General features: G+C 69.1%; 51 protein-coding genes. 7 read left to right on the top strand and 44 right to left on the bottom strand.

From position 1 onward, the window contains the following. Positions 1-157: 157 nt before the first annotated feature. Positions 158-1,282 (bottom strand): ABC transporter substrate-binding protein, encoded by a 1,125-nt coding sequence (locus tag EJ105_RS21930; protein ID WP_250168007.1) that lies wholly within the window; start codon positions 1,280-1,282, stop codon positions 158-160. A gap of 73 nt (positions 1,283-1,355) precedes the next feature. Next, positions 1,356-2,324, bottom strand: coding sequence for a TauD/TfdA dioxygenase family protein (locus tag EJ105_RS21925; RefSeq protein ID WP_250168006.1), 969 nt, complete (start codon positions 2,322-2,324; stop codon positions 1,356-1,358). A gap of 192 nt (positions 2,325-2,516) precedes the next feature. Here EJ105_RS21925 and EJ105_RS21920 point away from each other — a divergent pair, with 192 nt between their 5' ends. Both EJ105_RS21920 and EJ105_RS21915 read left to right on the top strand, forming a co-directional pair. Further along, complete coding sequence (locus tag EJ105_RS21920) at positions 2,517-4,142, top strand: FAD-binding protein (RefSeq protein ID WP_250168005.1); 1,626 nt, start codon at positions 2,517-2,519, stop codon at positions 4,140-4,142. Then, on the top strand, positions 4,139-4,462 hold the full coding sequence (locus EJ105_RS21915; protein WP_169124058.1) for a 4Fe-4S dicluster domain-containing protein: 324 nt from the start codon (positions 4,139-4,141) through the stop codon (positions 4,460-4,462). The genes EJ105_RS21920 and EJ105_RS21915 overlap by 4 nt, the downstream gene beginning before the upstream one ends. A 229-nt stretch (positions 4,463-4,691) precedes the next feature. Here EJ105_RS21915 and EJ105_RS21910 read toward each other — a convergent pair whose 3' ends face one another. The 10 genes from EJ105_RS21910 to EJ105_RS21865 form a co-directional block, all read right to left on the bottom strand. Continuing rightward, positions 4,692-5,756 carry an ABC transporter substrate-binding protein gene (locus EJ105_RS21910; protein ID WP_250168004.1) on the bottom strand — a complete coding sequence of 355 codons (1,065 nt, stop codon included), beginning with the start codon at positions 5,754-5,756 and terminating at the stop codon, positions 4,692-4,694. A gap of 34 nt (positions 5,757-5,790) precedes the next feature. Then, complete coding sequence (locus tag EJ105_RS21905) at positions 5,791-6,573, bottom strand: ABC transporter ATP-binding protein (protein WP_250168003.1); 783 nt, start codon at positions 6,571-6,573, stop codon at positions 5,791-5,793. A 3-nt stretch (positions 6,574-6,576) separates the two neighbouring features. Beyond that, positions 6,577-7,434 (bottom strand): ABC transporter permease, encoded by an 858-nt coding sequence (locus EJ105_RS21900; protein ID WP_250168002.1) that lies wholly within the window; start codon positions 7,432-7,434, stop codon positions 6,577-6,579. A gap of 29 nt (positions 7,435-7,463) precedes the next feature. Next, the gene (locus tag EJ105_RS21895) at positions 7,464-8,681 is read right to left on the bottom strand and encodes an acyl-CoA dehydrogenase family protein (RefSeq protein ID WP_250168001.1); all 1,218 of its coding nucleotides are present in this window, start codon (positions 8,679-8,681) and stop codon (positions 7,464-7,466) included. A 250-nt stretch (positions 8,682-8,931) separates the two neighbouring features. Further along, entirely contained in the window at positions 8,932-9,759 is an 828-nt protein-coding gene (locus EJ105_RS21890; RefSeq protein ID WP_250168000.1) for an ABC transporter permease, read from the bottom strand. Further along, a complete protein-coding gene (locus tag EJ105_RS21885) occupies positions 9,756-10,958 on the bottom strand; it encodes an ABC transporter substrate-binding protein (protein WP_250167999.1) in 1,203 nt (400 codons plus the stop codon). Before EJ105_RS21885 ends, EJ105_RS21890 begins: the two co-directional genes overlap by 4 nt. 24 nt (positions 10,959-10,982) lie before the next feature. Next, positions 10,983-11,750: an ABC transporter ATP-binding protein gene (locus EJ105_RS21880; protein WP_250167998.1), complete on the bottom strand. Its 768-nt coding sequence runs from the start codon at positions 11,748-11,750 to the stop codon at positions 10,983-10,985. Beyond that, complete coding sequence (locus EJ105_RS21875) at positions 11,747-12,826, bottom strand: acyl-CoA dehydrogenase family protein (RefSeq protein WP_250167997.1); 1,080 nt, start codon at positions 12,824-12,826, stop codon at positions 11,747-11,749. Before EJ105_RS21875 ends, EJ105_RS21880 begins: the two co-directional genes overlap by 4 nt. Continuing rightward, positions 12,823-13,389, bottom strand: a complete 567-nt coding sequence (locus tag EJ105_RS21870; RefSeq protein ID WP_250167996.1) for a carboxymuconolactone decarboxylase family protein — start codon at positions 13,387-13,389, stop codon at positions 12,823-12,825. Before EJ105_RS21870 ends, EJ105_RS21875 begins: the two co-directional genes overlap by 4 nt. A gap of 125 nt (positions 13,390-13,514) precedes the next feature. Continuing rightward, on the bottom strand, positions 13,515-13,961 hold the full coding sequence (locus EJ105_RS21865; RefSeq protein ID WP_168462062.1) for an RrF2 family transcriptional regulator: 447 nt from the start codon (positions 13,959-13,961) through the stop codon (positions 13,515-13,517). A gap of 240 nt (positions 13,962-14,201) precedes the next feature. On the opposite strand from EJ105_RS21865, the gene EJ105_RS21860 reads away from it, so the two are divergent. Continuing rightward, on the top strand, positions 14,202-14,459 hold the full coding sequence (locus tag EJ105_RS21860) for a hypothetical protein (protein ID WP_250167995.1): 258 nt from the start codon (positions 14,202-14,204) through the stop codon (positions 14,457-14,459). Positions 14,460-14,617: 158 nt separating this feature from the next. Here the strand turns inward: EJ105_RS21860 and EJ105_RS21855 are convergent, their stop codons facing one another. Then, positions 14,618-16,225 (bottom strand): ABC transporter substrate-binding protein, encoded by a 1,608-nt coding sequence (locus tag EJ105_RS21855; RefSeq protein ID WP_250167994.1) that lies wholly within the window; start codon positions 16,223-16,225, stop codon positions 14,618-14,620. A 129-nt stretch (positions 16,226-16,354) separates the two neighbouring features. On the opposite strand from EJ105_RS21855, the gene EJ105_RS21850 reads away from it, so the two are divergent. Beyond that, a complete protein-coding gene (locus tag EJ105_RS21850; protein ID WP_250167993.1) occupies positions 16,355-17,182 on the top strand; it encodes a class II aldolase/adducin family protein in 828 nt (275 codons plus the stop codon). A 61-nt stretch (positions 17,183-17,243) separates the two neighbouring features. Further along, positions 17,244-18,842, top strand: coding sequence for a rhodanese-like domain-containing protein (locus EJ105_RS21845; RefSeq protein WP_250167992.1), 1,599 nt, complete (start codon positions 17,244-17,246; stop codon positions 18,840-18,842). 116 nt (positions 18,843-18,958) lie between these two features. Here EJ105_RS21845 and EJ105_RS21840 read toward each other — a convergent pair whose 3' ends face one another. From EJ105_RS21840 to EJ105_RS21775, 14 genes are all read right to left on the bottom strand, one after another. Then, a complete protein-coding gene (locus EJ105_RS21840; RefSeq protein ID WP_250167991.1) occupies positions 18,959-19,690 on the bottom strand; it encodes an SDR family oxidoreductase in 732 nt (243 codons plus the stop codon). 54 nt (positions 19,691-19,744) lie between these two features. Beyond that, positions 19,745-21,355, bottom strand: coding sequence for an ABC transporter substrate-binding protein (locus tag EJ105_RS21835; protein WP_250167990.1), 1,611 nt, complete (start codon positions 21,353-21,355; stop codon positions 19,745-19,747). A 31-nt stretch (positions 21,356-21,386) separates the two neighbouring features. Continuing rightward, complete coding sequence (locus EJ105_RS21830) at positions 21,387-22,538, bottom strand: LLM class flavin-dependent oxidoreductase (RefSeq protein WP_250167989.1); 1,152 nt, start codon at positions 22,536-22,538, stop codon at positions 21,387-21,389. A gap of 49 nt (positions 22,539-22,587) precedes the next feature. Continuing rightward, positions 22,588-23,598 carry an ABC transporter ATP-binding protein gene (locus EJ105_RS21825; protein WP_250167988.1) on the bottom strand — a complete coding sequence of 337 codons (1,011 nt, stop codon included), beginning with the start codon at positions 23,596-23,598 and terminating at the stop codon, positions 22,588-22,590. Further along, positions 23,595-24,617, bottom strand: coding sequence for an ABC transporter ATP-binding protein (locus EJ105_RS21820; protein ID WP_250167987.1), 1,023 nt, complete (start codon positions 24,615-24,617; stop codon positions 23,595-23,597). Before EJ105_RS21820 ends, EJ105_RS21825 begins: the two co-directional genes overlap by 4 nt. Further along, a complete protein-coding gene (locus EJ105_RS21815) occupies positions 24,614-25,531 on the bottom strand; it encodes an ABC transporter permease (RefSeq protein ID WP_250167986.1) in 918 nt (305 codons plus the stop codon). The genes EJ105_RS21820 and EJ105_RS21815 overlap by 4 nt, the downstream gene beginning before the upstream one ends. Beyond that, positions 25,528-26,529 (bottom strand): ABC transporter permease, encoded by a 1,002-nt coding sequence (locus tag EJ105_RS21810; RefSeq protein ID WP_250167985.1) that lies wholly within the window; start codon positions 26,527-26,529, stop codon positions 25,528-25,530. Before EJ105_RS21810 ends, EJ105_RS21815 begins: the two co-directional genes overlap by 4 nt. Before the next feature lies 1 nt (position 26,530). Next, positions 26,531-28,144 carry an ABC transporter substrate-binding protein gene (locus EJ105_RS21805; protein ID WP_250167984.1) on the bottom strand — a complete coding sequence of 538 codons (1,614 nt, stop codon included), beginning with the start codon at positions 28,142-28,144 and terminating at the stop codon, positions 26,531-26,533. A 63-nt stretch (positions 28,145-28,207) separates the two neighbouring features. Next, a complete protein-coding gene (locus EJ105_RS21800) occupies positions 28,208-29,449 on the bottom strand; it encodes an acyl-CoA dehydrogenase family protein (protein WP_250167983.1) in 1,242 nt (413 codons plus the stop codon). Positions 29,450-29,864: 415 nt separating this feature from the next. Next, positions 29,865-31,853 carry a family 2A encapsulin nanocompartment cargo protein cysteine desulfurase gene (locus EJ105_RS21795; RefSeq protein WP_250167982.1) on the bottom strand — a complete coding sequence of 663 codons (1,989 nt, stop codon included), beginning with the start codon at positions 31,851-31,853 and terminating at the stop codon, positions 29,865-29,867. Next, on the bottom strand, positions 31,828-32,775 hold the full coding sequence (locus EJ105_RS21790; protein WP_250167981.1) for a family 2A encapsulin nanocompartment shell protein: 948 nt from the start codon (positions 32,773-32,775) through the stop codon (positions 31,828-31,830). Before EJ105_RS21790 ends, EJ105_RS21795 begins: the two co-directional genes overlap by 26 nt. Next, positions 32,772-33,878, bottom strand: coding sequence for a serine O-acetyltransferase EpsC (gene epsC, locus EJ105_RS21785; protein ID WP_394042657.1), 1,107 nt, complete (start codon positions 33,876-33,878; stop codon positions 32,772-32,774). Before epsC ends, EJ105_RS21790 begins: the two co-directional genes overlap by 4 nt. A gap of 111 nt (positions 33,879-33,989) precedes the next feature. Continuing rightward, positions 33,990-35,369 (bottom strand): LLM class flavin-dependent oxidoreductase, encoded by a 1,380-nt coding sequence (locus EJ105_RS21780; RefSeq protein WP_250167980.1) that lies wholly within the window; start codon positions 35,367-35,369, stop codon positions 33,990-33,992. Positions 35,370-35,599: 230 nt separating this feature from the next. Next, positions 35,600-37,048: an LLM class flavin-dependent oxidoreductase gene (locus EJ105_RS21775; RefSeq protein WP_250167979.1), complete on the bottom strand. Its 1,449-nt coding sequence runs from the start codon at positions 37,046-37,048 to the stop codon at positions 35,600-35,602. 133 nt (positions 37,049-37,181) lie between these two features. Here EJ105_RS21775 and EJ105_RS21770 point away from each other — a divergent pair, with 133 nt between their 5' ends. Beyond that, positions 37,182-38,819 carry a rhodanese-like domain-containing protein gene (locus tag EJ105_RS21770; RefSeq protein ID WP_250167978.1) on the top strand — a complete coding sequence of 546 codons (1,638 nt, stop codon included), beginning with the start codon at positions 37,182-37,184 and terminating at the stop codon, positions 38,817-38,819. A gap of 52 nt (positions 38,820-38,871) precedes the next feature. Here the strand turns inward: EJ105_RS21770 and EJ105_RS21765 are convergent, their stop codons facing one another. From EJ105_RS21765 to EJ105_RS21720, 10 genes are all read right to left on the bottom strand, one after another. Then, on the bottom strand, positions 38,872-39,597 hold the full coding sequence (locus EJ105_RS21765) for an SDR family NAD(P)-dependent oxidoreductase (protein ID WP_250167977.1): 726 nt from the start codon (positions 39,595-39,597) through the stop codon (positions 38,872-38,874). A gap of 34 nt (positions 39,598-39,631) precedes the next feature. Continuing rightward, entirely contained in the window at positions 39,632-41,014 is a 1,383-nt protein-coding gene (locus tag EJ105_RS21760; protein WP_250167976.1) for an MmgE/PrpD family protein, read from the bottom strand. Between the two features lie 17 nt (positions 41,015-41,031). Continuing rightward, positions 41,032-42,051, bottom strand: a complete 1,020-nt coding sequence (locus EJ105_RS21755; RefSeq protein ID WP_250167975.1) for a type 2 periplasmic-binding domain-containing protein — start codon at positions 42,049-42,051, stop codon at positions 41,032-41,034. Between the two features lie 24 nt (positions 42,052-42,075). Beyond that, the gene (locus EJ105_RS21750) at positions 42,076-43,092 is read right to left on the bottom strand and encodes a PhnD/SsuA/transferrin family substrate-binding protein (protein WP_203194088.1); all 1,017 of its coding nucleotides are present in this window, start codon (positions 43,090-43,092) and stop codon (positions 42,076-42,078) included. 35 nt (positions 43,093-43,127) lie between these two features. Further along, positions 43,128-43,925, bottom strand: a complete 798-nt coding sequence (locus EJ105_RS21745) for an ABC transporter ATP-binding protein (RefSeq protein WP_394042683.1) — start codon at positions 43,923-43,925, stop codon at positions 43,128-43,130. Continuing rightward, on the bottom strand, positions 43,918-44,808 hold the full coding sequence (locus tag EJ105_RS21740; protein ID WP_250167974.1) for an ABC transporter permease: 891 nt from the start codon (positions 44,806-44,808) through the stop codon (positions 43,918-43,920). The genes EJ105_RS21745 and EJ105_RS21740 overlap by 8 nt, the downstream gene beginning before the upstream one ends. Positions 44,809-44,848: 40 nt before the next feature. Then, entirely contained in the window at positions 44,849-46,306 is a 1,458-nt protein-coding gene (locus EJ105_RS21735; RefSeq protein ID WP_250167973.1) for an FAD-dependent oxidoreductase, read from the bottom strand. A gap of 30 nt (positions 46,307-46,336) precedes the next feature. Continuing rightward, positions 46,337-47,590 (bottom strand): acyl-CoA dehydrogenase family protein, encoded by a 1,254-nt coding sequence (locus tag EJ105_RS21730; protein ID WP_250167972.1) that lies wholly within the window; start codon positions 47,588-47,590, stop codon positions 46,337-46,339. A 31-nt stretch (positions 47,591-47,621) separates the two neighbouring features. Next, the gene (locus EJ105_RS21725; protein WP_250167971.1) at positions 47,622-48,974 is read right to left on the bottom strand and encodes an LLM class flavin-dependent oxidoreductase; all 1,353 of its coding nucleotides are present in this window, start codon (positions 48,972-48,974) and stop codon (positions 47,622-47,624) included. 178 nt (positions 48,975-49,152) lie between these two features. Then, a complete protein-coding gene (locus tag EJ105_RS21720) occupies positions 49,153-49,725 on the bottom strand; it encodes an aldo/keto reductase (RefSeq protein ID WP_347881338.1) in 573 nt (190 codons plus the stop codon). A gap of 390 nt (positions 49,726-50,115) precedes the next feature. Between EJ105_RS21720 and EJ105_RS21715 the strand changes: the two genes are divergently transcribed. Continuing rightward, entirely contained in the window at positions 50,116-51,072 is a 957-nt protein-coding gene (locus EJ105_RS21715) for a LysR family transcriptional regulator (RefSeq protein WP_250167970.1), read from the top strand. Here EJ105_RS21715 and EJ105_RS21710 read toward each other — a convergent pair. The 7 genes from EJ105_RS21710 to EJ105_RS21680 form a co-directional block, all read right to left on the bottom strand. Beyond that, a complete protein-coding gene (locus EJ105_RS21710) occupies positions 50,957-51,244 on the bottom strand; it encodes a DUF2274 domain-containing protein (protein ID WP_250167969.1) in 288 nt (95 codons plus the stop codon). The two genes, EJ105_RS21715 and EJ105_RS21710, sit on opposite strands and share 116 nt — an antisense overlap. A gap of 1 nt (position 51,245) precedes the next feature. After that, positions 51,246-52,493: a TraB/TrbI/VirB10 family type IV secretion system protein gene (locus EJ105_RS21705; RefSeq protein ID WP_250167968.1), complete on the bottom strand. Its 1,248-nt coding sequence runs from the start codon at positions 52,491-52,493 to the stop codon at positions 51,246-51,248. Next, on the bottom strand, positions 52,490-53,542 hold the full coding sequence (gene trbG, locus EJ105_RS21700) for a P-type conjugative transfer protein TrbG (protein WP_250167967.1): 1,053 nt from the start codon (positions 53,540-53,542) through the stop codon (positions 52,490-52,492). Before trbG ends, EJ105_RS21705 begins: the two co-directional genes overlap by 4 nt. Then, complete coding sequence (gene trbF, locus EJ105_RS21695) at positions 53,539-54,228, bottom strand: conjugal transfer protein TrbF (protein ID WP_250167966.1); 690 nt, start codon at positions 54,226-54,228, stop codon at positions 53,539-53,541. Before trbF ends, trbG begins: the two co-directional genes overlap by 4 nt. Beyond that, entirely contained in the window at positions 54,225-55,505 is a 1,281-nt protein-coding gene (trbL, locus tag EJ105_RS21690) for a P-type conjugative transfer protein TrbL (protein WP_250167965.1), read from the bottom strand. The genes trbF and trbL overlap by 4 nt, the downstream gene beginning before the upstream one ends. Further along, positions 55,502-55,762 (bottom strand): putative entry exclusion protein TrbK-alt, encoded by a 261-nt coding sequence (gene trbK-alt, locus EJ105_RS21685; protein ID WP_250167964.1) that lies wholly within the window; start codon positions 55,760-55,762, stop codon positions 55,502-55,504. The genes trbL and trbK-alt overlap by 4 nt, the downstream gene beginning before the upstream one ends. A 10-nt stretch (positions 55,763-55,772) precedes the next feature. Next, a partial coding sequence (locus EJ105_RS21680; RefSeq protein ID WP_488657467.1) for a TrbJ/VirB5 family protein occupies positions 55,773-56,221 on the bottom strand: 449 nt, incomplete at its 5' end.

The raw sequence follows: 56,221 nt of genomic DNA, 5'->3' as shown, positions 1-56,221 counted from the left end.
TCGTGCGGGGGATCCACGGATGGCCGGGCGCGGTATCCGGCCGGAAACACCCGATGCGCGGCCCGGTGGATGCCCCGGACAAGCCGGGGCATGACGGCTGAACGAGGGGCGCGGGGCGCATCAGCCTCCGTCCGTCGTCGAGCCTGCGTGCCGCTTGCTAGTTTGACGCCTTCTGGTCGATGCTGCCGCGCGTCTCGATGTTTCCGCGCCCGTCGCGGGTGGACCAGAAGTCCTCGAGCTTCAGCGTCTTCAGCGCCGCGTTGAGATAGGTGCGGTCGAACCAGTGGTCGATGTCGGGATCGCCCTTGAGCAGGCCGTAATCCTTGGCGGCCTGGGCCTGTTCCTTGTAGCGGGCGACCACATAGTCATCGATCAGCGGATTGACGATGAGGGAGAGCCGCTGGCCTTCGAAATTGGTGACGAAGGTCTCCTTGGGCAATCCCGAGAGCGCCCAGGCCTCGAACGCCTCGTCCCGGTTCTGGTCCTGCGAGATGAAATGGGCGGCCTTGATGAAAGCGGTCACCACGCGCTGGGTAAGGTCCGGGTGAGCGGCGGCGAAGGCCTCGGTGACGAAATAGGAGGAATTGCGCCCCAGCGTCGGGTCGTCGCCCTTGGTGGTGTAGACGATCTTCACCACGCCCTTGGCCGCCAGCGGCAGATATTCTTGCCCGCCGAACACCGCATCCACATTGCCGGAGGTCAGGGCGGCGACCGCGGCGTTGGCGTCGAGATTGATGAAGCGCACGTCCTTTTCCGAAAGGCCGTGCAAAGCGAGGATGCGGTCGGTGGCGTTCTGCAGGTTGGTGCCCTTGAACAAGGCGACCTTCTTGCCCTTCACGTCCTCCACCTTGGTGATGGTGCTGTCGGTGGGTACGGCAAGAAAGATCGGGTTGTTGCGCCCGGTGGCGAAGATGAATTTGTGCTTAAGCCCCCGCGCCCGGCCGACAATGGCCGGCAGGTCGCCCAGCAGGAAGAAGTCGAGCTGGCCGGAGGCCACAGATTCATTCAGCGCGGGGCCGGCGCCGCGGAAGAAGGTCCATTCGATCTTCACGTCCTTGTCGTCGGCGAATTCCTTCTCGATCAGCTGGCGGGCGCGGGCATAGGTGGTCGCATCCCCATAGGAATAGGGCCGCTGTTCCGCGCCGACACCGGGATGGCCGAAGCGGATCACGGTCTCGGCCGCTGCGGGGGCGGCGAGGAGCGCGAGGCAGAACAGCGCCGACGCGGCGCGGGCCAAGGCACGCAGAATGGGACGCAGAACGGGGCGCAGCAGGGCAGACATCGGTCTCGAACTCCTGAAAGGGGCCAGAAGAGGCGCCGGCGGCCGGGCCTGCCGCCCGCCGGCCTGCGCGGGGTCAGGCGGCGCGGTCGGCCGGCTTGTCGAAGCGGTTGCGGGTGACGCTGGTGCGGCCGTCCACGCTCACCGGGACCTCGCCGTCCACGGTCACGCGGCGCACGACGCGGTGGGCGTCGCCATAGTCGTTCACCGCGTAGTGCTGGGTGGAGCGATTGTCCCAGATGGCGATGTCCCCCGCCCGCCAGCGCCAGCGCACGGTGTTCTCCGGCGCGGTGATGTGGCTCTGGAACAGGTCGTAGAGCTTCTGGCTGTCGCCCTTATTGAGGCCGACGAAGCGCTGCACGAAATTGCCCAGCACCAGCGAACGCTCGCCCGTCTCGGGATGCACCCGCACCACCGGATGGTCGGTCTCGAAGACGGTCTTGGTGAAGGTGCGGTCGAACACCTGCCGGTCGTCGTCGGTGGCGTGGGGGCGCACGGCGGCATAGTCGTAGGCGTTGGAATGGGTCGCCCACAGGCTGTCCGCCAGCTGGCGCAGCGGTTCGGGCAGGCGCTCGTAGACGGCGGCGGTGTTGGACCACACGGTGTCGCCGCCGGCCGCCGGGATCACCACGCCGCGCAGCACGGAGATCTTCGGGTAGGCGTCCACGAAGGTCACGTCGGTGTGCCACTGGTCGGCCCGGCCGGCGCCCTGGCCGCTGTCGCGCTCGCCGGTGCGGCGGGTGTCCAGCTCAAGCACCGAGGAGGTGCCGGCCAGCGCCCCGATGGTCGGATGCGGCACAAGCCCGCCGAAGCGCGCGCCGAAGGCCTCCTGCGCCGCGTCGTCGAGATGGTGCTGGTCGCGGAAGAACAGCGCCTTGTGCTTCAGCAGCAGGCGGTGGATCTCGTCGAACAGCGGCTGCGGCAGGTCGCCGGCGAGGCGCACATTGCGGATCTCGACGCCGATGCGCCCGGAGAGCGGGAGGATGTCGCTCTCGGGAATGGCGGGCTCCGGAGTGTTGGGAAGGGTGCTGATCGAAGCGCTCATGGGGCCTCCTGACAGGCTGCGGCGGACGAAGCGGCCGCGCGTCTCCCGGCGGCCGAGGGACATTAATCTTGATATTTTCAAGTAAGTCTATAAACTAAATGAACATTATATCGACGTTATTTGGCGCCGCCTGCGCTTCGGCTTCGCGCGACAGCGTGGCGGCCGGCGTTCGCGAGGGCTTCGGGAGGCATCATGGGCTTTTCATCTTCCGCCCGGTCTGGGCTCCATCTCACCTGCGACGTGCTCGTGCTCGGCGGCGGCCCCTCCGGCACCTGGGCGGCGTTCGAGGCGGCGCGGACGGGCGCGCGGGTGGTGCTGGCGGACAAGGGCTTCTGCGGCACGTCCGGCGCCACCGCCCCGTCCGGCACCTCCATCTGGTATGTCGAGCCGGACCCCAAGCTGCGCGCCGCTGCCATCGTCAGCCGCGAGGCTCTGGGCGGCTTCCTCGCCGATCGCGCATGGTCGGCCCGGGTGCTGGAGACCACCCACGCGGCCCTCCATGAACTCGGCGCGCGCGGCTATCCCTTTCCGGTGGACGGCGCGGGCAATCCCATCCGCGTCTCGTTGCAGGGGCCGGAATATATGCGCCTCATGCGCAAGCTCGCGAAGGGCGCGGGCGTGCGCATCCTCGATCATTCCCCGGCGCTGGAACTGCTGGTGGACGAGGCCGGCGCGGTGGCCGGCGCCCGGGGCATCCGCCGGCAGCAGGGGGATGGCTGGCAGGTGGATGCCGGGGCCGTGGTGATCGCCACCGGCGGCTGCGCCTTCCTCTCCCGCGCGCTCGGCTGCACCGCGCTCACCGGCGACGGCCACCTGATGGCGGCGGAAGCCGGCGCGGACTTTTCCGGCATGGAATTCTCCAACGCCTATGCCATCGCGGCGGACTTCGCCTCCGTCACCAAGACCCTGTTCTTCAAGTGGGCGACCTTCACCGACGAGGCCGGAGAGGTGATTCCCGGCGCCGCCTCCAACGGAGGGCGCTCGGTGATCGCGCGGCATCTCCAGAAGGGTCGCGTGTTCGCAAGGCTCGACCGCGCCGACGCGGCCATGCAGGCCAACATGCGCGCGGCCCAGCCCAATTTCTTCCTGCCGTTCGACCGCATGGGCATCGATCCGTTCCGGGACCGCTTCCCCATCACCCTCCACCTCGAAGGCACCGTGCGCGGCACCGGCGGGCTGCGCATCGTGGACGAGACCTGCGCGACGCGCGTGCCCGGCCTCTATGCGGCGGGGGACGCGGCGACGCGCGAATTGATCTGCGGAGGATTCACCGGCGGCGGCAGCCACAATGCCGCCTGGGCGGTTTCGTCCGGGCGCTGGGCCGGGCGCGCCGCCGCGGAGTTTGGCCGCCGCGCCCCGAACGGGCGCGTGCGCTGGGGCGCCGGCACCGCGGGGCTGCGGGACGCCGGCGCCCGCCCCTTCGATCCCGCCGAGGCGGCGCGCACCGTGGTGGGCGAGGTCCACCCCTTCGATCGCAATTATTTCCGCACCGAGGAGGGCCTGACCCGCTCCCTCGACCGTCTCGACAGCCAGTGGGCGCGCCTGTCCGCCTCCGCCCCGGCGGATGGCACCAACGTGCTGCGCGCCCGCGAGGCGGCGGCCATGACGGCGGTGGCCCGCTGGATGTACCGCAGCGCGCTCGCCCGCACCGAGAGCCGCGGCATGCATCGCCGGATCGACCATGCGGCCGCCGACCTGGCGCAGCGCCACCTTCTTACCGCGGCAGGTCTCACCGAGGTGTCCGTCTCCCACCGGCCGGCCCCGCCCCTTGCGGCGGATGCCGTGGAGCAGCGCTCGGGCGAAGGGATCGCGGCATGATCGAGCTCATCAGCGCCGCCCGCTGCACCGGCTGCAACATCTGCGTCGCCGCGTGCCCAACAAACGTGTTCGCGCCGTCCCTGTCCGGCCCGCCGGTGATTGCCCGGCAGGCGGATTGCCAAACCTGCTTCATGTGCGAACTCTATTGCCCGGAGGATGCGCTCTACGTGGCACCCACCGCCGGGGCGCCTCTCGGCCTCGCCAGCGAGGCGGACGCGCCGCTCCCCCTCGGCACCTATCGCGCCGCCATCGGCTGGACCCCCGCCACCGCCGCCAACCGCTCGGTGGACGCCATGCACGCGGTGCTCTCGGCGAAGTAGCGGGTGAAAGCTGTGGCTCGCGCCAGACACGGGCGAGGCCGCGACAGCCCACCCTTATCCCGATCATCTCCCAGCACGGCTCAATGCCGAAAAGGCAACGGCTCCTGCCTTCGGGCGGGAGCCGTTTGCGTTCAGGCGTGACCGCGCCAATCGGCGAGGAACAGCCCCGTCATGCCGCGGTGCCGGTTTCCCGCCGGCACCGCATGTCCTTGCGTCCGTGCCCTGCCAATCAGTTTGTCGGGGCCTTGTCGCCGCTGAGTATCTGCTCGGCGTAACGACCGTCCACCACGGTCGCGAAGTCCACCGGACGGGGATAGAAGCCGGCCTTCACCAGCTTTTCGGTGGCCGCGATCTCCTTCTCGAAGCCCGGGCTGCCGGGGTTCACGGGAATGAGGGTCACGGCCTTGGCCCGGGCGGCGGCGAGCGCGTCGCGCTCAGCGAGCTGCTGGGTCTTCACATAGGATTTCGCGGTCTCCTCGGGACGGCTCGAGGCCCAGCGCAGATAGCGGGCGAGCCGGTTGAGGAAATCGCCGATGGCCGGGCCGAGCTTGGGATCGTCGACGGCGGCGGTGCGGGCGGTGACCGAGACGAAGCCGGGGAAGCCCACATCGATATCGCGCGCGATCTCGATCAGCGTGCCATCCGCCAGGGCGTCGGCGACGCGGGCGCGGGTGACGGGTGCCGCATTCACCGCACCCGCGATCAAGGCGGTTGAGGTCGCGTCATAGGTCAGGAGGCGCACCTGCACGTCCTTGGTCGTCAGCCCGGCGGCATAAAGGCCGAGCAACGCGAGCGCGTTGATGTTGCCGCCCTCGTTATAGGCGTATGTCTTGCCCTTGAGATCAGCGAGGGTCTTGATGCCGGCGCTCTTGTGGGCGGCGATGAGGCTGTTGGAGAACTTGTCCTCGTCGAGGGGCTTCAGCAGCGCCACCACCTTGATGGGCGCATTCTGGGCGGTCCAGTTCTGCCTGTCCTCCGAGGAGGCCTTGGCCGCCGCCGTATCGCTGAGGCCCCATGAGATGTCGATGGCATTGCCGCCCAGCGCCTGCACGGTCGGGCCCGCACCGTTGAGGCGCGCCCACTGGATCTTGTAGGGCGTGCCCTTCAGGAAATCGGTGGCCTCGATGGCATCGCGGGTCACGTCCTCGAAAATGCCGATGCGCAGGGTGACGCCGGAGAGATCCGGATCGGCGGCCGAAGCGGGAGCCCCCAGCCCGACGGCGAGCGCCGAGGACAGGGCGAGCGCGAGCGCGTGGCGGCGCGAGAGAGGCGGTTTCGTCGGGAAGCGGGTCATCGGTGGGTCCTTGGCTGGTCAGGGGAAACGAAGGTCACGGCGCGCGGCCGGACGCACCGGCGGCCTCCAGCCCGAGCGGGTCGACGCCCAGCTCGGCATAGAGGCGGGCGCGCAGCCGGGCGCCGGCGGGCGTGGTGCCGTCGCGGGCCTCGCCCACCGTCGCGTCGAGGGTGAGGCGGCGGTCGCGCAGCACGAGGACGCGATCGGCGAGGCGCACGGCCTCGTCCACATCATGGGTGACGAGCAGCGTGCCGGGGTGGTGGCGGGCGCACAGGCGGCGCACCAGATCCTGCATCTTGAGGCGGGTCAGCGCATCGAGGGCGGCGAAGGGCTCGTCGAGCAGCAGCAGTGTGGGCTCAAGCACCAGCGCGCGGGCGAGCGCCACCCGTTGCGCCTCGCCGCCGGAGAGGGTGACGGGCCAGGCGTCGGCATGTCCGGCAAGGCCGACTTCGGCCAGCGCATCGAGCGCCTGCCGTCGCTGCCGGGCGCGGCGGGGCACGCCCATCAGCACATTGCGCCACACCGGCTGGGACGGCACCAGCCGGGGCTCCTGGAACACGGCGGCACGCGGCGTCGCGACCTCGCCTTCCCCGGCATCCAGCGTGTCGAGACCGAGCAGAATGCGTAGCAGCGTGGTCTTGCCCGAGCCCGAGGCGCCGAGCAGCGCCACGAACTCGCCCCGGCGGATGGTGAGGTCAAGCCCTTCGAACAGGGTGCGCCCGCCGAAGCCTTTCGCCGCGCCTTTGAGCGAAACGGCCTCTTCCTGAAGATTCACCGCTTCGGCGGGCAGGAGCGGAGTGCGGATGGCTTGGTTCATGGCTCAGCGCGCCTTTTCGAGCACGCTGCGATGCCACGGCAGGAGCCGGCTCTGGGCGGTGCGGATGAGGAAATCGACGGCGAGGCCGAGGACCGAATAGAGCAGCACCACGCCGAGAATGATGTCGGTGCGGAGCGAGGCGCGCGGATTGAGCGCGAGATAGCCGATGCCGGACGTGGCGTTCACCTGCTCGGCCGCCACCAGCGAGAGCAGGGCGACGCCCATGGCGTAGCGCACGCCCACCATGATGGAGGGAAGCGCAAGCGGCGCGACGATCTCCGCGGCGATGGCCGCCCGGCTCATGCCGAAGACGGTCGCTGCCTCGATGATCTTCGGGTCCACGTTGCGCACGCCCGAGAAGGTGTTGAGATAGACCGGGAAGATGCAGGCGAGGGCGATGAGGAGGATCTTCGGCTCCTCGTCCACGCCGAACCAGATGACGAACAGCGGGATGACGGCAAGGAACGGCACCATGCGAAGCATCTGCAGCAGCGCGTCATAGGCGCGCTCTCCGGTGCGCCAGAGGCCGGCGACGATGCCGAGCACCAGCCCTAGCCCTCCGCCGACGAGGAAGCCGGCGGAGGCGCGCTTGAAGGAGGCGACGAGGCTCTCCCACAACACGCCCGATAGGGTCAGCTCCACCAGCGCGCCGACCACCGCCACCGGCGATTCCAGAGTGCGGGGACTGATGAAGCCGAAGGAGCAGGCCCCCTGCCAGATCCCAAGAAGGGCGAGCGGCAGCACCAGGCGGGCGGCATCGGCGCCGACGAGCTTGAGCCGGCCTGCGCGCGGCCGGGGTGTGAGCTTCAGGGCGATCTTCCCTGGGGCAGGGAAGGCGGAGGCCGTGGCTGTGTCGGTCATGGATGATCCCAGCTTTCGCTGCGCCGGCCTCAGAAGAAGGCGGCCGCGGGCAGGGGCGTCCCGTCGAGCAACTGACGGCCGAGGGCGCGGGCCTTGTAGGCAACCGGGTTGTGCGAGGCGAGGGTCCGGATGTTGCGCCAGTGCCGGTCGAGCCCCGCGCGTCGGGTGGCCGCGGAGGCTCCGCCCACGTCGAACAGGCGGCTGGCGGCGTCGAGGGCGAGCCCGTCCAGCACCACCTTGGACTGCGCCGCCCGGCGCGCCGCCTCCTCGAACAATGCCGGGTCGGGCGCACCCGCGCGGGCGGTTTCGATGGCGCCGTCCAGGGCCTCGGCCGCGCGCAGCACGGCGGCTTCCGCCACATAGGCGGCGCTGGCGATGCGGCCGAGCGCTTCCTGCAACTGCGGGTCTTCCGCCGGCCGGGCGGCCGTGGCGTGGTAGAAGTTGCGGTCGCGGGAGCGGATCAATCCTGCCGCATCGCGCGCCACCGCCTTGAGGATGCCGGTGACGATGGAGGTGAGATAGAGCTGGGCGAGGGTGGCATCGTGCGGCACCGGCGCCTCTTCCTCCGCCTGAACGATCACCTCGTCAGCCGAGAGTTTCACGCCGGAGAAGGTGGTGGTCCCGGAGGCGGTCAGTTCCTGGCCGATGCCGTCCCAGTCGTCGAGCACGCTGACGCCCTCGCGCTTTCGCGGCACGACGGCTGCAACCGGCACGCCCTCCGGCGTGCGGGCGTTGACATAGATGTAGTCGGCGAAGGCGTTGCCGGTGCTGTAGTATTTGACGCCGTCCAGGGCGAAGCCGGAGCCCTCGGGCCGCACCACCGTATTGCCGCTCCCGGCGCCGATGTTCTGGATACCCGTCTCGCTGGCGCCGAGGCCGAACAGATGTCCGGCCCTCACCTCGTCGAGCCACCGGGCGAACTTCGGGCTGGCCTTGGACCGCTGGGCCTTCTCCACGAATAGGAAATGGTTGCGCAGCACGTGCGGCAGGTTCGAATCCGCCTCGGCAAGGGCGATCACCACGCTGATCAGGTCCGGTATTTTGGCCCCGGCGCCCCCCTCGGCCTTAGGCAGTCGGAATGCGCCGAAACCTGCGGAGCGGAGGCTTTCGACGTCGGCCCGCACATCCTCGGCGCGGCGCCCCGGAGCCTCGGCCCTGGCCGCGATGCGCGCGATGACCGGTTCCAGCTCCGCGACGCCGAACGGGGACGCGGCCAGCGCTGCGACGATTTTCTGCGCAATGGTCATGGCGAAGCTTCTCGGTCTTTAGGAAATGGGCGGAGCCGTCCAAAGCCGCGCCGGCAGGCGGGCAAAGCCCTTGGCGTGCGGTCACGCCGGAGGATCGACGGGCTCCAATCATTTTTATATAAATTATATCGAAATAATAGACAATAGAGATGCGCGCAGTTCTTCTTCTGCTCACCGACGCGCGACCGCGCCGCGCCGGTGCCGTCTGGCACCGGGCGGGTTCACGTTTATTCCGGAGATGTCTTGCGGCTCAGGCCCAGCGGCGGCACAGCGCCCGGGCGAGGGCGTCGAGGGCGAAGCCGAGCACGCCGATGAGCAGCACCATGGCCATCAGCTCGGAATAGGCGAGCCGGTCGCGGGTATCGAGGATGAAATAGCCGAGCCCGGCGGAGACGCCCAGCATCTCGCATGGCACCAGCACGATCCACAGGATGCCGATGGCGAGGCGCACGCCGGTGAGGATGTGTCCCGTCACCCCCGGCAGGATCACCCGCGAGAGCATCTCCCACCGTGTCGCGGCGAGGCTGCGCGCCAGCAGCAGCCAGCGCGGGTCCAGCTGGCGCACGCCGGCAGCGGTGGAGAGGAGGATCGGCCACACGGAGGCGAACGCCAGCAGGAAATAGATGGGCCGATCGCCCACGCCGAACACCATCACCGCCAGCGGCATCCATGAGAGCGGCGAGATCATGCGCAGGAACTGGAAGGCCGGCGTGGTCGCCGCTTCCAGCGTCCCAAACGTGCCCACCGCGAGCCCCAGCGGCACGCCGATGGCCAGCGCGAAGCCGAGGCCGATGAAGATGCGCTGGAGGCTCACATAGACATGGATCGGCAGGTCCGAGTGGAGCAGCAGGCCGCCGAGGCTGGCGAACCCGCTCGCCGGCGAGAAGCGCCGCGCGAAGCTGCCGGGGGCGGCCAGCACATCCGTGCCGAGCCACCACAGGGCCAACAGGACGAGCAGGCCGGCGATGCCGAGCAGCGGCCGAGATAGCCTGCCGCTCCGCGCGGCGCCTTTCGGGCGGGCGCGGCTCGCGGGATCGGCCCCGGCGGTGAAAGACCTCTGCTGCGGTTCCGCATTCAAGGCGCGATCACCTCGGTGCGGGCGAAGGTGTCGGGGAAGCCGAACGCCGGCAGGCCGCCGTTGGCGGCCAGCGCCGCCTTGACGAACCGGTCGTCCACCAGCTGCTTCGCGGCCGTCGCGGGGTCGAGCTTGGCGAGGAAGGCGCCGTCGCCCTCGATCAGCGTGCCCTTGAGGCGCCGCACCAGTTCCTCGGTGTAGCTCGGGAACGGATAGGGCTGGAAGTCGATGCGCTTCTCCTTCCAGTCGGCATGGCGGATAGCGCCGGACTTCAGATAGGCCTCGGTGTCGGCCTCGGGCGGGGAGAGCACCTTGTCGAGCACTGCCTGGGCATGGGGCGTGTAGCGGTTCGGCCCCTCCTTGGAGAGGAGGCGCGCGGTCTCGGCGCGGTTGGCGCGGGTCCACAGCTGTGCCTTCACAATGGCATTCACCACCTTCTGCGACCACTCCGGCCGCCCGTCGAGGTCGCGCTCATGCATGAACACCACGCAGCAGGCGTGATCCTTCCAGACGTCGCCGGTGAAGCGGAGAATTTTGCCGATGCCCTGCGTTTCCGCCACCGCGTTGAACGGCTCGGCGACGATGTAGCCGGCGACCTGACGGGTGGCGAGGGCGGGCGGCATGTCGGCCGGTGCCATCACCACGAGGTTGACCTCGTTGGCTGCGGGCGTGCCGGTCTTCTTGGTCACGGGGGTGAGGCCGTTTTCCCGCAGCAGGTTCTGCACCACCACATTGTGGATGGAGTACCAGAACGGCACCGCCACGGTCTTTCCGCCCAGATCGGCCACGCTCGAAATGTCGGGGCTGACGGTGAGGGCAGAGCCGCTCACATGGTTCCAGGCCACGACGCGCGCCGGGGCGCCGGAGCCGAAGCGCGCCCAGACGGTCATGGGCGAGAGCAGGTGGATGACGTTCACCTGCCCGGAGATGAACGCTTCGATCACCTGAGCCCAGCTGCGCAGCAGGACGGGCTTTTCCGCCTTCAGGCCCTCCGCCTCGAACAGGCCATTGGCATGGGCGACCAGCAGCGGCGTGGCATCGGTGATGGGCAGGTAGCCGATGCGCACCGGGGCGTTCGGCTCCTGCGCGCGGGCCTCGGCGGCGCGCAGCAGCGGCAGGGCGCCGGCGGCGGTGAACAAAGCGGAGAGCTTCAGCATCTCGCGGCGGGAAAAGCCGCCGCGCGGCAGGCAGGCGATGCACATGGTGGGTTTCCTCGTCGGCGGGAGTCAGTTGCGGCGGACGGCGCCACGCAGCGCCTTCAGAATGTCGATGCGCAGGGCGCCGAGGGTCACGACCTCGTCCCGGCGCGGGCGGGGCAGGTCCAGGGTCCAGCTGGCAACCTGCCGGGCCGGCGCGCCGCCGATGAGCACCACCCGGTCGGCGACCAGCAGCGCCTCGTCGATGTCGTGGGTGACGAGCAGTGCGGCCGTGCCGAAATCGGCCACCACCTTCAGCAGCAGGTCCTGCATCTCGGCCCGTGTCACCTCGTCGAGGGCGCCGAAGGGCTCGTCCAGCAGCAGCACCTCGGGCTTGCGCGCGAGGCAGCGGGCAAGCGCGGTACGCTGGGCCATGCCGCCGGACAAGGCGGAGGGCGGCAGGTGGCGGGCGTGGCCGAGCCCCACTTCGGCGATGGCGGCATCGACGCGGCTGCGGCGCTCCGTCGGAGATACGGGGGGCTGGCGCTTGAAATTCAGTCCGAAGGCGACGTTGGCCTCCAGCGTCAGCCACGGCAGCAGGCAGGGATCCTGAAAGGCCACGGCGAGGCGCGGATGCACGTCCTCCAGCACGGTGCCGCCCATGCGGACGGCGCCGGCGCTGGGCCGCTGGAGCCCGCCGAGCACGCGCAGCAGGCTCGACTTGCCGGCCCCGCTGGGTCCGAGGATGGCCACCACCTCCCCCGGTCGGATGGCGAGGTCGAACCCTTCCAGCACGGGTCCGGGCGCGCCGGGATAGCTGAGCGCGATGCCTTCAGCCGACAGGACCGGAACGCTCATGCTGCGCTCTGGCGCTGCGCGGCGAGCGCCGTCTTCAGCTGCACGAGGCTGGGCGTGATGACGGGCACGAAGGCCGCTTCCCGCCAGCGGCGGGCGAAAGCGGCGCCGGCGGCGGTGAGATAGGCCCGCCCGCCTGTCGCCTGCAATTCGAGGCCGATGGCTTCGGCCACGATCTCGGCGAGGGCGATGCGAATGCGGAACAGGGCCGCCGGCTGGGTCTCGAAGGCCCCCGTCTCCAGCCCCTCGGCCAGCGCGCGCTCCTGAACGCGCAGCGCGGCGGCGAGCGTGGCGAGCGGCTCGGTGAGGATGTGGCGGCCCGCGCCCGCGGCTTCCCGCGCCGCCGCGATGGACCGGCGCGCGAGGCCGATGGACATGCCGCACTGGAAGGAGAGGAAGGCTGGGCGCACCTTGGGCAACCAGGCGTGGGCATCCGCCGCGATCACGCGATCCGGATCGATGCGAACGCCCGTGAGCGCCACCGCCGCCGTGTTGGTCGCACGCAGGCCGATGAGGTCGAGATCCGCCGAGCGTTCGATGCCCGCATCCTCCGCCGCGAGGGACGCGACGAAGGCGCCGGGACGGTCTGCATGGGCGACCGCGGCGGCGAGATGGAAGGCATCGGGCGCAAGGTTCGTCACCCACGGCAGCCTGCCGTCGAGCCGGAAGCCCTCGCCTTCGCGGCGCGCCGTCACCTGAAGGTCTTCCAGGCCAGCGAGGAACTTCATGGCATTGGACAGCCCCGTCGCGCCGGCGACGCGCCCGTGCAGCAGATCCGGCAAAAGGCGTCCGGCCAGGTCCGTATTGGGGCTCTGGAGCAGGTATTCCACATAGGTGCGGTGACCCCAGAAGACGAAGCCGGCGGCCAGCGAATGCGCGGAGACGTCGGCGATCGCTTCCACCACGTCGATGGCGCGCCCGCCCGCGCCGCCCGCCGCCTGCGGCACGCCGATGGCGAAGACGTCGGCAGCGGCGAGGCGCGGCAGGACAGCGGCAGCGGCGCCCGCATCGGCATCGAGCTGAGGGGCGTTGTCCTCCAGCCAGGTGGCAAGCGAGGAATCGAGCGCGTCCGCCATCATGCGGCGCTCTCGCGGGGCGCGTCCCAGCGGAACGGCTCGAGCTGCGGATTGAGGGGTGGGGCGCCCAGATTGTTGGCGAAGTTGCAGAGGGTGGCGAGGCTCACCCCCAGCACCACCTCCAGCGCTGCCTTGTCGTCGAAGCCGGCGGTGCGGAAATCGGCGAGGTCGGCATCCTCAACCCGGCCACGGCTGGCGATGACGGCCTTGGTGAAGCGGGCCACCGCCTCCAGCCGCGTATCCGGCACATGCCCCCGCTCGCGCAGCGCGGCGATGATCGCCGGGTCCAGCCCCGCCTTGGTGACGATGGCCGTATGGCCGGCGACGCAGAAGCCGCAGCCATGCTCCGCCGCCGCGGTGATCTGCACCGCCTCGCGCTCCGCAAGGGAGAGGGAGCCGCGGGCATTGATGCCGGAAACGGTCAGATAGGTCTCCAGCGCAGTGGGCGCGTTCGCGAGCACGCGCAGGAGATTGGGCAGGAAGCCATTGCGCGCCTCGGCCGCCGTCAGCAGATCCTTCGCCTCAGTGGGGGCATCATTCAACGAGCGAAGGGGCAGGCGCGACATGGGGTTCTCCTAATTTCAATTCAGTCTATGTATTTTATTCTGATGCGCAATGTGGCGGCGTTATGCCCACGATATGAGCAGGTACGCCGACGCGGCCTCGCCGTCGCTTGGGGACAGGGGCGCGCTCAGATGTAGTCGACGAAGGCCTGGAGCCGGTCGCCGGAAATGTCGCGCAGGTCGGCGAGGGAGCAGTCGTCCATCACCTCCCTTATGGCGGCATAGGCCTTCGCCATCAGCAGGCGGATGGTGCAGTTCGGGCCATCGCAATCGGGACACGGCAGATAGTCCGAACCGCCGACGCAGGGCAGGGGCGCGAGCGGCCCGTCGAGGGCGCGGATGAGGGCGCCCACGTTGATCTGGTCCGCCCCCCGCGCGAGCCGATAGCCGCCGCTCTTGCCCTTGCGGCTCAGGAGGAATCCGGCGTGGCGCATCTCGCCGAGGATCACGTCCAGGAATTTCTTCGGGATGTGGTTGGCGTCGGCGATCTCGGCCACCTGCAGCGCCTTGCCCTCGGGCTGGTGCGCGAGGAAGACCGCGGCCTTGAGGCCATACTTGCCCTTCTTGGTCAGCATGGCGCTCAGGCGGCCCGCGCGAGGGGACCGGGACAGGTCCGACCGGAAAGACAAGGGGGATCCCAGGTGCGGATCGGCTCGATCATGACGCGCTCCAGCGAGGAGAAAATGCAGCGCCCTGCTGCGACGCATTTTATAATTGATCGAATCGATAGAATAAGTAAATTTAAAACGTATCGCCTGAGGGGGCTCCCTTCGGGCGGGAATGCCGGAGCGGCGCGCAAAGCCCGGAGGGCGATCATGGCCGACGCAGACAGATCGAGCGACCCATCGGGTATCCCGGCGTCCGCCGGCATCCTCGTCTTGTCCGTCGCAGGCCGGCGCGCCGGGCTCGCCTCGCGCCATTCCGAGGGCTTTCTTTTTCACGCCTGCGATCACCTGTTCAACGATATCGACGGCCGCCTGTTCGCCTCCATCGGCGACATGCGGATCGCCGCGCGCTGCCTCGCCTCTCTCGAACGGCTGAGCCCGCGCGCGCTCAGGCCCTGGCCCGGGTGACCTCTCCCGCCGGGTTTCCGCCGCCGGGGTTCCTGGCCCCGGCGAGATGGTCCGGCATCCGGCGGCCCCTGCGGCCGCTGTTTCCAGAGTTCTCCCGCAACTTATCCCCGGGGGTCCCTCGCGACCCGCCGGGGATTTTTTCGTTCTGCCTGCCGCGCCTATTCGGCAAGCCAGATATCCTTAAGCGAGGACATGGCCCCGTCCGGCCGGACCGAAACGCCACGGACCCTGGTGTTGTAGACGGTGAACTGTTTCAGTTCGAGGAGCGGCAGTACCGGCAGGTCGCGCTGCACGCGGCGCTGCAACTCGTGGAACAGGGCGACACGTTGTTCCGGATCGGCGGCGCTCTTGATGGCCTCGATCACCTTGTCCGTGCCCGGGTCGGCATAGCCCGATGCATTGGTCCAGGGGATGCCGGGCGCGATGGATTTCGACCAGAACTGCCGCAGCAGACCCAGCTCGGGATCGATGAACACGGAGAACTGCCCCGTATTAATGTCGAAGTCATAGGAGCCATAGACGCGCCGCACGAAGGCGCCGAGATCCTGCGAGCGCACGTTCACTTCGACGCCCACGCGCTTCAGGTTCTGGCGGATGTATTCGGCGGTCTTGCGGAAATTCTCGTTGAAGGGCTGGAAGTCCTGATTGATGGAAAAGCGCACGCCATTGGCGCCGCGCTTGTAGCCGGCCTCGTCCAGAAGCCGCTCGGCCTCTTTGGGATCGAAGGCGTAGGTCGGAACGTCCGCGGTGTAGAAGGCCTTGGCGGAGGAGGGGATCGGCCCGGTGGCCGGCGTCACGAGGCCGAACCACACCGTATCGGCGAGCCCCTGCCGGTCGATGGCATGGGCGAAGGCGCGCCGCACGCGAATGTCGGCCAGGATCGGGTTCCTGAGGTTGAACTCGAGGAAATAGTATTTGGCGTTCCACTCGTAGCCGCGGGATTCCACCTTGAGGTTGGGCAGCTTGCGCACCCGCTCGATGTCGGCGAACGGCACGGGATCGAAGGCGGCATAGCCCACGTCGCCGATCTCGATCGCCGCCGCCCGCGCGCCGCCGTCCGGAATGAAGCGGTAGATCACCCGGTCGAGATAGGGCTTTCCCGCATCCCAATAGTCCGCATTGCGCTCCAGTTCGATGGCCTCGCCCTTGGTCCAGGACTTGAACTTGAAAGGCCCGGTGCCGACCGGCTCCACATTGTGCGGGTTCTTCAGGATGTCGGTGTTCTCATAGAGATGCTTCGGCAGCACCTGCCCCTCCCAGGCGTTCAGCGCCGACAGCACGACGAGGGAGGGCGCGCGAAAGCGGAAAATGGCGGTATAGGCGTCGGGCGTCTCCACATCCTCCAGTTCGGCGAAGGTCAGACGGCCGCGCGAGTGCACCTTCTTCCAGATCTCCAGCGCGCTGAAGCGCACGTCCGCTGACGTGAAGGGGGCGCCGTCGTGCCACTTTACGCCGTGCCTGAGATGGAAGGTGAGGGTCAGCTTGTCCGGCGAGATCTCCCAGCTTTCCGCCAGCGCCGGCTTCAGCCCGAGCGCGTCGTCGTAAGAGACGAGGCCGTCGTAGATGTTCACCGAGACGGCGCCGTTGGAGAACTGGTTGTTCACGGTGGTGGTCAGCACCGTCGGCTCGGGCTGGATGATGGTGACGAGCGTGCTGCCGCGCTTCGGCGTCCTTTCGGATCGGCCTGTCTGGGCGAGGACCGTCGCGGGAAGCAAGCCGATGAAAGCAGCCGCGACGGCAAACAGCTTGAGGGCACCTGAGCGCATGACCCTGCCTTGTGGATGCGGGAGGAGAGACCGGCCGGGTGCCGCGCGCCATTCTGCCGAGCGGACCTTCCAAGAGGCCGATTGTCATGATACTGATTTTGTCTATCGAAATTATCAATAAGAAATTCCATGCCAGCTTCCGCACGCTCCCCCGTCGCCGCGCAACGCGTTGCCACGCCCCAATTTTCCCCTGAGGAGCAGGCCGCCCGCGAGGATCTGGCGGCGGCCCATCGGCTCGCCGTCTGGCATGGCTTCGACCAGGGCATCTACAATCACCTCACCATCGCGGTGCCGGGACGGGACGACGCCTTTCTGCTGCCGCCGTTCGGTCTGCACTGGTCGGAGGTGACGGCGAGCGGGCTCCTCACCGTGGGCTATGACGGACGGCTGATCGCCGGCGAGGGGGAGATCCAGCGCTCGGCCTATTGCATCCATGCACCGATCCATCGCCTCCATCCCGAGCATCAGGTGGTGCTGCACACCCACATGCCCTACGCGACGGCGCTGACGCGGCTGGAAGACAACCGCCTGTTGCCGGTGGGCCAGACCGAGATCCTGCTCATCGACGAGATCGTCTATGACGACGCCTATACCGGCCTTGCCCGCGAGCCGGAGGAGGGCGAGCGGCTGGCGGCGCTGCTGGGGCCGGACAAGAAGATCCTGTTCCTCGCCCATCACGGCGTCATCGTCACCGGCCGCACCACGGCAGAGGCCTATGACCGGCTGTTCGCGCTGGAACGCGCCTGCCAGGTGCAGCTCTACGCCTTGTGGACCGGTCGCCCGCTGAAGCAGGTGCCGGCGCCCCTCGTGGAGAAGGCGCAGGCCCAGTATCGCGCCGGGCTGTTGCAGGCCGGCCAGAAGACCGCCGCCCCCGGCCAGAAGCCCCACGGTGCGGAGCTGCATTTCGCCGCCCTGCGCCGCCTGCTCGACCGGCGCGAGCCGGACTATCGCGACTGAACGCCCGCTCCGCGACCCCTTCCCGCATTCCGCGCCAACCGGCGCCCCCAGGAACCTGCCGATGACCTTCCCCGCCCCCACGCCCTCCGCCGCCATCCGCCTCCTGTCCCCTCACGACGTGCAGGCGGCCCTGCGCGGCACCGGGGAGATCGCCTTCCTCGATGTGCGCGAGGAGGGCCAGTTCGGCGAGGGCCACCCCTTCTTCGCCGTCAACGCGCCCTACAGCCGGCTGGAGCTGGACATCGGCGCGCTGGTTCCGCGCCTTGCGACCCCGGTCGTTCTGCTGGACGAGGGCGACGGCCTCGCGGTGAAGGCCGCGCAGCGGCTGGCGGCGCTGGGCTACAGCGACCTTGCCGCCGTGGAGGGCGGCGTCGCGGCGTGGGTGGCGGCCGGCTACGAGGTCTACAAAAGCGTCAACAGCCGCCTGAAGGCTTTCGCCGAGGTGGTGGAACATGCGTTCCATACCCCGGCCATTGAGGCCGGCGAACTCGCCCGCCTGAAGGGGGAGGGCGTGGATCTGGTGATCCTCGACAGCCGCACCCCGGAGGAATTCGCCCGCTTCCACGTGCCCGGCGCAATCAGTTGCCCCGGGGCGGAACTGGTGGAAAAGTTCGATGCCTTCGTCCGCGCGCAGGACCAGCTGGTCGTCGTCTCCTGTGCCGGTCGCACGCGGGGCATCATCGGTGCGCAGAGCCTGATCGATGCGCAGGTGCCCAATCGCGTGGTTGCGCTGAAGGGGGGCACGCAGGGCTGGCGCCTCGCCGGGCTGGCGCTCGATTCCGGTGCTGTTCCCGTCGCGCCGGTCGCCGATCTTCCCACCGCGCGCGCGCGCGCCGAGGCCGTCCGCAAAAGGTTCGGCGTGCCGCTGGTGGATGCTGCGACCCTCGCCCGCTGGCGCGGTGCCGAGGCAGGCGGGCGCACCACCTTCCTTTTCGACCTGCGCACCGCCGAAGACCGCGCGGCCCAGCCCGTGGCCGGCGCCGTGCCCGCGCCGGGCGGGCAGCTGGTGCAGTCGCTCGACAGATGGGTGGGGGTGCAGCACGCGCGCATCGTGCTCATCGACGCCGATGGCGTCCGCGCGCGCCTCGCCGCCCACTGGCTGATCCAACTGGGCGAGGACGTGCACGTGTTCGATGGAAAGCCGGACGACATTGCCCGGGTGGTCGATGCGGCGAAGGCGGCGGTCCCGGCCGCTCCCCGCGTCTCCGCGCAGGAGGCGGCGGCCTTGCTGAAGGCCGGCTCGCGGGCGCTCTCGCTCGATGCCAGCGCCGCCTATCGCGCGGGCCATGCGGCCGGGGCTCTGTGGACCATCCGGCCGCGCGTTGCAGGCCTTGCTGCGGACGTGCTGGCGGCGCCCGCCCTCGTGCTGTTCGCTGCCGATCCCGGCGTTGCCGATCTTGCCGCGCTTGATCTCGTCGGCCTCGGCGCGGCGCGGATCGTCGCGGTGGACGGCGGCCTTGCGGCGTGGCGGGCCGCAGGCCTGCCGGTGGAGGCGAGCCCTGCCAGCCCGCCGGATGCCGAGCGCATCGATTACCTATTCTGGGCGCACGACCGCCACGACGGCAATCCGGACGCCATGCGCACTTATCTCGGCTGGGAGGAGCAGCTTCCCGGACAGGTGGCGGCGGAAGGCGGCGCCGGCTTCCGGCTGGTGGTGTGAGGCGGCCGGCCGGCGGAGGCCTTCGCCGGCCCCAAAGCCCGCGCGGCGCCTGAGCGTGGCAACGCGAGAACATCCCGCGCGGCTCGTGAGCGGACGCAACGTAAAGCCCAGCCATCTCACGCGGCGAGGTGGCCGCCGTCGATGTCGAGCACGGTGCCGGTGGAGAAGGGGTTGGTGAGGAGATAGAGGATGGCCTGCGCCACCTCCTCCGGCCGGCCCGGCCGCCCGGCGGGAATGGCAGCCGCGACCCGGGCCAGCGTCGCCGCCCGCTCCGGCCCGCCATGGCCGGGCGTATCGATATAGCCCGGCGAAACCGCATTCACGCGGATCGGCGCCAGCGACACCGCGAGGCTGCGCGCCAGTGCCTCCACGGCGCCGTTAATGGCAGCGGGAAAGGCCATCGTGCCGATGCCCCGGCGGCTGGAGATGCCCGACACCAGAACGATGGAGCCGCCCGCCCGGATCAGCGGCGCGCCGGAGCGCACCGCATTCACCTGCCCCCAGAACTTGGAATCGAAAGAGGCGCGGGCCTCGGCGAGGTCCGCCTCCAGAAGCGGCTTGCGCACCACGTGCGCCGCCGTCGTCACGAGGTGGTCGAACGGCCCCACCTGCCCGAAGAAGCGCGCCACCGCTTCGGCATCGGCGATGTCGAGGCTGGCGCCGGACGCTCTGGCGCCCAGACGCTCCACCGCTCCGGCAACGCGCGCCGCGTCCCGGCTCGCCACCACCACCTCGGCCCCCTCCGCCACCGCAGCCTCGGCCGTGGCGAAGCCGATGCCCTTGGTGCCGCCGATGACGACGACGCGCCGGTCGGCGAGGGCGGAGTTGCGCGGCGGAACCTGAGACATAACGCATCCCTTGTGCGGCTTGGACAGGGTTCGGGACGGGCGGATGGTCCGCGTTCAGCCCCGCACGGCTCCCGGCGCCGGCTCCAGCCAGGCATCCGCGAAGGAGGAGTAGACGCCGATGGGGCCGACATTTACGCCCTTCAGGCGGCTCGACCACACCCGGAACTGCTTCAGCTCAAGCAGGGAGATGGAGGGCAGATCGGTCTGGACGATGAGCTGGAACTCGCCGAGCAGCGCCTTGCGCTTTAGCGGGTCCGGCTCCACCGCCGCGGCCTCGAGCAGGGCATCCACCTTGGGGTTGGAATAGCCGGAGGCGTTGGACCATGCCGACCCCGGCCGGATGGTCTGCGACCAGAAGCGGCGCTGCACGCCGATCTGTGGGTCGGCGAAGGCGGCGTAATAGGCGTTCAGCGTGTCGAAGTCGTATTCAGTGTAGATCTTCCGCAGGAAGGTCGGCAAGTCGTAATTCAACAGCTCCACCTCGATGCCGACCTTCTTCAATTGCTGGCGGATGAACTCGCCCGAGCGCTTGAAGTCGTCGCCATAGGGGATGCTGGCGTGGTTGAAGCGCAGCCGCACGCCGTCAGGCCCGCGCTTGAGGCCGGCCTCGTCCAGCAGCGCCTCGGCCTTCTTCGGATCATAGTCGTACTGCGGAAGCCCGGTGGCCGCGAACGCGGTCTGGAAGGCCGGCACCGGGCCGGTGGCGGGCTCGGCGAAACCGTACCAGACGGTTCGCGCCAGCGCCTTCTTGTCGATGGCGAGGGCGATGGCCCGGCGCACCCGCACATCCTGGAACTGCGGACGGCGCATATTGAAGTCGAGGAAGAAGACCGGTGCCACCGCCTCCCAGCCGCGGGTTTCCACCACGAGGTCCGGCCGCTTGGCGAGCCGCTCCACGTCCGAGAGCGGCACCGGGCTGAGCGGCACGTACTGCGTCTCGCCGGTTTCCAGCGCCGCGGCGCGGGCGCCGGCATCGGGCACGAAGCGGAAGGTGAGCCGGTCCAGATAGGGCTTGCCGGCATCCCAGTAGTTGGGGTTGCGCTCCAGCGTCACGTGGCTGCCGCGCACCCATTCCTTGAAGATGAACGGACCCGTCCCGATGGGCTTCGTGTTCCAGGGATTGGTGAGCGGATCGGTGCCCTCATAGAGGTGCTTCGGCAGGATCTGCGTCTCGCTGGAATTGAGCGCGGCCCAGATCACCGGCGAGGGCTTCGCCAGCCGCAGGATGACGGTGTGGTCGTCGGGCGTCTCGATGTCCTGAAGCTGCGAATAGGTGCCGATGCCGCGCGGGTGGGTCTTCTTCACCACCTCCAGGATCGAATACTTCACGTCGGCGGCAGTGAAGGGCACGCCGTCGTGCCAGGTCACGCCCTTGCGCAGGCGGAAGGTGATGGAGCGGCCGTCGGGCGCCTGCTCGTAGCTCTCGGCGAGCTGCGGACGCGGCGCGCCCGTCCCGTCATAGGTCACGAGCCCATCGTACACGTTGATGGCGATGACGATGGTGGGGTTGGAGACCGTGAGCCCGAGGGTCTGCGGCTCAGGCACCACGATGGAGACGAGGTGCCCGCCGGGGACGGGCGAACCGTCCGCGGCGCGCGCAATCGGCACGGCCGCAAGGGAGGCGCCGGCCGCAGCAAGGCGCAGGATGTCGCGACGGTTCAGCATGGGCAGCGTCCGTTTCGGTCGTGTGGGGGGATCAGATGCGCAGCCCGGCCTGCTTCAGCAGCGGCAGGACCGCTTCGCCGAAGAAATCGAGGTCGGGCTTGAAGTCGAAGAAGGCGAGCTGAACGCCGTCGATGCCGGCCTTCTTCAGGCGGATGAGCTTGTCCGCCACCTGTTCCGGCGAGCCGATGATCTGGATGTTGCCGCCGAGCACCCGGTGCTCGCCCTTGTGGTTCTTCCAGGCCTGGCTGTCGCCGGCGGCGTGATGGGCGAGGAAGCCCTGCACCGCCCCGGTGTCGGCATGGGCGAGAATGGCGGCGTGATACGCCTTCGCCTCCTGCTCGGTCGGCCGGCAGACGATCATCGGGTTGATGATGGCGCGCACCTCGCGGCCGGCAGCCTTGGCGCGGGCCTTGAGGTTCGCCACGTGGTCCGGCAACGCCGCGAGCGCCGCCTCGATCTCCGCACCGGCGGGGCTGGTGATGAAGACGAGGTCGGAATGCTGCGCGGCATAGTCGAAGCCGGCGGGCGAGCCGGTGGCGTTGACGAGGATCGGACGGCCATATTTGGGCCGCGGCGAGACATAAGCCTCCTCCAGCTTCCAGAATTCGCCGTCGATGGTGACGTTCTCGCTGGAGGCCCACAGACGCTCGACGATGCCGATGAACTCCGCCGCCCGCGCATAGCGCGCGTCATGCTCGATCTGCGTGGTGCCGAACATCTTCGGCTCGCGCGGGGCGTAGCCGGTGACCATGTTGATGCCGAAGCGCCCGCCCGAGATATGGTCCAGCGTCGCCGCGAACTTGGCGAGGTGCAGCGGGTGCCACGGCCCGTAGAGGATGTGGATGGTGGAGATGAGGATGATCCTCTTCGTCACCGAGGACAGGGCCGCCACGGTCACGAACGGGTCGATGGCCTGCTCGCGATACTTCAGCTCGCCGCCATAGCCGTCCTTGCCGATCCACTGGGCGAGGCCGAAGGCGAGGTCGAAACCGAGTTCCTCGGCCTTGAGGGTGAGCGCCTTGTTGTAGTCGAACGTCCAGTCGGTGCTGCGCGGCAGGGTCGAGGGCGACCAGCCGCCGCTCTGGATGGGCAGGAACAGGCCGAGCAGCAGCGGCTGCTTCAGCGCCTGCGCGAGGGGACTTTCGGGATAGTCCGCGGGCGAGATTGTGATGCGTGCGGTCATGGTCGGGTCTCCGGATCGGCGCTGCGGCGCCGGACGGGCAGGCAGGGGGTCAGGCCGGCTGCAACGCAGCGCTGGCGTTTGGCGCGGGCACGGCGCCGGATGCGAGATGGCAGGCCACGAGGTGGCCGTCGCCCGCATCGCTCAGGGCCGGCGCATCAATGGCGCAGCGCGCGACGGCGATGGGGCATCGGGTGTGGAAGCGGCAGCCCTTGGGCGGCGCGAAGGGGCTCGGCAGGTCGCCGCCGACGATGGTCTTGTCGGCGATGCGGCTCGCGCCGGGGTCTATGCGCGGCAGCGCCTCGATGAGCGCGCGGGTGTAGGGATGAAGGGGCGCGCGCCACAGCGTCTCGCGCGGGGCAAGCTCGACGATGCGGCCCAGATACATGATGGCCACCCGGTCGGCGATATGCTCCACCACCGAGAGATCGTGGCTGATGAACAGATAGGCGACGGAGGTTTCGCGCTGCACCTTGCGCAGGAGGTTCAGCACCTGCGCCTGCAGCGACACGTCCAGCGCCGACACCGGCTCGTCGCAGACGATCACCGCGGGATCGAGGGCAAGCGCGCGGGCGATGCCGATGCGTTGGCGCTGGCCGCCGGAGAATTCATGCGGCAGCCGGTCGATGAATTCGGGCCTCAGCCCCACCGCCTCCATGAGGCTCGCCACCCGGGCGCGCCGCTCGGCCTTGCCGCGCACGCCGTTGAGCTTGAGCGGGGTTTCGAGGATCGTGCCGGCCCGCTGGCGGGGGTCGAGGGCGCCCATGGGGTCCTGAAACACCATCTGCACCTTGGGCCGGAGTGCCCGCCGCTCGCGGGCGGTGAGCCCGGTGATGTCGTGCCCCTCCACCTTCAGCGCGCCGGACGAGGGCTCGACCAGTTGCACGATGGCCTTGGCGAGGGAGGATTTGCCGCAGCCGGATTCCCCCACCAGCCCCAGCGTCTCGCCGGGGCGGATCGCGAAGGAAACGCCGTCCACCGCCGAGAGGGGACCCCGGCCGGTGTTGTAGGAGACCACAAGGTCCCGCACTTCCAAAGCGGGCGTCTCAACGGGCGCACTCATGCCGGCACGCCTTCCAGGACGGGCGCGCGGGGCTTCTCCCCTGCGAGGCGATCGAGGTGGAGGCAGGCGACGCTTCCGCCACCGCCGACGCCTTCCAGAACCGGCTGGAGCCGCGCGCAGGTCTCGTCCGCATGGGCGCAGCGCGGCGCGAAGGCGCACCCCGGCGGCAGATCGGCGAGGGAGGGCACGATGCCGGGGATTTCGTCCAGCAGCTCGCGCCGCAGGCCCGGCGTCGGGCGGGCGCGCATCAAGGCGCGGGTGTAGGGATGGAGCGGACGGGCGAACAGGTCGGCCACCGGCCGCTCCTCCACCTTGCGGCCGGCATACATCACCAGCACCCGGTCCGCCGTCTCGGCCACCACGCCGAGGTCGTGGCTTATGAGCAGCAGGCTCATGCCGAACTCCTTCTGGAGCGAGACGATGAGCTTCAAAATCTGCGCCTGCACGGTGACATCGAGGGCGGTGGTCGGCTCGTCGGCGATCAGCAGGCGAGGATTGGCAGCGATGGCGATGGCGATCATCACCCTCTGGCGCATGCCGCCGGAGAAGTGGTGCGGATAATCGTCCGCCCGGCGCTGCGGCTCGGGAATGCGCACGAGGTCGAGCAGCTCCACCGCGCGCCGGTGCAGGGCGGGGCCGCGCAGGCCGGTATGGCGCTTCAGGCTCTCGATGATCTGGTCGGCCACCGTGCGCACCGGGTTCAGCGCCGAGAGCGGGTCCTGGAATATCATGGCGATCCGGTTGCCGCGCACGTCACGCATGGCGCGCTCGGAGAGGGCCAGGAGGTCCGTGCCCTCGAACCGCACATGGCTTCCGGAAATCTCCGCCGGCGGCGACCGGAGCAGGCGCAGCAGCGCCATGGCCGTTACCGACTTGCCGCAGCCGCTCTCGCCGACGATGGCGAGCGTCTCGCCGGCCGCAATGTCGAAGGAGAGGCGATCCACCGCCGTCAGCCGGCCGGCCGGAGTGCGGAAGCGGACGGTGAGGTCTTTGACGTCGAGCAGGGCAGGGCGCGTCATGTCAGCGAGACCCGCGGGTTGAGGACGTCGTTGAGGCCGTTGCCGAGCAGGTTCAGCGCCATGACGGTGAGCGAGATGGCAAGGCCGGGCAAAGCGGTCATGTACCAGGCGGTGCGCAGCACCTCGCGGCCGGAGCCGATCATGCTGCCCCACGAGATGAGGTTGGGATCGCCGAGGCCGAGGAACGAGAGCGCCGCCTCCGTGAGGATGGCGGAGGCGACGAGGATCGAGCCCGCCACCACCACCGGCGAGATGGCATTGGGCAATATGTGGGTGAGGATGATGCGGAAATGTCCCATGCCCATGACCCGAGCCGCCTGCACGAATTCCGCATCGCGTAGCCGCAGCGCCTCGGCCCGCACCAGCCGGGCGACCTGCGGCCAGGAGGTGACGGCGATGCCGAGCACGATGGAGGAGACCGAGGGGGTGAGGATCGCCACCACCACCACCACGAACACGAGGGGCGGCATGGTCTGGAACACTTCGGTGATGCGGGTGAGCACCTGGTCCACCCAGCCGCCGAAATAGCCCGACAGCGCCCCGAACACGACGCCCAGCGCCACGGCGAGGCCCGCCGCCGCGAGGCCGACCGCCAGCGAGACGCGCGCCGCATAGACGAGGCCGACGAGGATGTCCCGGCCCAGCATGTCCGTGCCGAGCGGATATTCCGCCGAGGTGAAGGGCCAGATGAACGGTCGGGCCACCATGTCCAGCGGATCACCGGGGAAGATCTGCCCCGCGAACAGAGCGGCGCCGGCCACAAGCGCCAGCCCGATGCTGCCGGCAAGCGCGGTGCGGCTGCGCAGGAAGCGATATCCGAAGGAGGAGGCGCGCACCGCGCGGCGCGGCTTCGGCGCGGCGGGGGCCGAAGCCGCGGGGGCGCGGGGAAGGATGTCGGTGGCGTCGAGGCTCATCGCACGTCGATCCTCGGGTCGAGCAGGGCGTAGACGAGATCGGTCGCGAGGTTCGAGACGATCACCAGGAAGGAGGAGAAGAACAGCACCCCCAGCAGCAGGTTGATGTCGCGCTGGAACACCGCATCGAAGGCGAGCCGGCCCATGCCGGGCCAGGCGAACACGGTTTCGATCACCACCGACCCCGAGAGCAGCGTGCCGAGCTGCAGGCCGGTCATGGTGACGATGGGCAGGAGCGCATTGCGCAGCACGTGGCGCACGGCGATGGGCAGAGGGGCGATGCCCTTGGCGCGGGCGGTGCGCACGAAGTCCAGCTCCAGCACTTCCAGCATGGCCGAGCGGGTGAGGCGCGTGTAGATGGCGATGTAGAAGAAGGCCAGTGACAGGACCGGCAGCACCATGTGCAGCGCTACGTCGCCGACCGCCGCAAGGCCGGTGTGGGCCTGCTGGAGATCACGCATCCCGCCCGCCGGAAGCCAGCGCAGTTCCACCGAGAACAGCACGATCAGCATCAGCCCCACCCAGAAGAGCGGCGTGGCAAAGCCGATGGTGGAGACCGCGGAGAGCACGCCGTCCGGCCAGCGCCCGCGCCATTGCGCGCTGATGGCGCCGAACAGGATGCCGAGCGCCACCGCCAGCACGAGGCTGGAGAGCATGAGCAGCGCGGTGTTGGGCGCACGGGTCAATATGAGGTCCAGCACCGGCATGGAATTGCGGAACGAATAGCCGAGATTGAGCTGGAACAGCTGGCCCATATACTTGAAAAACTGGATGGCAAGCGGCTCGTCGAGCCCGAACTGCTGGCGCAGCATGGCCATGTATTCGGGTGTCGCGGAGCCCGCCTCGCCGGCCATCACCTCGGCGAGGTCGCCGGGAGCGAGGCGCAGGAAGAAGAAGTTCAGCACCACGATGGCGAGGATGGTGGGCACCACCTGGACAACGCGCAGGCCGAGATAGCGCAGCACCCGCCCCTCGGGCAGCTGAAGGGCGCGCGCCATCTCAGGCCCCCACCCACACGGTCTTCAGCGACTGGTAGCCGCCGAACGGGGCGAGATCGATGCCCGAGAGCTTCGCCGAATAGGCGCGATAGAAGGTGAGCTCCAAGAGGTTCACCGACGGCAGCTTCACCTGCGCGAGGCGCTGCAATTCGCGGATGTCGGCGTTGCGCTTCTCCACGTTGCCCTCGGTCTGGATGCGCTCGATGACCGCATCGATCTCCGGATCGGCGATTCCCGAGGCGTTGGACGAGGGCGTACCTTTCTTGATCGCCTGGCTCCAATAGCGTCGCTGCACGCCGATCTGCGGATCGGGATAGGCGGAATACCAGGCGCTGTGGGTGTCGAAATCGTATTCGGTGAAGACCACCTTGATGTAAGTGGGCAGATCGTAGTTGCGCAGCGTGACGTCCACGCCGATGCGCTTCAGCGCCTGCTTGAAGTATTCGCCCGCCCGCCGGTAATCCTCGCCATAGGCGGAGGGGATGTGGTCGATGCGCAGGCGCACCCCGTCCGACCCCTTCTTCAGGCCGGCGGCATCCAATAGGGCCTCGGCCTTGGCGATGTTGTAGTCGTATTGCGGAAGATCGGTCGCGAAGAACTGGGTCTGGTAGCTCGGCACGGGGCCTTCCGCGGGTTTGGCGAGGCCGTAGAACACCGTCTCGGCGAGCGCCTTGCGGTTCAGCGCGTGGGCGAAGGCCTGGCGCACACGGATGTCGCCGAACGGCTCGCGGCGCAGGTTGAAGTCGAAGAAATACATGGGCGCCGGCCCCTCGAAGCCGCGCGTCTCCACCACGAGGTCCTTGGACGCCTTGATGCGCGCCACGTCCGAAAGCGGCACGGGATTGAGCGGGATATATTGCGCCTCGCCGGTTTCCAGCGCCGCCGCGCGGGAGGCGGGATCGCGGATGATGCGGAACACCACGCGGTCGAGATAGGGCCGGCCCTTGTCCCAGTAATTGGGATTGCGCTCCAGCACGATGCGCTCGCCCTTCACCCACTCCTTGAAGACGAAAGCGCCGGTGCCGATGGGCTTGCCGTTCAGGGGATTGGTGAGGGGGTTGGTGCCCTCGTAGAGATGCTTGGGCAGGATCTGCGTCTCGGTGCCGTTGAAGGCCGCCCACACCACCGGCGAGGGGCGCGAGAAGCGCAGCACCGCCGTGTGCGGATCGGGAGTGTCCACGGCGGTGAGATTGGCGAACACCGCATTGCCGCGCGGGTGCACCTTCTTCGTCACTTCGAGGAGGGAATAGGCGACGTCCGCCGATGTGAAGGGCGTGCCGTCATGCCAGGTCACGTCGTTGCGGAGGCGGAAGGTGATGACGGTGCCGTCCGCCGAGGTCTCCCAGGATGTGGCGAGGCTGGGCTTGAGCTTGAAGCCCTCGTCATATTCCACCAGCCCGTCGAAGATGTTGGCCGAGACCGCCACCGCCGGCGCGGAGATGGTCAGGCCCGCCACGAGGCCCGCCGGCTCGGGATCGAGCACGGCGACGAGCGTTCCACCCGTGGCCGGGGCTGCGCCCGCCCGGCGCGCGGCTGCCGGCAGGAGGAGGGAGGCTCCGGCACCCACAAGGAGCGTGCGACGGGACAAAGCAAGGGTCTCGAACGGGGACGTCATCGGGTCTTCGGATCTCGGATGTGCGTTGGGCGCTGGGGGGGCCGGATTTCGCCAGCCCCTGGCTCAGAAGAAGCTGGAGGGTGGCAGGGGCGTGCCGTCGATGGCGTGGAGCCCGAGGAGCCGCGCCTTGTAGGAGCGCGGATTGTGCGAGGCGAGGGTGCGGGCATTGCGCCAGTGGCGGTCCAGATTGACTGCGCGGTGGGCCGCCGAGGCGCCGCCCACATCGAACAGCTGGCTGGCCGAGCGCAGGGTGAGATCGTCGATGATGACCTTGGCCCGCGCCGCCTTGAGCGCCGCACCGTGAGCCGCCGCATTCACCTCTTCCGAAGACGCGCCGGACGCGCGCAGCGCATCGGCGGCATCAAGCGCATCGGCGGTGGCGAGCACCAGCGCTTCCGCCGCATAGGCCGCCGCGGAAATCTCGCCCAGCGCCTGCTGGAGAATGGGATCCTCGGTCGCCACCGGTGTCGGCGCGAAGAAATAGGTGTGCTTGCGGCTCTTCAGCAGCGCCGTCGCATCCCGCAGCACGGCGGCGAGGATGCCGGCATTGACCGTGGTGAGGTAGAGCTGGGGCAGGGTGCTGGAATAGGCGGTGCCGTAGCCGACGCCCGTGCCGTCCGGTACCACTTCATCCGGCTCGACGCGCACTTCGTTGAAGATGGTGGTGCCCGAGCCGGTGAGCCGCTGGCCGATGCCGTCCCAGTCATCGACGATCTCGATGCCCTCGCGCTTCACCGGCAGGATGAGGGAGGCGTTGCCGCCCTCCGGCGTCGCCACGCGCACCAGCACCAGGTCGGAGAAGATGGTGCCGGTGGAATAGTATTTGCGGCCGCTGATGCGCCAGCCATCGCCGTCCGGGCGCAGGACGGTGGCGAAGGGGGAGCCGCCCACCACCTTGGCGTCGCTCTCCGTATTGGCGAGGCCGACGATGGCCCCTTCCGCCACGGCGCGGCGCCATCCCTCTTCCGCGGCATTGCGCGGGGTGCGCGCGTAGCGCTCCACGAAGGTGAAATGATTGCGCAGGATGTGCGCCACGTTGGCGTCCGCCGTGGCGAGACGCAGCACGACCCCGAACAGCTCGCGGAACGAGGCTCCGGCGCCGCCCGCCTCGACCGGCAGGCGAAGGGCGCCGAGCTTCGCTGAGCGGATCAGCCCCAGCGGCTCATGCGGCAGGATGCGCTCGTACTCGCGCTGGGCCGAGCCCGCCGCGATGGTGTCGAACAGGGCATCGAGCGCCGGCGCGTCCGGGCGCAGCGGTCCGCCGAGAAGGGGGGCGGCGGCAGAGGGGACGACGATTTCGTTCATGGCTGGGTCCGAGGTGGCGAGTCCGACGGAAAAGAGCGTTGGAAAGGGCCGGAGGGGCACCCGGCGCGCTTCGAGCGGAGAACGCTTCGCAGGTCAGGCTCAGCACCGGGAAACCCGGTCCGGCGGCACGCACCAGCGAAGATATGGTCAGCATATCTCTTAAATGTAGTTTGTCGATCTTTTTAATGTAATAAATGTCCACGAGTTGGACGTGCAGTGGCCGTGCGGCCCGACACAGGGCGTCGGGTTGATGGGAGCGAGGACCGCGAAATCCCCTTCTGCGGTCTTTGGCGGAGAGGGGATGCTTGAGGGCAGGCGCGCCCGGAACCGCAGGAGTGCAGCTGAACTCTTCACGTTCGTCGGGCTCGGCGCCCGGCCTCTCCCGCCCCGGCGATGAGGCCGGGGCGGGGAGGGGTCAGAGCCGGTAGCCGCGACTGCTCTGGATGCGCTTGAGGGCGGTTTCCAGCGCGTCCACGTCGTCGGTCGTGTTGTAGAAGGCGAGGGAGGGCCGCACCGTGCTCTCCAGCCCGAACCGGCGGAGGATGGGCTGGGCGCAATGGTGGCCGGCCCGCACGGCGATGCCCTCGCGGTCCAGCGCTGCGCCCACGTCCTGCGTGCGGCAGCCATCGAGGACGAAGGAGAGCACGCTCGCCTTGTCCGCCGCCGTGCCGACGAGCTTCAGGCCGGGCACGGTCAGGAGCCGCTGTGTCGCATAGACCAGCAGCTCATGCTCGTAGCGGGCGATGACCTCCATGCCGATGCTCTCGACATAGTCGATGGCCGCGCCGAGGCCCACCGCATCGGCGATGTTGCCGGTGCCGGCCTCGAACCGCTCGGGCGGACCATTGTAGATGGTCTTCTCGAAGGTCACGTCGGCGATCATGTTGCCGCCGCCCTGCCACGGCGGCAGACGGGCGAGCACGTCCTTCTTGCCGTAGACCACGCCGATGCCGGTGGGACCGAACACCTTGTGGCCGGAGAAGACGAAGAAGTCGGCGTCCAGCGCCTGCATATCCACCGCCATGTGGGAGACGGATTGCGCCCCGTCCACCAGCGCGCAGACGCCGTGGCGATGGGCGATGGCCACCATCTCCTTCACCGGAACCACCGTGCCGAGCGCGTTGGACACCTGCGCCAGCGCGACGATGCGGGTGCGGGGATTGAGCAGCTTCTCGTATTCCTCGAGGATCACCTGCCCCGTGTCGTCCACCGGCGCGACGCGCAGGCGCGCGCCCTTCTCGGCGGCGAGCTGCTGCCACGGCACGATGTTGGCGTGGTGCTCCAGATGGGTGACGACGATCTCGTCGCCCTCCTTCACATGCCGCCTTCCGTAGGTCTGGGCGACGAGGTTGATGCCCTCTGTGGCCCCCCGCACGAAAATGATGTCCTTCACCGATCCGGCATTGAGGAAGCGCCGCACCTTCTCGCGGGCCGCCTCATAGGCATCGGTCGCCCGCGCCGCGAGGGCGTGGGCGGCGCGGTGGATGTTGGAGTTTTCGTGCTCGTAGAAGTGGGTCAGCCGGTCGATGACCGCCTGCGGCTTCTGCGTGGTCGCGGCATTGTCGAGCCAGATCAGCGGCTTGCCATGCACGCTCTGCTGCAGGATGGGGAAGTCCCGCTTGATCGCGTGCGGATCGAACGGGCGCGTCTGCGGGCCGAGGTCCGGCACCAGCTCCGGGCTCAGCGCCGAGGAGATCCCGCCGAAGTCCGGAGCCTGCACCGGCGCCGCCGGAAGGCCGGGGAGCGCGGACGCTGACGGCAGGGCGGGTTCCGCCGGCAGGGACGCAGAGGCGGGCACGGGAGAATGGGCGCGCGCCTCGTCCAGAAAGTAGAGGCCACCCGCATCTCCGCCGAAATCCCCCGGCACCGCCGAAGGCGCGGGCGGACGCCGGCTGTCGAGTGCGATGACGCTGCCGAGGCCCGCCGGCACCTGCCCGGTATCGAAGCTGCCGGCGAGGCCCGGAAGCGACAGGGCGGGGGAACCGCCCGGCTGGGGGACGCCGGGGAGGCCGGGAACGGCCACCGCCGCCGGTGCCGGCGGGGGCGGGATGTTGGGCGTCGGCACCACGGACGGGATGGTGACGGGCGGCAGGTCCGGCGCGGCGAAGGGCGGCCGCGACGGCAGGTGCTGGTCGGCGAGGGTCGTCGCCGGCAGGCCCGGCAGGTCGGTCGGATTGGGCGGTGCGGAGGGCAGCGTCACCAGATGCGGCGCCGCCTCGGGAGCGGCAGCCACGGGCCCCGACTGGAAGAAGGCGTTGGCGATCTGCTGCAGCACCTGCGGGTCGGGCCAGCCCGGCGGCGGGGACCCCGGCGCAGCGTTTGCCGCCGCGCCGAAATCGTCCGGGCGGAAATCCGCCGGCCCTTCGGGCACCCCCGGCTCAGGCGTAGGTGTCAGGATAGGCATGATACTTGCCGACCTCGACATCGGTGAGCACCGCCAGCGCATCGTGGGTGAGCACGGCGGCCGAGCAGTAGAGCGAGACCAGATAGGAGGCGATGGCCTTGCGGTTGATGCCCATGAAGCGCACCGACAGGCTCGGCGCCACCTCGCCGGGAACGCCCGGCTGGAACAGGCCGATCACGCCCTGCTTCTTCTCGCCGGTGCGCAGCAGCAGGATGTTGGTCTTGCCGTTCTCGTCCACATAAAGCTTGTCGGACGGCACGAACGGCAGGCCGCGCCAGGTGAGGAAGGGCGTGCCGAACAGCGTCACCGTGGGCGGTGGCACGCCGCGGCGGGTGCATTCGCGGCCGAAGGCGGCGATGGCGCGCGGATGGGCTAGGAAGAAGGCCGGCTCCTTCCACACCTTGGTGATGAGCTCGTCGAGATCGTCCGGCGTCGGCGCGCCGGTGCGGGTGGAAATCCGCTGCGAGGGCGCCGCATTGGTCAACAGGCCGTACTCGGCGTTGTTGATGAGCTCGGCCTCCTGCTTCTCCTTCACCTTCTCGATGAGGAGGCGCAGCTGCTCCTGAATCTGGTCGTAGGGGTGGGAATAGAGGTCCGAGACGCGGGTCTGCACGTCGAGGATGGTGGTCACCGCGTTGAGGGAATATTCGCGCGGCGCCTCCTCATAGTCCACGAAGGTCTCCGGAAGGTCCGGGTCCTGGTCGCGGCGGGGCGAGCATTCCACGTCGGCGGCGATCTCGCCGTTGGATTCCTTGACGCGGTTGAGGCGGTAGATGCCGGCTTCCACCGGCGTCCACGGCAGGAAGGAGACGAGCCAGCGCGGCGTGATGCCGGACCATTGCGCGCGGGTCTTCGTGGCATTGGCGAGCTGCCGGGCGGCGGCCTCGTTCAATGTCCTCCTGATGGCAGGCTCTTCGGTCATTCGGATCCCCTGTTGAAAAACGGATGCGCGCTGCCGGCGCCAGCGGGCGAAGCCTGCGCGGGGTCTCCCGCGCCGCCCACCGAGCGGTTCTGCGCCTGTGTGAGATGGCTGCCCGGCGGCACCGAATGGGTAAGCCAGACATTGCCGCCGATGGTCGATCCACGGCCGATGGTGATGCGCCCGAGCACGGTGGCGCCCGAATAGATCACCACGTCGTCCTCGATGATGGGATGGCGCGGCGCGCCCTTGATGATGGCGCCCGAGGCATCGGTCGGGAAATTGCGCGCGCCCAGGGTCACCGCCTGATAGAGGCGCACCCGCTCGCCGATGATGGTGGTTTCGCCGATGACGACGCCGGTGCCGTGATCGATGAAGAAGCTGCCGCTGATGCCGGCGCCGGGATGGATGTCGATGCCCGTGCGCGAATGGGCGATGTCGGAGATGAGACGGGCGAGGAAGCCGGCGCCGAGCCCGTAGAGGGAATGGGCTATGCGGTGGTGCACCACAGCCGTGAGCCCGGGATAGACCAGCAGGATCTCGGCGAAGCCCGTGGCCGCCGGATCGTTCTCATAGGCCGCGCGGATGTCGCTGACGAGGAGGGCGCGGATCTCCGGTAATTGCTGGGCGAAGGCACGGACGATGTCGATGGCGTCGCGCTCGAACGCCGCCTCGGAGCGCGCCTCCCGGGTGGAGAAGGGCAGGCTGCGCCGGGTCTGCTCCGCGAGGGTGGTCAGCGCGTCGTTGAGGGTGGCACCGACGAAATAGTCGATGGTCTCGGCGGCGAGCCCCGGCGGTCCGTAATGGGCCGGAAACAACGCCGCTGCGAGCCCCTGCAGGGCGGAGACGATGGCCTCGCGGGAGGGCGGGGGGCGCAGCAGGCCGCGATGGCGGATGTTGTGCTGCACATCCCGCGACAGCTTCAGCGCCGCGATCACCGGGGTGAGGTTCCAGCCCGAGGGTGGAGCGCTGCCGCCCGCGCCCCCATCGCTCCGATCGCCATCGTGGAAAGCGACGCCGCCGCCCGGATCGGCACGATCGAACACCCCGTAGCCATCGCGTATCTGGCCTTCTCTTATCTGGCCGTCGCGTCCCTTGGCCGTCACCGGATGCCCCCTCTTGCGCGCCGATGCACCATGGATGACATGGCCAAGCTGTATTGTCCAGTTAATCACCCGAATTAATAGATATTAGCCGGGCGCCGGATGGGAGGGCTCTCACGCGGCCTCGCTGAGCCTGCGATAGGCGGCGCCGGCATGGGTCTCCTTCAGCCGGTCCGAACCGGAGAGCTTTCCGCGCAGGGTGCCGGGGGCGTAGTCCTGCTTGTAGAGGCCGCGGCGTTGCAGCTCCGGCACCAGCAGGTCCACCACGTCGGTGAAGGTGTCCGGGAAGAAGGCGTGAGAGAGGTTGAAGCCGTCCACGTCGGCCGCCGCCACCCAGGCTTCCAGCTCGTCGGCGATGTCGGCCGGCGTGCCGGCGAAGAGCGGGCCGCGCCCGCCGATGCCGTTGTGGGCGATGATCTCGCGCAGCGTCCACACCCGGTCGGGCTCCGCCACCGTGAAGGTCTCCAGCAGCGATTGCACGGCATTCTCGCGCACCTCGCTCAGGGTCAGCGGCGCGTCGAGATCGAAGGCGGAGAAATCGATGCCAGTCCAGCCGGAGAACAGCGCCAGCACGCCATCCGGATCGGTGTAGCGGCGATAGTCGGCGAGCTTGTCCTCCGCCTCCGCGCGGGAGCGGGCCGGGATGGCAGTGGCGAGGGTGAAGACGGCAATGTCGCGCGGATCGCGCCCCAGGGCCGCCGCGCGGGCACGCAGGTCCGCGATGCCCGGTGCGATGCTCGCCGGGGTCGGCCCGCCGACGAACACTGCTTCCGCATGCCGGGCCGCGAACGCCCGCCCGCGCGGCGAGGCGCCGGCCTGGAACAGGTAGGGCGTGCGCTGGAGCGAAGGCTCGGTGAGGTGGATGGTGTCGATGTCGAAGTGCCGGCCTTCATGCCGCACTCGGTGGACCTTCGAGGGATCGGCGAAGGTACCGGAGGCGCGATCGCGCACCACGGCGGCGTCCTCCCAGGAGCCCTCCCAGAGCTTGTAGGCGACTTCGAGGAATTCGTCGGCACGATCATATCGGGTGTCGTGGGCGATCACCTTCTCGCGCCCCACCGCGCGGGCGCCGCTGTCGGAATAGCCGGTCACGATGTTCCAGCCGATGCGGCCCTGCGTGAAATGGTCCAGCGAGGAGAAGCGCCGGGCGAGCACGGCCGGCAGCTCGTGGCTGGTGGAAGCGGTGATGCCGAAGCCGAGGTCCTTCGTCTCGTGGGCGAGGGCGGACACCAGCATCAGCGGATCGAGCTTGGGGAATTGCGCGCCGGAGCGGATCGCGGCATCCGCGTTGCCGCCATAGACGTCATGCACGCCGATGCCGTCGGCGATGAACAAAGCATCGAACTTGCCGCGTTCCAGGACCTTGGCGAGGTCCACCCAGTAATCAAGCGTGTTGTAATCAGCGCCCCGGCTCGCGGGGTGGGCCCACAGGCCAGGCGAGAGATGCACCGGGCTGAAGCCGATGAAGCCGTTGAGGCGGATCTGGCGGGTCATGGCGGGCCTTTCCAGGGTCAGCGCTGGAGCAGAGACGCGAGGGTCGCGCCGAGCGAGACCTGTCGCAGGACGGGTGCCGTGGCCCCGGATGCGCGGGGCGACGTGCTCAGGCGCAGATCATTGCGAGGCGCTGGAGACAGCGTGGGCCGGTTTTCGCCGGGGCAGACGGCTCCGAACATGAGGGCCATGGCCCCGAAGGCATCGGCGGACATGCGCGTTCTCCCTGGAGGTCAGACCGCCGCGCGCGCGTCGGCGACGGGCGCAGCGGCGGGGCGGAAGGCGGCGGCGGGGTGGCTCTGCGGCAGGCGGCTGCGGCCGGGGCCATAGAGCTTCTCGCGGAGCGTGCCGGCGACGTAATCGGCCTTGAAGCGGCCGCGGCGGCGCAGCTCGGGCACCACCAGCGCGCCGAAATCCGCATAGCCGCCGGGCGTCACCGCGTAGCTGAGATTGAGGCCGTCCACGTCGGTGGCCTCCACCCAGGCCTCGATCTGGTCCGCCACCTGTTCGGCCGAGCCGATGAAGACCGGGCCGCGCCCGCCGATGGCGTTGTGCTCGGCGAGTTCGCGCACCGTCCACACCTTGTTCGGGTCGGCGATGGAGAAGGCTTCCAGCGCGGAGACGAGGCCCTGGGAGCGGTCGTCGAAGCGGATGGGGGCGTCGAGGTCGTGCTTGGAGAAGTCGATGCCGGTCCAGCCCGAGAACAGGATCAGCGCGGCCTCAGGATTGAGGAAGCGGCGGTAGCTCTCCAGCTTCTCCCGCGCCTCCTCTTCGGTGGCGCCGACGATGGTGGTGGCCATGGAGAAGAACAGGATTTCCTTCGGGTCGCGCCCCAGCGCCGCGGCACGGGCGCGGGTGTCGGCCACCACGGGAGCGATGACATTTGGCGTCGGCCCGCTCACGAAGATGCATTCGGCGTGGCGTGCGGCAAAGGCCCGGCCGCGGGTGGAAGCGCCGGCCTGGAACAGCACCGGCGTGCGCTGGGGAGACGGCTCGGAGAGGTGGATCCCCTCCACCTGGAAATGCTGGCCGCGATGGACGATGGGGCGCACCTTCGCCGGGTCGGCGAAAACGCGGTTCGCTCGGTCGCGCACCGCCGCGTCGTCATCCCAGCTGCCTTCCCAGAGGGCGTAGACGGCATCGAGATATTCGTCGGCGATGTCATAGCGCGCGTCGTGGGGCGTCAGCGCCTTCTCGCCCACGGCGCGGGAGCCTGAGCTGGTGTGGCCGGTGACGATGTTCCAGCCGATGCGCCCCTTGGTGAGGTGGTCCAGCGTCGACATGCGGCGGGCGAAGGGGTAGGGCGGCTCGTAGAGCGCATTGCTGGTGATGCCGAAGCCGAGATGCCGCGTCACCCGGGCCATAGCCGACACCGCCACGATGGGGTCCAGCTTGGGGATCTGTGCGCCCACCTTCAGCGCCGCGTGGTAGGAGCCGCCATAGACATCGTTGGAGGCCATGCTGTCGGCGACGAACAGCGCGTCGAAGCCGCCGTCCTCCAGCGTGCGGGCAAGGTCGGTCCAGTAGCCGAGCGTCGTGTAGTCGAGCGAGCGGTCTTCCGGATGCCGCCACAAGCCGGGCGAGTGATGCACCGGCGTCGCCATGGCGAAGGCGTTGACGCGGATTTCCTTCTTTGAACCGGCGGCGGGGCCGGTGCTGTCCGGGGCGGGCGTCTGCGTCATGGGTCGGTTTCCGGTTCCGTTCGGGCGGCGTGAGCGCAGAAAATCAGCACCTCTTATGTTAGTCAATAAATTCAATTGAATTTATGGAGAAAGACAGGGAGGATGGCTGCCCACCCCTTCCCGGAGACCGCCCATGACCGCGACCGCCGCGCTCCAGATCCCGCCCGCCGCACCGGCGGAGCCCTACCAACTCATCACCGTCGAGGACCTGCGAAACCGTCTGGCTGGCGGCGGAGAAGTCGCGCTGGTGGATGCCCGCGAGGAGGGCGTGCGCTCCCGCGACGGCCACATCCTCCAGTCCGTTCCACTGCCTTTGAGCCAGATCGAGCTGCGCGCCGCCGCCCTCCTGCCGCGCTTCGGCGCCCCGGTGGTGGTGACGGACGGCGGCGCCGGCGACCTTGCCACCCGCGCGGCCCGCCGGCTGTCCGAACTCGGCTATTCCGACGTGTCCGTGCTGGATGGTGGCGTCTCTGCCTGGGAGCGGGCGGGCGGCATCGCCTATACCGGCTCCAACGTGCTCTCCAAGGCGTTCGGCGAATTCGTGGAGCACGCCTATGGCACGCCCCGCCTGCCGGCCCGCGAGGTCAAGGAGCGGCTCGATCGTGGCGAGGACATCGTGATCCTCGACGGACGCACCTTCCAGGAGTTCGAGAATTTCCACATTCCCGGAGCCCATGCGGTGCCCAACGCGGAGTTGCCGTTCCGCGTCCATGGGCTCGTGCCCTCCGATGAGACGCTGGTGGTGGTGAACTGCGCGGGCCGCACCCGCTCCATCATCGGCGCGCAGGCGCTCATCAATGCCGGCATTCCCAACACCGTGGTGGCGCTGGAGAACGGCACCATGGCCTGGCTGTTCGAGGGCTACGACCTCGCCCATGGCGACCGCGCCGAAGTGCCCGCCCCAGGTCCCGCCGAGCTGGAGAAGGCGCGCGCCAGCGTCGCCCGCCTCACCCGGCGATTCGGCATCCGCACGCTGGACCGCGAGGGCCTTGCCCGCTTCGAGGCGGAGCGCGATGCGCGCACCCTCTATGTGCTGGATGTGCGCACCCGCGCCGAATACGAGGCTGGCCACCTGCCGGGATCGCTCTGGGCGGAAGGCGGCCAGCTGGTGCAGGCCACTGACCGCTGGGTCGGCACCCGCAACGCCCGCATCGTGCTGGTGGACGACGCCGACGGCGTGCGCGCCGCCATCACCGCCTCCTGGCTGATTCAACTCGGGGTCGGCGATGTTTATGTGCTCGGCCTCGATGCGGCGGATCGGCTGGAACAGGGGCCGGAGCCGCAGGTGCTGCTCGGCCGCGCACCCACGGTCGCGGTGACGCAGGTGGCGGGGCTCGAGCGGCTCATTGCCAAGGACGCGGTGGTGGTGCTCGATCTCGACACGAGTCTGGCCTATGCGGCCGGTCACATTCCCGGCGCCCGCTTCGCCGTCCGCGCCCGCCTGCCGGAGGGTCTGGATACGCTGCCGCCGCGCCCGCTTGTGCTCACCTCGGCGGATGGCAAGCTCGCGGCGCTGGCGGCGGCGGAGCTGGCAGGGTCCGGACGGCAGGTCTCGGTGCTGGAAGGCGGAACGGCGGCCTGGAAGGCCATCGGCCTCCCGCTGGAGACCGGCGAGACGGCTCTGCTCCATGCCGCCGATGACGTCTGGCGCTCGCCCTATCAGGAGGCCGGCGACCGCCATGCCGCCTTCCGCAGGTATCTGGACTGGGAGATCGACCTGATCCGCCAGATCGAGCGCGACGACACCATCGCGTTCAAGGTCTATCCCTGACGCGAGAAGGCCGCCGGATCACGATCCGGCGGCCTTCTGCTTTGCAAGGGGATCAGGCAAGGGCGCGCCCGCCGCCGTCCACGAACAGGTTCGAGCCGGTGATGTAGCGCGCCTCGTCGGACAGCAGGAACGCCACCGCGTCGGCGACGTCGGTGGGAAGGCCCGGACCAGGGATGGCGGTGTCGGGGGGCGCTGCGGTACCGGCCGCGTTCAGCGCGTCGAGCCGGGGTGACTTGATGGGGCCGGGCGACACCGCATTCACGCGCACGCCCTGCGGCCCGTAGACCGTGCCGAGGCCCCGCACCAGCAGGATCAGCGCAGCGTTCACGCTGGAGCCCGGCAGATGCTGCGGCGAGGGCTCGATGCCGCCGCGCCCGCTCAGCACCACCACGCTCCCCTTTCCGGACGCGATGAGATGCGGCAGCGCCGCGCGCACCACGCGCACGGTGCCCAGCAGCTTCGCATCGATCACCTTCAGCCAGTCGGCGTCGTCGAGCGTCAGGAAGTCGCCGAAGATGGGCAGGTTGGTGGAGGTCACCACCCCGTCCAGCCGGCCGAAACGCCGGGCGATCTCTGCCGCTCCAGCATCGACGGCGGCGGCATCGGTGATGTCCACGGCGAGCGGCACGATGCGTGCGGCCGAGGGCAGCGTCTCTGCCCGCCGGCCGGAGGCGATGACGGTCGCGCCCTGCGCGGCCAGCGTCTCGGCACTGGCCCGGCCGAGGGCGCCGCCCGCGCCGGTGATCCAGATGACCCTGTCCTTGAAATCATGCGCCATGGAGGCCTCGTCGTGAGAATGGGTTGGTGCCTGCTCAGAGCACCTGATCGAACAGGGTGGAGACGTCGTCCACCCCCTCCAGCCGCTGGATGCGCTGCACCAGCGCCTCGATGCGGACCGGCGGCAGGGCATTGCGGCCATAGCCGAATGCCGCGACCAGCTTGGCGTGGATCTCGTCCTCGCCCAGCGGCGCCTCGGGGCTGCCGGGCACGGCTTCCACGCGATGGGACAGGCGGCGGCCGTCGTGGGTCTCGATGGTGACGTCCGCCGGAGCGAAGGTGCCGGTGCGGCTCTCGTCCACCCGCACGGACAGGCGCTCCACCAGCGGCCGGATGGCAGGGTCGAGCACCGCCGCCGGCTCGATGTCGGCAAGGCCGAAGCCGCCGCGCGCGAGGACAGCGGCGACGCCGTAGCGCACGTTGAACTGGCCCGTCACTTGCGGATTGGCCTCGGGCGCGAAGGCGCCGCCCACGAGCCGCGCCATATAGGGCGTCAGCACGATCTCGCCCCGCGCCACATCCGCGCCGGTGATGCCGTGGCGGGCGACGATCTCCAGCGCCGCGGCAAGCGCCGCATGGCTGCAGCCGCAGGCGGGGAAGCGCTTGAGCGCGGTGCCCTCGATCAGATAGCGCTGGCCGAGCCCGTCCAGCACCTCTTCCGGCCGTCCCTCCTCAAACAAGGCGAACAGGCCGAACGGCCCTTCGAAGGCGGCACGCGGGCCGGTGGTGCCGAGCGCCGCGAGATCGGCGGAAATGATGCCGTCGCGCGCGGCGAAGGCCGATTGCAGGCGCTTGGTGAGACGCTGCTCCACGTGGCTCTGCTGGGTCCCGCCTGCGTGGCACAAGGCGATGCCGAGGGCATTGTGGGTGCGGTCGGCATCCAGCCCGCGCAGGCGGGCGGCGGCGAGCGCGGCGCCGAACACGCCGGCGATGGAGGTGTGGAAGAAGCCCCGGTTGGTGCGCGTCGCCGCCGCCAGCCGCACCACCAATTCGTTGCCAAGGGTGAGGGCGGCGAGAAGCTCGCGCCCGTTGCGCCGCTGCTGCTCTGCGACGGCGAGCGCGGCGGGCGCCACGATGATGTCCGCATGGACGAAGCCGGCGAGGCTGTCGAAATCGAGCGCCGCCGCGAGCGTGCCGTTGTAGAAGGCGGCGGCGGAGGGCTCACGCCGCGTGTCGCCTTCCCCCCACAGGCTGGCATGGCCGGGCGCGCCGCGCAGCGCGAGCGCCCGCGCCGCATTGACGCCGGCCGCATCCGCCGCCGCCCAGGCAACCGCCAGCGTATCGAGCAGCACGCGCTTGGTGGTGGCGATGGTGCGCGCGGGGATGTCGTCGAAGCGGATGCGCTGGGTCGCCTGCACCACGGCGGCAGTGACGTCGGCGCGCCGCGCGGCCGCCTTCGGGCTGACGGAGACGTTCATGGTCCCTCCGGCGCCGTTCAGTTCACGGCGGCGTTGAAGGTGGTGTTGAACTCGGGCGAGACATCGATGGCGCGGGGAATGGCGCCGGCCTCCAGCAGGGCATCGGCGATCTTCTGCTCGCGGCGGATCAGTTCGGCATCGATGGGGCGCAGCCGCGCCTTGCCGAACTCCACGTAATAGCGGGCGCGGGCGGGGCTCTGCTTCACCCTGTCGATATAAATGCGCTCGGCCGTGTCGAGATTGTCGGCATACCAGGCGAAATAGCGTGCCAGCCGGCCGACGAAATCTTGCAGCACGGCGCGGCGGCCGGGATCGGCGATGGCGTCCGTGCGGGCGGCGAACACGCCGAGCGCGGGAATGTCGAGGTCGTCGCTGGTGAGAACGATGCGCGCCTGTCCCTTCTCCACCGCCTCGCCCACCAGCGCGCCGAGGCCGGAATAGACGTCCACATGGTCGGCATTGAAGGCGGTGGCGGCGGCATTGCCGTCGCCGAACTGGATGGGGTCGATGTCGGCGGTGGTGAGGCCGCCCGCCCGGCGGGCGAGGAGATACTGCACGTAATTGAGGCCGCCGAAATTGAAGCCCCATTTGAGGCCCTTCAGCTCGGCCGCCGTCTTCGCACTGGTGCGGCTGCGCACGGCGGTGACGATGCGCGGATAGCGCGCATCGAGATTGCGCCAGCCGGCGATGATCTGAAGCGGCGGGCCACCCGCCCAGCCATCGGCGGACTTGCCCTGCTCGATGATGAGCGAGGTGTCGCCGAGGTGGGCGAGGTCGATGGCCTTCGAATAGGCGGCGGTAAGCTGCGCGGCGGGGCCGGGCAGCACCACCCATTCCACCTTGTAAGGCGCCCCCTCGAACACGCCCGAGGCCTGGGCAAGCTCGGGCAGGGTCGAATCCTGATAGCCGACCTTGAGGCTGGCATCCGCCGCCCCCGCCCGACCGGCACCAAGGCCGGGGAGGAGGAGCGCGCCGGTGGCGGCGAGAAGGGTTCGCCGCGAGAGCCGGCTGACGGCGGGCGGAGGAGAGGCTGCCATGTGTCGTCTCCCGTTCCGCGCCGCTCAGTTGCCGCCGACGGTGGAGGAATTGAAGCCGCGGTAGAACTCAACGTTCACGTTGATCTTCTTGGGGATGCCGCCGGCTTCGGTGAGGATGTCGGCGATCTTCTGCTCGCGGGCGACCAGCTTGTCGTCGAGGGGCTGGAAGGTGGCCTTTTGGTAGAGGGTGGTGAGCTTCGCCCGCGCCGGGGTCTGCTTCACCTTCTCCTCGTAGAGCTTCTGCACCTCGTCGAGATGGTCGGCATACCAGGTCCAGTGGGTGCGCACGCGGGCAAGGAAATCGGCCAAGGCGGCGCGCTTGGCCGGATCCTTCAGCACGTCGCCGCGGGCGGTGAAGACGTTGAGGGCGGGGATCTCCAGCTCGTCGCTGGTGATGAGGACGCGGGCCGTGCCCTTTTCGATGGATTCACCCACGGGCGCGATGGAGCCGGAAAAGGCGTCCACCCGGCCGGAATTGAAGGCGGCGGCGCTGGCGTTCTGATCTCCGAGCTGCACCGCCTCGTAATCCTTCGGCGTGAGCCCGGCTTTTAAGCCGGTGAGCACGTATTGCAGATAGTTGAAGCCGCCGAAATTGTACGACCACTTCTTGCCACGCAGGTCAGCCAGCGTGTCGATCTTCGCATCCGTGCGCACCACTGTGACGATGGGCGGATACTTGCCGTCATTGGCGCGCCAGCCGGCGATGATCTGCAGCGGAGGATTGCCCTCCACCCACTCGTCCTTGGCCTTGCCCTGCTCGATGATGAGCGAGGTGTCGCCCATGTGGCCCACATCAATGTTCTTGGAATAGAGCGCCGAGAGCTGCGCCGCCGGGCCGGGCAGGATCACCCATTCCACGTCATAGGGCGCGCCCTCGAGTACCTTCGAAGCGGTGACGGTGGAAGGCACGGTGAGGTCCTGGTAGCCGATCAGCAGCTTCACGCGCTCCTCGGCGGACGCGGCGGAGGCGGCAAGGAAGGCGGCGAAAGCGGCGCCGGCGGCAAGCAGATGGCGGCGGGTGGGACGCAGGGAAGAGGTCACTGGGAAAGGCTCCAACTCTGAAACTGGGGAAGGGGTCAGGCGTGGCCGCCGGCCTCGGGGGAGGCGACGCCCAGCTCGGCGAGGAGTCGGGCGCGCAGCGCGGCAAAGCCGGCATCGCCGCGCTTGCGGGGACGCTCCAACGGCACGCGGGCATCGAAGCGGATGCCGCCGCCGGACAGGACGATCACCCGGTCGGACATGAGGATGGCTTCGTCCACATCGTGGGTCACGAGCACCACCGCCGGCAGATGGCGCCGCCAGAGCTGGGCGACGAGATCATGCATGCGGATGCGGGTGAGCGCATCGAGCGCGGCGAAGGGCTCGTCCAGCAGCAGCAGGTTGGGCTCACCGGCCAGAGCGCGGGCGAGCGCCACACGCTGCGCCTCACCGCCGGACAGCGTCTTGGGCCACACGTCCACGTGACGGCCCAGGCCCACCTCCTCCAGCGCGGCGGCCGCGAGGCTGCGGGTGACGCGGTTCTGCACATGGCCGAGCACCACGTTCTGCCAGACGCGCTTGGCCGGCACGAGCCGCGGCTCCTGGAAGACCACGGAGCGGGCGGAGGCGACTTCCACGCGCCCGCCATCGGCCCGGTCGAGCCCGGCGAGGATGCGCAAGAGCGTCGTCTTGCCGGTGCCGGAGGGACCGAGCAAGGAGACGAACTCGCCGCGTCGGACCTCGAGGTCGATGCCGTCCAGCACCGCGCGGGAGCCGAACACCCGGCGCACGCCTTCGAGGCGCACGGCCACCGGCTGGACAGGCGCGGGTGGCGCGGCGAGGTCGAGGCCGGCGAGGGCGATGGCTTCGGCGGGAGCGGGAGAAGAGCTATGCAAGGACAAGGCTGGGCCTCCAGGGCAGTGCGAGGCGTTCCACCAAACGCATCACGAGGTCGATGACGATGCCGAGCAGCGCGTAGACGATGATGCCGGCGATGATGATGTCGGTGCGCTGGTTCTGGTTGGCGTTGATGAGGATAAAGCCGATGCCCGAGCGCGCGTTGATCTGCTCCGCCGCCACCAGCGCCAGCAGCGACACGCCGGCCGCGAACCGCAGCCCGACGAGGATGGACGGCAAAGCGGTTGGGATGATGACGCGGGTGGCGATGCGTCCGTGGGAGAGGCCGAACACCCGCGCCGCCTCGATCAGTTTCTGGTCCACCCCGCGCACGCCGGAATAGGTGTTGAGATAGACCGGGAAGATGGTGGCGCCGAAGATGAGCGCGATCTTCGCCTGCTCGCCGATGCCGAACCAGATGATGAACAGCGGGATCATCGCGATGAACGGAATGGTGCGCAGCATCTGCAGCGGCGCGTCGAACAGTTCCTCGCCCACGCGCCACAGGCCGGCGAAGAGGCCCAGCGCCAGCCCGACGCTCGCCCCCAGCGCCAGCCCCGTCAGCGCGCGGGCAAGGGAGGCGGGAATGGCGGACTGGAGTTCGCCGGTGCGGATCAATTCGGCATAGGCGGCGATGATCTCGGCGGGGGAGGGCAGCACCTCCGGGGCGACGAAGCCGAGGTTGGAGCTTGCCTGCCACACGGCGAGAAGCAGCGCCGGCACCAGCGCTCGGGAGGCGAAGCGTGCCGTCTTGCCGAAGCGCGAGCGGGCCGGGGTCTGCCCGGAGCGCGGGCTGAGGTCCACCAGATCCAGCGCCGCGGATGCGGGCGTCTGGCTGGCGCCGGAAGCGACGAAGCTGGGCGGAGGCGGTTGAACGGTCATCTCGGCTTTCCGGAGCGAAGGGTTGTGGGCAGGCGGCGGCTCATTCGGCGGCCGCCAGCGTGTCGCCGGCGGCGATGGCGCCGGCATAGAGGTCGTGCGGCAGGTCGTCGGTGCCGACCGGCGCGAGGAAGCGGGCGAGGTGCTTGGCGCGGTCGGCGACGAACAGGTCGCGGCCGATGGCGGCCACCGCGCGGGGAATGTTGTGGCGCAGGCTCGCGATGTCGCCCACCGGGCGGCCGGTGCTGGTCATGGCCGAGAAGGCGAGGAAGTGAATATCTGCGAGGAAGGGCGCGGCGCCCTTCTCCGTCTCCACCAGCTCGAAGGCGGGGCCGAGATAGGGCGCGCTGGCGAGCGCGGCGTCTTCGGGCTCGACCGCCACCTTGTCCGACCATCGAGCGATCGCGGGAGCGAAATCGGCGAAGGGCGGGTAGAGCCGTGCGTCGGCCTGATAGCCGGTGCCGAGCAGGATGAAGTCGGCGTCGAAGACGGCACCCGAATTGAGGGTGATGCGCACGCCGTCCCCGTGCGGCTCCACCGCGCGCCAGCCGGCGTCGAGGTGGATGCGGAAGTTGGCATGGGCCACCGCCCGCTTCACCGCCGCCGGTGGCGGGAAGGAGGCGCGGCGGCGGAAATGGGCCATCACCGCCCAGCGGTCGGCATCGGGCAGTGCGTGGAAATGCTCCCAGGCGCCGAAGAAGCCGAACGGCTTCATGGCGGAGCCCCGGGCAAGGTCCGCGCCGCGCGAGAACAGGTCCACCGCCCCCGCGCCGGCCTCCAGCAGCGCACCCGCCGCATCGAAGGCGGAGGCCGCCGAGCCGAGGATGGCGACGCGCCGGCCGGCCAGGGCCTTCGGGTCGAAGGCGTGGGTGTGGGCGAACAGCTTGCCGGGCAGGTCCGCCACCACATCGGGAATGAACGGTCCGCCCGAGCCGGCGATGCCGGTGGCCAGCACCAGCTTGCGGGTGGTCTCGGTGAAGGTCTTCCCCTCAGCCGTGAAGTGGAGCCGCAGGCGCCCCTCCTGCGGCTCCACCCGCGTCAGGGTGACGCCATTGCGCACCTCGACGGCGGACGCCGAGCGGAACCACGCCACATAGTCCGCCCAGATCTCGCGCGGCACGGTCGGCAGCGCGGCATAGGCCTCGACTCCATAGGCCGCCTCGTACCAGGCTTGGAACGACAGGCTCGGCAGCCCTAGTTCCGGGCCCGGTGGCACCTTGGGGGTGCGCAGGATGGTCATGCGCGCGGGGCCGCGCCAAATACCCTCTTGGCCTGCCGGGGCGGCATCGACGAGGCTCACGCGGCCGATGCCGGCGCGCCGGAGGCCGAAGGCGGCGGCAAGGCCGCTCTGGCCGGCGCCCACCACCACCACATTGTGCTCGATGCCCTCGGCCTCAGGCACCCAGTCCGTGCCGGTCTCGCCGATGCGGGAGAGGTCGGCCTGAGCCTGCGCGGCAAGACGGGCGAGGGCATTGATGTCGGGGGTGGCGGGCGTGGTCATGGGTCTTGTCCAGTGAAGGAGGAGGAGCGGTCAGCCGGCCTTGGCGATGCCGTCGCCGACGCGGTAGGGGCCGGGGGGCCAGGTGCCGTTCACCGCGAAGTCGCCGACGATGCGCTCGCGGTAGACGCGCGGATTGTGGGAGGAGAGGGTGCGGGCGTTGCGCCAATGGCGGTCGAGGCCCACCCCGCGCCGCGCCGAGGAGGCGCCCAGCGCGTCGAACAGATGGGAGGTGGCATCGAGGATGAGGGAGGTCACCACCGTGACGCCCTGGTTCACCTCGAGGTCCGCCACTGCCACCGAAAGGTCCTGCCCCGAGTTGTCTTGTCCTTCGGAGGTCTCCCGTTCGCGGGTGTCATAGGCCCGCTGGAGCGCCTCGGCCGCCTTGAGCACCACCGCGCCGGCCCCGTAGGCGCTGGCGCGCACCTTGCCGACGATCTGGAGGATCTGCGGATCGGCGCCCGCCCGGTCGGCATTGCCGTGGCTGAACACCCGCTTGCGCACGGAGACGAGCCGCGCCACGTCGCCCGCCGCTGCCCGGCCGATGCCGGCGAGGGTGGCGAGGTGGACGAGTTGGTAGAAGGCGACCGAATAGCGGAAGCGCTTGCGCTGTGGGTTGATGAGGTCGTCGGAGAGGGTGACGTTGTCGAACTTCGCGGTGCCCGAGGCGGTGAGCTGCTGGCCGAAGCCGTCCCAGTCGTCGACGATGCTCACGCCCGGCGCGCCGGTGGGCACCTGCGCGAGGATGAAGTTGCCCTCCTCATCCTCGGCTCCGAGATTGATCCAGTCGGCGAAGAGGGAGCCGGTGGTATAGAATTTCTGCCCGTCGAGGCGCAGCCGGTCGCCGTCGCGCACGATGCGGGTGTTGAAGTGGCCGACCGCATTGTCCGCCCCCTCGGTGAAGCCGCTGCCCGAGGTCTCCTTGGCCGCGATGCGTTTCACCCAGCGGTCGCGATAGTCCTTGAAGGGCGAGTTCAGCACCTCCTCGGTGAAGCCGAAATGGGCGCGGAGCGCATTGGTGACGTTGCTGTCGGCCTCCGACAGCTCGATGAGCAGGTTGAACAGCTCGGGCAAGGTGGCGCCGAAGCCGCCTTCGTCCTTGGGCAGGCGCAGGGTGGTGAAGCCGGCCTCCTTCAGGGCGGCGATCTCGGCACGTGGCAGGCGGTGGTCTTGCTCGCGCTCCACCGCGCTGTCGCGGATGTCGCGGAAGATGGGGCGGAACCGGCTGGCGAGTTCCTCGTACCGGTCGGTGGGGCCGGCGCCCCAGGCGTCTTCGATCTGGCTCATGGACGGATGGATCCTCGGGATGAAGGGCAGCTCAGCCGCCGGCGGCGACGCGCGGTGCGGAGACCGCCGTGCCGTGGGCGAAGCGGCTGGCGGGGCGGGGGAGGCCGAAATGCTCCCGCAGCGTCCGGCCGGAATAATGGGTGCGGAACAGCCCGCGTTGGCGCAGCAGCGGCACCACATGGTCGACGAAGACTTCGAGACCCTCGGGCAGCACGTCCGGCATCAGGTTGAAGCCGTCCACGGCGCCGGCGGTGAACCAGGCCTCGATGTCGTCGGCGATGGCCTCCGGCGTGCCGACGATGACCCGGTGGCCGGTGGAGCCGCCGAAGCGGCGGATGAGTTGGCGCACGGTCAGCTTCTCGCGATCCGCCGCGCCCACCAGAGCGTCGAAGAAGGTCTGCATCCCGTCCACCGGGCGCGCCACCTCAGGCAGCGGGCCGTCGAGATCGAGGGAGGAGGGGTCCACCTTGAGAATGCCGGCGACGCGGCGCAGCCCGTAATCGCCGGGGGTGAGCGCCCACAGCTCCTCCTCGCGGCGGCGCGCCTCAGCCTCGGTGGAGCCGATGATGGTGGCGAGACCGGGCAGGATCACGATGTCGTCGCCGTGGCGGCCGAAGGTGTGGGCCTGGGTGCGGACCGAACCGGCGAAGGCGAGCGCCTCCTCCAGCGTGTGGGCGACGGAGAAGATGGCTTCCGCATGCCGCGCGGCGAGGCGGATGCCGTCCGCCGATCCGCCCGCCTGCACCAGAACCGGCCGGCCCTGCACCGAGCGCGGCACGTTGAGCGGCCCGCGCACCGAGAAGTGCCGGCCGCGATGCTCGATGGGGTGGACCTTGGCGGTGTCGATGAAGTGGCCGGACGCCTTGTCGCCGACGAAGGCGTCGTCCTCCCAGCTGTCCCACAGGGCTGTCACCACGTCGGCGAACTCGTCGGCGCGCTCGTAGCGATTGGCGTGGGCCTCAAGCTCGTCGGTGCCGAAATTGCGCGCGGCTGAGGCGTCGGCGGTGGTGACGATATTCCAGCCCACCCGGCCGTTGCTGGCGATGTCGAGGGAGGCGAAGCGGCGGGCGAGATTGTAGGGGTCGTTGAAGCTGGTGGAGGCGGTGCCGATCAGGCCCAGATGCTCCGTGGCGGCGGCGACGTGCGCCAGCACGATGGTTGGCTCCAGCGCCTGGAAAGGGCGCAGGTCCGGTCGGTCGGAGAAGGCCGGCACGTCGGCGAGGAAGATGGCGTCGAAGGTGCCGCGCTCGGCGATCTTGGCGACCTTCACATAGTGCGCGATGTCGGCATAGGCGCGGGGATCAGACGAGGGCGCACGCCAGGCCGAGCTGTAGAAGCCGGCATTCAGGGTGTTGACGTTCAGGTGCAGCTGGCGCGGGGCCATGGCGTCTCTCCCGAAGGGCGGAGACCGGCCGGTGGCTCACGTTGGAAGCGGGGGCCGGCCAATCGGTGCCGGCTACTCTACGATCACAAATAAGTTTGTCTATAAATTTAATAGAAAATATCGCGCAAGTCGGGCCAGAGGCACCGCCGGCCGTTGCCGGGCCGGCGGTGGGGGCCGTTCAGGGCGCGGGGGTTCCGTGCAACTGGTGCAGGGCGTCGATGCGGTCCTCGATCTCGGGCGTCAGGGTCACGTCGAGCGAGCCGAGATCCTCCTCCAGCTGCGTGAGGGTGGTGGCGCCGATGATGTTGGAGGTCACGAAGGGTCGGCTGGTGACGAAGGCGAGGGCGAGCTGCGCGGGCGTCAGGCCCAGCTCGCGGGCGAGGGCCACGTAGGCACGCACCGCCTCTTCCGTGCCCGTCTTCTCGTAACGCTGGGTGCGGTTGAACAGCGTTTTGCGGGCACGGGCGGTCAGGGCGCCGTCGAGATATTTGCCGGTGAGAGAGCCCTTCGCCAATGGCGAATAGGCGAGCAGGCCCACGTCCTCGCGCAGGTGGAATTCGGCAAGGCCGGTCTCATAGGTGCGGTTCACCAGGCTGAAGGCGTTCTGCACCGAGGCGACGCGTGGGCCGATGCCCTTTTCCGACGCGGCGAGGAAGGCGGACAGGCCCCAGGCGGTCTCGTTGGAGAGGCCGATGTGGCGCACCTTCCCGGCCTTCACCAGCGCATCGAGGGCGGCCAGCGTCTCCTCCACCGGCATTTCCGGGCCGTCGCCGCCGCCGCGCGCGCGAGTGGGTGGCGCGCTGGCCGAACAGGGGAACGGCGCGATCGGGCCAGTGGAGCTGGTAGAGGTCGATGTAATCGGTGCCGAGGCGCTTCACGGTCTCGCGCTTGCCGGCCAAACAAGGTGAGCGCCAAATCGGAGGGGTAAAATGGGTGGTCAGCGATCAAGGTAAGAGCGGGATCCCAGCGGATGATGCGCCGATCCCCTCGGCGGCGAACGGGCGAGGGATGCCGAGAGCGCTGGCAAATGCAACGCTAAGGACAACTTAAGATTGCGACTTGGGCTGGCGAGTGGTAAATTTGTCCTTACTTCGGTTGTGCGTTGAGGCGTGTTGTGAGGCGATCATTATTTGATATCGAAGTGCGTGATCTCCGATATTTCATCGCGGCAGCAGATGCTGGAAGCTTTCGGAAGGCGGCAGCGGCACTCGGGGTGCAGGAATCCTCCGTCAGTCGTCGCATTCGCGACGTTGAAAGCCAGATCGGTGCCTCCCTATTCGTGCGGCACTCCGGGGGAATCAACCTGACGATGGCCGGCCAGCGGTTCCTTCATCGTGCCCGTCATGTCCTGGACCACATTCGTGACGGGGCTGCAGAGGTGGCCGCCATCGGTCGTGCGGAGGGTGGATATCTCAAAGTTGGACTGTTTTCGTCCCTTTCCTCCGGCTTTTTGTCAGCCTTGTTTCGAGCATATGATGCAAGACATGGATCAGTTCACATCGACTTCGTCGAGGGTGAAGCACATGAGCACATTAATGCCCTTCGCCAATTTCAGATCGATATCGCCTTTGTCATTGGGTTGAGCGATTTTGGCGAGTGCGACTCAGCTTACCTCTGGTCAGAACAGGTGCTGGTGGCATTGCCTGAAGGCCACCCCCTTGCTGCTTCAGAGTCATTGACATGGCGGGATCTCAGAGCTGAGAAAATCCTTCTCCGAGACACGCCAGCGGGCGCGCGGATTCAAGACTATGTTGTCCGGCGAATCCGGGAGGTCGAAGGTGAGCCCCGTGTCGCGGCGCAGCGGGTCGGGCGCTACAAGCTTCTCAATCTCGTCGCGTCCGGCCGCGGAACGACGTTGATCATCGAATCGGAACGTCTGGTGAAGGTCGCCGGGGTGACCTATCGTCCGCTGCACGACGAGGTGGTTTCATTCCATGCGGCCTGGTCGCCGAAGAACGACAATCCCGCGTTTCGAACGCTCCTCAGCCTTGCCCGGACGATGGCTCCCTCCTCGGAAGCGAACCAAGCGATTGCTCGTCCGCAAGATCAGGAGGCGCTGCGCGCCGCGCCTTCGCAAATCCACGATCCGTCGCGATGAAGCGCTCAAGCATGGGGACTATGAGACGGGATGGCTCTGTAGGGGACTGATTGTTCTCCCGACTAAGGATTTCCGAGTAGGCGACAAGGTCCCGATGCAGCTTCGCCGGTAGCTCCACGGTCACCTTCACCGGCTTCTCGTCAAGGATCTCGCTGAGCTTCAGCTTCGGCATATCAGCCTCCGTAAGGTTCAAGGACGAGATCGCGCGTGACGATGACCCGCACCGGGTATCCCGGCCGGACGGTGAGCGTCGGCGAGATGTTGAGCTGGCGCTGGACGATCTGGCGGCCTGTCTGGCTTATACTGTCGGAGGCGCCTTCCCTCAGGGCGCTGGCGAGGTCACTGTCACTGCCGGACGTGCCTGCGCTCGCCCCGACGCTGAGGATGGTGGAGAGCACGGCGGCCTTGAACAGCTCGCCCCAGTGATAGTCGACGCCATCCTCCAGCCCTGCATAGCCTTCCGCATCGGCGCCCGGCAGGCGTTCCAGCACGATGGCGCGCCCATTGGGAAAGATCAGCCGGTTCCAGACCAGAAGCACCCGGCGCTGGCCGAAGCCGACGCCATTGTCGTATTGCCCTATGATGCGCGTGCCTTGAGGGATCAGGAGGATCCGCCCGGTCGGGCTGTCGTGGACATTCTCGGTCACCTGGGCAGTGATCTGACCCGGCAGGTCGGAGCGGATACCTGTGATCAGCGCCGCCGGGATCACGGCCCCCGCCTGCAGGACATTGGCCGAGGCCGGAGCCGCCACACGGTCGGGCGAGACGGTGCGCCGGTCGGCGGCCTGATTGAGGAAGGCCGTCTGCCGCTCCTGGGCCGTCGGTGTCGCCGCCGATGGGGCGAGGCCGAGGGACGTCAGATCCGGGACAGGTGCCGCCACCGTTGCTGACGCTGCGCTCACCTGTTGCGCCACGACAGGGCTCGCCGGCCGCGTGTTGGTCTGGGCGAACAGCCGTCCGGTCCGGGCTGCCTCGCTCTCCTGCTGCTGGCGCTGCTCCTCGGGGCTGAGAGCTGGATTGGGCATGCCTGCCATCGTTGGGATCGGCGGCTGCGCTGCCGTCTGTGCATTGAGGATCGGCCGGCCGAGGTCGCCGGGCAGTGGCGGCCCGAGCTTGGGGATGCCGGTGTAATCCTTGGGCAGGCCGGCGAGCCCGTCCGGTGTCGCCTTGATATCGGTGGCGTAGAGTTCCTGTCCCGGCCCACGGTCCCTGCGCGCCTGAAGGGCGTAGATCAAGGCACCACCGATCCCGAGCCCTGCAACGAGCCCCAGTCCGGCCAGCACCTTGCGGGACAGGCGGGTCACCCGTGGCGGCTCCGGCCGCAGCCGCATCGCCGCCACAGCCTCTCCCGTCAGCGGGCGGGCGCCGGCATCCTCGGTCGGGTCCGGCCTTTTCTCCTTCCCGGGGTCGATGCCGCTCATAGGACGGGCCTCCCGTCCGTGCGGGAGATGCGCACGCGCTTCTGATCCTTGTCGGCGCCGAAGCGCAGCTCGGCTGCCGCGAAGAGACGGTCGACGATCATGTAGCTGCCGCGCACGCGATAGTTCACGAGCTCGGAGGTGTCGCCCTGCGGGCCGACCACGAACAGCGGCGGCATCTCGCCCTGGGCGATGCCGCGGGGAAACTCGATGAACACCTGCTGGCCGTCATCGAAGGCCCGCAGTGGCCGCCACGGCGCGCGGTCGCCTGTGACCTCATAGCGGAAGTTCACTTTGGTGAGGTCGATGCCGGTGGCGACGGGCTGCACGACTGCCGCCTCGGCATTCTGGCGTCGCAGCGCGATGAGCTGGTCCTGAGGGTACTGCCAGGAGACCGAGGCCATGTAGGTCTTCTCGGTGGAGCGCAGCTCCATGTGATAGGTGCGCAGATTGGTGTTGATGACGAGATTGGTGGTGAGGTCCGGTCGCGTGGGCTTCACCAGGATGTGGACCTGCTTCGCAGCCCCTGCCCTGCTCTCGGTGTCGCCGATGATCCAGCGCACGGTGTCACCGGCGGCCACAGGCCCCGTGCCCACCAGTTGCTCGCCGGGCTGGAGCGCGATGTCGGTGACCTGCCCGGGCGCGGCGTAGACCTGATAGAGGGCGCCCTCCACGAAGGGATAGACCTGCATGGAGTTGATGAAGCCGTTGCGCACCGGCTGGACGCGGGCGGCGGCATTGGCCTGGTTCACCCGAGCTGCAGGGTCGGTCGCTTCCGGCTCCATCTTCCCGTCCTTGCTTAGCGGCTTCAGCTGGCCGGGCAGAGGCAGGGGTTTCGGCAGCTCGACGATGCGCACCGGCCCCGGCGGCTCGGCCTTGAAGACGGCGGGCGGCGCATCGTCATACTCGATCTCGGGCGGCTTCTCGAAGGTGGCGCAGCCGGCGAGCGCAGATGTGCACGCCAGGAGAAGCGGCAAGCCGGCTTTACGGAGAGCCGGAAAGGAGAGGACACGGAAAGCCGGCCTCCCGGAAGTGCGGATGGCCGGTGTCATTGTGCGAGTTCCTTCGACCAGTTGATGGCGTTGACGTAGATCCCGAGCGGATTGGCCCGGAGGCGCTCGGCGTCGCGCGGCGCCTGCACCACGACGGTGAGAATGGCGCTCCAGCGGGTGGTGTCGGCGAGGCTGCCGTCCTGGTAACGGCGCTCGGTCCAGGCAATGCGGAAGGAGTCCGGCGAGGCGCGGATGACGCTCGAGACCTCCACAGCCACCTGCTGCTTGCCGACGCGCGCGAAGGGATCGTTGGCGCGGGCATAGTCGTTGAGCGCAACTGCGCCGGCCTGCGTCGCATAGGCATAGGCCCTGAGCCAGTTCTGCCGCACGATGACCGGATCGGCGGAGATGCTGCGCACCTCCTCGATGAAGCGGGCGAGGTGGAAGGCGATCTGGGGATCGGAGGGGCGATAGTCCGCTGCGGCGGGCGCGACCACCTGAGCCTGCCCGAGCTTGTCCACCTCAACCACCCACGGCACCACTGAGCCGCTCAGGGCCTGCCATGCCAGGGCCCCGGAGAGGCCGGCCGAAAGCGCCAGGCAACCGAAGGCCATGAGGCGCCAGTTCTTCGCCTGGACGCGGGCGGAGCCGATGCGGTCGTCCCACGCCTGGGCCGCACGCTGATAGGGCGTCTCGGGTTCGGGAGATCGGCCGTAATGGACCGAGGGTCGCTTGAAAGGCGTCATGAGCGATCGCTTTCGGAGAGGGAGATGGAGGAGCCGCCGCCATGGCTGTCGCCGGAGCGGATCGCATGGGTTGCGGTCTGGATGCCGTGGGCGACCTGCTGGGAGCGCCGTATGCGTTGGGCCCAATCTGGGACATCGCCGGAAGACGCCGGAGCGCTCGACGAGGCGGCAGTGGCTTTGGAGGTCGGCGGTACGGCGGCTGAACCGCGCAAGGGAGATGTTGCCGCCGCGGCCCCGGCGCGCGCGACACCTCCAAGCCCACCGGCGACACTGGACAGCCCGGATTGGCCCGCGGCTCCCGCGCTGTAGGCGGATGCAGCCCCTCCGGCGAGGCTCGCGCCAGCTCGTGCGGCCGCAGCTGTTCCCGACAGGGCAGCACCGGCCCCGCGCATCGCTATGCCCGCAGCTCCGGCTCCTGCGAGCGCCGCACCTCCTGCGGCAAGGCCGGTCCCAACGGCTGCACCCGCGCCGAGCTGCGGTGCACCGGTGATCAGTCCCGTGGCGATCCCTGGTCCGAAGATGCCGAGACCGAGCAGCGACAGCGCCGCCAGCACGGCGGACAGGGCCTGGCTGATGGTCGGCTGGGCATTCCCATAGGAGGTGGTGAATTGGGAAAACAGCCCGGAGCCGATACCGACGATGACGGCGAGCACCATCACCTTCACGCCGGAGGCCACGATGTTGCCGAGCACCTTCTCGGCGAGGAAAGCGGTCTTGCCGAAGAAGGCGAAGGGGATGAGCACGAAGCCGGCGAGCGTCGTCAGCTTGAACTCGATGAGGGTGACGAAGAGCTGCACCGCGAGGATGAAGAAGGCGATCAGGATCAGCAGCCACGAGACCAGCAGAACGGCGATCTGCACGGCATTGACGAAGAGCGCCACCGGCCCGGTGAGCTGGCTCGCGGCATCGAGCAGCGGCTGGCCCGCGGCGAGCCCGACTTCCGCGAGGCGCCCCGGCCGCAGGAACTCCGCGGTGCTGATGGTCGACCCGCCGGCCTTGAGCCCGAGCCCGGCGAAGCTCTCAAACACGATTTTCGCGAGCGCGTTGAAGTTGCCGATGATCCAGGCGAAGAAGCCGATGGCGAGGGTTTTGCGCACCAGCCGGCGCATCACGTCCTCGTCCGCACCCCAGGCCCAGAACAGGCCGGCGAGCGTGATGTCGAGGGCGATCAGGATGGAGGAGAGGCCCGTCACCTCGCCCTTGATCAGGCCAAAGCCGGAATCGATGTAGCTGGTGAAGGTGTTGAGGAAGGTGTCGATGACGCCGACGTCGTTCATGGCGCAGCTCCGTCCACGGGCCTGCCGAAGAAGCGGCGGCGGTTCGCCTCCCAGAGCGCGGAGCAGCGCGGATCGATGGGATCGGCCGCCTCCAGCGTGGCGCAGCGCTTGAGGTCTGCCGAGGAGACGCTTCCTACCGGCACGCTGGTTGAGACGACCGGCTCCACCTGCCGGCCGGAGGCCATTGCCAGAGCCGCGATCACCGACCCGACCAGCCCGGCAACGACGAGGGTCCTGAGCGCAGTGCCCTGATCCATCGCTCGGTCCTCAGTTCCCGCGGAACATGGTGACGGCGGAGGGCTGGTAGCTCGACGGGGTCGAGAAGCGCCGGTAGCGCTCCTGTCCCTCCGACACCGCCGTGGCACGCTCCGCCTCTGACAGGGCCTGCGCCCGGCCATTGGCGGCCACCACGGCGGTGAGGTCGGAGAGCTGCTGGGCCTGGAGCGCCTGGAGCTGGTTCCCCGCCTGCATGGCCTGCAGCGCGCCAGTCGCCGCCTGGCTCTGCCCGACCAGCGTTGAGGCCTGCGAGCGGCCGGTGTCGAGATTGCCGACAACGCCCGCCTGTACCCGCAGCGCATCCTGGAGGCCGGCGACCGTGGTCTCCCAGCGGGTCCTGGCGTGGGTGACGAGGGCGGCATCCGAACTGCTCAGGGAGACCGAGCCATACTGGCCCTGGAACGCCCGGTCGATGGCGCCGACGTCATAGGCGATCTTCT

Source organism: Xanthobacter aminoxidans (assembly GCF_023571765.1).
Lineage (GTDB): Bacteria > Pseudomonadota > Alphaproteobacteria > Rhizobiales > Xanthobacteraceae > Xanthobacter > Xanthobacter aminoxidans.
The sequence above is the reverse complement of the archived record's forward strand: the minus strand, read 5'-3'. Positions and strand labels throughout refer to the sequence as shown.

What these genes read in the sequence shown, in the direction of transcription:
- EJ105_RS21825 (WP_250167988.1), bottom strand. Translation starts at nt 23,598, where the DNA reads ATGAGTGCGCCCGTTGAGACGCCCGCTTTGGAAGTGCGGGACCTTGTG.
- EJ105_RS21855 (WP_250167994.1), bottom strand. Translation starts at nt 16,225, where the DNA reads ATGCGCTCAGGTGCCCTCAAGCTGTTTGCCGTCGCGGCTGCTTTCATC.
- EJ105_RS21815 (WP_250167986.1), bottom strand. Translation starts at nt 25,531, where the DNA reads ATGAGCCTCGACGCCACCGACATCCTTCCCCGCGCCCCCGCGGCTTCG.
- EJ105_RS21770 (WP_250167978.1), top strand. Translation starts at nt 37,182, where the DNA reads ATGACCGCGACCGCCGCGCTCCAGATCCCGCCCGCCGCACCGGCGGAG.
- EJ105_RS21820 (WP_250167987.1), bottom strand. Translation starts at nt 24,617, where the DNA reads ATGACGCGCCCTGCCCTGCTCGACGTCAAAGACCTCACCGTCCGCTTC.
- EJ105_RS21840 (WP_250167991.1), bottom strand. Translation starts at nt 19,690, where the DNA reads ATGTCTCAGGTTCCGCCGCGCAACTCCGCCCTCGCCGACCGGCGCGTC.
- EJ105_RS21710 (WP_250167969.1), bottom strand. Translation starts at nt 51,244, where the DNA reads ATGCCGAAGCTGAAGCTCAGCGAGATCCTTGACGAGAAGCCGGTGAAG.
- trbL (WP_250167965.1), bottom strand. Translation starts at nt 55,505, where the DNA reads ATGAACGACGTCGGCGTCATCGACACCTTCCTCAACACCTTCACCAGC.
- EJ105_RS21920 (WP_250168005.1), top strand. Translation starts at nt 2,517, where the DNA reads ATGGGCTTTTCATCTTCCGCCCGGTCTGGGCTCCATCTCACCTGCGAC.
- EJ105_RS21900 (WP_250168002.1), bottom strand. Translation starts at nt 7,434, where the DNA reads ATGACCGACACAGCCACGGCCTCCGCCTTCCCTGCCCCAGGGAAGATC.
- EJ105_RS21800 (WP_250167983.1), bottom strand. Translation starts at nt 29,449, where the DNA reads ATGAACGAAATCGTCGTCCCCTCTGCCGCCGCCCCCCTTCTCGGCGGA.
- EJ105_RS21725 (WP_250167971.1), bottom strand. Translation starts at nt 48,974, where the DNA reads ATGGCCCCGCGCCAGCTGCACCTGAACGTCAACACCCTGAATGCCGGC.
- EJ105_RS21705 (WP_250167968.1), bottom strand. Translation starts at nt 52,493, where the DNA reads ATGAGCGGCATCGACCCCGGGAAGGAGAAAAGGCCGGACCCGACCGAG.
- trbK-alt (WP_250167964.1), bottom strand. Translation starts at nt 55,762, where the DNA reads ATGGATCAGGGCACTGCGCTCAGGACCCTCGTCGTTGCCGGGCTGGTC.
- EJ105_RS21765 (WP_250167977.1), bottom strand. Translation starts at nt 39,597, where the DNA reads ATGGCGCATGATTTCAAGGACAGGGTCATCTGGATCACCGGCGCGGGC.
- EJ105_RS21740 (WP_250167974.1), bottom strand. Translation starts at nt 44,808, where the DNA reads ATGACCGTTCAACCGCCTCCGCCCAGCTTCGTCGCTTCCGGCGCCAGC.
- EJ105_RS21925 (WP_250168006.1), bottom strand. Translation starts at nt 2,324, where the DNA reads ATGAGCGCTTCGATCAGCACCCTTCCCAACACTCCGGAGCCCGCCATT.
- EJ105_RS21895 (WP_250168001.1), bottom strand. Translation starts at nt 8,681, where the DNA reads ATGACCATTGCGCAGAAAATCGTCGCAGCGCTGGCCGCGTCCCCGTTC.
- EJ105_RS21905 (WP_250168003.1), bottom strand. Translation starts at nt 6,573, where the DNA reads ATGAACCAAGCCATCCGCACTCCGCTCCTGCCCGCCGAAGCGGTGAAT.
- EJ105_RS21830 (WP_250167989.1), bottom strand. Translation starts at nt 22,538, where the DNA reads ATGACCGCACGCATCACAATCTCGCCCGCGGACTATCCCGAAAGTCCC.
- EJ105_RS21870 (WP_250167996.1), bottom strand. Translation starts at nt 13,389, where the DNA reads ATGTCGCGCCTGCCCCTTCGCTCGTTGAATGATGCCCCCACTGAGGCG.
- EJ105_RS21735 (WP_250167973.1), bottom strand. Translation starts at nt 46,306, where the DNA reads ATGACCACGCCCGCCACCCCCGACATCAATGCCCTCGCCCGTCTTGCC.
- EJ105_RS21880 (WP_250167998.1), bottom strand. Translation starts at nt 11,750, where the DNA reads ATGAGCGTTCCGGTCCTGTCGGCTGAAGGCATCGCGCTCAGCTATCCC.
- EJ105_RS21860 (WP_250167995.1), top strand. Translation starts at nt 14,202, where the DNA reads ATGGCCGACGCAGACAGATCGAGCGACCCATCGGGTATCCCGGCGTCC.
- EJ105_RS21915 (WP_169124058.1), top strand. Translation starts at nt 4,139, where the DNA reads ATGATCGAGCTCATCAGCGCCGCCCGCTGCACCGGCTGCAACATCTGC.
- EJ105_RS21780 (WP_250167980.1), bottom strand. Translation starts at nt 35,369, where the DNA reads ATGACCCGCCAGATCCGCCTCAACGGCTTCATCGGCTTCAGCCCGGTG.
- EJ105_RS21845 (WP_250167992.1), top strand. Translation starts at nt 17,244, where the DNA reads ATGACCTTCCCCGCCCCCACGCCCTCCGCCGCCATCCGCCTCCTGTCC.
- EJ105_RS21775 (WP_250167979.1), bottom strand. Translation starts at nt 37,048, where the DNA reads ATGACGCAGACGCCCGCCCCGGACAGCACCGGCCCCGCCGCCGGTTCA.
- EJ105_RS21930 (WP_250168007.1), bottom strand. Translation starts at nt 1,282, where the DNA reads ATGTCTGCCCTGCTGCGCCCCGTTCTGCGTCCCATTCTGCGTGCCTTG.
- trbF (WP_250167966.1), bottom strand. Translation starts at nt 54,228, where the DNA reads ATGACGCCTTTCAAGCGACCCTCGGTCCATTACGGCCGATCTCCCGAA.
- EJ105_RS21730 (WP_250167972.1), bottom strand. Translation starts at nt 47,590, where the DNA reads ATGAGCCAGATCGAAGACGCCTGGGGCGCCGGCCCCACCGACCGGTAC.
- EJ105_RS21910 (WP_250168004.1), bottom strand. Translation starts at nt 5,756, where the DNA reads ATGACCCGCTTCCCGACGAAACCGCCTCTCTCGCGCCGCCACGCGCTC.
- EJ105_RS21850 (WP_250167993.1), top strand. Translation starts at nt 16,355, where the DNA reads ATGCCAGCTTCCGCACGCTCCCCCGTCGCCGCGCAACGCGTTGCCACG.
- EJ105_RS21755 (WP_250167975.1), bottom strand. Translation starts at nt 42,051, where the DNA reads ATGGCAGCCTCTCCTCCGCCCGCCGTCAGCCGGCTCTCGCGGCGAACC.
- EJ105_RS21810 (WP_250167985.1), bottom strand. Translation starts at nt 26,529, where the DNA reads ATGGCGCGCGCCCTTCAGCTGCCCGAGGGGCGGGTGCTGCGCTATCTC.
- EJ105_RS21790 (WP_250167981.1), bottom strand. Translation starts at nt 32,775, where the DNA reads ATGACCGAAGAGCCTGCCATCAGGAGGACATTGAACGAGGCCGCCGCC.
- EJ105_RS21875 (WP_250167997.1), bottom strand. Translation starts at nt 12,826, where the DNA reads ATGATGGCGGACGCGCTCGATTCCTCGCTTGCCACCTGGCTGGAGGAC.
- EJ105_RS21795 (WP_250167982.1), bottom strand. Translation starts at nt 31,853, where the DNA reads ATGCCTATCCTGACACCTACGCCTGAGCCGGGGGTGCCCGAAGGGCCG.
- EJ105_RS21835 (WP_250167990.1), bottom strand. Translation starts at nt 21,355, where the DNA reads ATGCTGAACCGTCGCGACATCCTGCGCCTTGCTGCGGCCGGCGCCTCC.
- EJ105_RS21805 (WP_250167984.1), bottom strand. Translation starts at nt 28,144, where the DNA reads ATGACGTCCCCGTTCGAGACCCTTGCTTTGTCCCGTCGCACGCTCCTT.
- trbG (WP_250167967.1), bottom strand. Translation starts at nt 53,542, where the DNA reads ATGACACCGGCCATCCGCACTTCCGGGAGGCCGGCTTTCCGTGTCCTC.
- EJ105_RS21885 (WP_250167999.1), bottom strand. Translation starts at nt 10,958, where the DNA reads ATGTGCATCGCCTGCCTGCCGCGCGGCGGCTTTTCCCGCCGCGAGATG.
- EJ105_RS21865 (WP_168462062.1), bottom strand. Translation starts at nt 13,961, where the DNA reads ATGCTGACCAAGAAGGGCAAGTATGGCCTCAAGGCCGCGGTCTTCCTC.
- EJ105_RS21760 (WP_250167976.1), bottom strand. Translation starts at nt 41,014, where the DNA reads ATGAACGTCTCCGTCAGCCCGAAGGCGGCCGCGCGGCGCGCCGACGTC.